58 protein-coding genes (2 of these 58 only partly in view) are annotated in these 54,741 nt (G+C 68.6%); 23 read left to right on the top strand and 35 right to left on the bottom strand.

Annotation, left to right across the window (positions count from 1 at the left end):
• From C8D87_RS22120 to C8D87_RS22110, 3 genes are all read right to left on the bottom strand, one after another.
• Positions 1-429 carry the 5' portion of a PucR family transcriptional regulator gene (locus C8D87_RS22120; RefSeq protein WP_112228174.1) on the bottom strand. The gene continues 327 nt to the left of window position 1, outside the view, so 429 of the gene's 756 nt are visible here — the first part of the coding sequence; its start codon is at positions 427-429; its stop codon lies beyond the left edge, outside the window.
• Positions 430-513: 84 nt separating this feature from the next.
• Positions 514-1,422: a PucR family transcriptional regulator gene (locus C8D87_RS22115; protein WP_112228173.1), complete on the bottom strand. Its 909-nt coding sequence runs from the start codon at positions 1,420-1,422 to the stop codon at positions 514-516.
• Positions 1,423-1,563: 141 nt separating this feature from the next.
• Positions 1,564-2,265 carry a LysR family transcriptional regulator substrate-binding protein gene (locus tag C8D87_RS22110; protein ID WP_112228172.1) on the bottom strand — a complete coding sequence of 234 codons (702 nt, stop codon included), beginning with the start codon at positions 2,263-2,265 and terminating at the stop codon, positions 1,564-1,566.
• Between the two features lie 57 nt (positions 2,266-2,322).
• Between C8D87_RS22110 and C8D87_RS22105 the strand changes: the two genes are divergently transcribed.
• Positions 2,323-2,685 carry a DUF5997 family protein gene (locus C8D87_RS22105; protein ID WP_215732438.1) on the top strand — a complete coding sequence of 121 codons (363 nt, stop codon included), beginning with the start codon at positions 2,323-2,325 and terminating at the stop codon, positions 2,683-2,685.
• A 32-nt stretch (positions 2,686-2,717) separates the two neighbouring features.
• Here C8D87_RS22105 and C8D87_RS22100 read toward each other — a convergent pair whose 3' ends face one another.
• On the bottom strand, positions 2,718-3,359 hold the full coding sequence (locus C8D87_RS22100) for a maleylpyruvate isomerase N-terminal domain-containing protein (RefSeq protein ID WP_112228170.1): 642 nt from the start codon (positions 3,357-3,359) through the stop codon (positions 2,718-2,720).
• A gap of 349 nt (positions 3,360-3,708) precedes the next feature.
• Between C8D87_RS22100 and ligD the strand changes: the two genes are divergently transcribed.
• Positions 3,709-4,653: a non-homologous end-joining DNA ligase gene (gene ligD / locus C8D87_RS22095; protein ID WP_112228169.1), complete on the top strand. Its 945-nt coding sequence runs from the start codon at positions 3,709-3,711 to the stop codon at positions 4,651-4,653.
• Positions 4,643-5,572, top strand: coding sequence for a DNA polymerase domain-containing protein (locus tag C8D87_RS22090; RefSeq protein ID WP_109638581.1), 930 nt, complete (start codon positions 4,643-4,645; stop codon positions 5,570-5,572). Before ligD ends, C8D87_RS22090 begins: the two co-directional genes overlap by 11 nt.
• Here the strand turns inward: C8D87_RS22090 and C8D87_RS22085 are convergent.
• From C8D87_RS22085 to C8D87_RS22055, 7 genes are all read right to left on the bottom strand, one after another.
• Positions 5,551-7,968, bottom strand: a complete 2,418-nt coding sequence (locus C8D87_RS22085) for a caspase family protein (RefSeq protein ID WP_112228168.1) — start codon at positions 7,966-7,968, stop codon at positions 5,551-5,553. The genes C8D87_RS22090 and C8D87_RS22085 overlap by 22 nt on opposite strands.
• Positions 7,969-8,011: 43 nt before the next feature.
• Positions 8,012-8,836, bottom strand: coding sequence for a hypothetical protein (locus C8D87_RS22080; RefSeq protein WP_109638579.1), 825 nt, complete (start codon positions 8,834-8,836; stop codon positions 8,012-8,014).
• Positions 8,837-8,960: 124 nt separating this feature from the next.
• Positions 8,961-10,649 (bottom strand): ABC transporter family substrate-binding protein, encoded by a 1,689-nt coding sequence (locus C8D87_RS22075; protein WP_233442231.1) that lies wholly within the window; start codon positions 10,647-10,649, stop codon positions 8,961-8,963.
• Positions 10,650-10,725: 76 nt separating this feature from the next.
• Positions 10,726-12,855, bottom strand: a complete 2,130-nt coding sequence (locus C8D87_RS22070) for an ABC transporter ATP-binding protein (RefSeq protein WP_112228166.1) — start codon at positions 12,853-12,855, stop codon at positions 10,726-10,728.
• The gene (locus C8D87_RS22065) at positions 12,855-13,832 is read right to left on the bottom strand and encodes an ABC transporter permease (RefSeq protein ID WP_211337474.1); all 978 of its coding nucleotides are present in this window, start codon (positions 13,830-13,832) and stop codon (positions 12,855-12,857) included. Before C8D87_RS22065 ends, C8D87_RS22070 begins: the two co-directional genes overlap by 1 nt.
• Positions 13,833-13,848: 16 nt before the next feature.
• Complete coding sequence (locus C8D87_RS22060) at positions 13,849-14,826, bottom strand: ABC transporter permease (protein ID WP_109638576.1); 978 nt, start codon at positions 14,824-14,826, stop codon at positions 13,849-13,851.
• 403 nt (positions 14,827-15,229) lie between these two features.
• The gene (locus tag C8D87_RS22055) at positions 15,230-15,658 is read right to left on the bottom strand and encodes a cytochrome P450 (RefSeq protein ID WP_233442230.1); all 429 of its coding nucleotides are present in this window, start codon (positions 15,656-15,658) and stop codon (positions 15,230-15,232) included.
• Here C8D87_RS22055 and C8D87_RS22050 point away from each other — a divergent pair.
• The gene (locus tag C8D87_RS22050) at positions 15,650-15,868 is read left to right on the top strand and encodes a MarR family transcriptional regulator (RefSeq protein ID WP_170166534.1); all 219 of its coding nucleotides are present in this window, start codon (positions 15,650-15,652) and stop codon (positions 15,866-15,868) included. The two genes, C8D87_RS22055 and C8D87_RS22050, sit on opposite strands and share 9 nt — an antisense overlap.
• A gap of 182 nt (positions 15,869-16,050) precedes the next feature.
• Here C8D87_RS22050 and C8D87_RS22045 read toward each other — a convergent pair whose 3' ends face one another.
• Positions 16,051-17,070 carry a hypothetical protein gene (locus C8D87_RS22045; RefSeq protein WP_112228163.1) on the bottom strand — a complete coding sequence of 340 codons (1,020 nt, stop codon included), beginning with the start codon at positions 17,068-17,070 and terminating at the stop codon, positions 16,051-16,053.
• An 18-nt stretch (positions 17,071-17,088) separates the two neighbouring features.
• Between C8D87_RS22045 and C8D87_RS22040 the strand changes: the two genes are divergently transcribed.
• The 3 genes from C8D87_RS22040 to C8D87_RS22030 are packed head-to-tail and all read left to right on the top strand — an operon-like array spanning position 17,089 to position 19,553.
• The gene (locus C8D87_RS22040) at positions 17,089-17,622 is read left to right on the top strand and encodes a DUF6886 family protein (RefSeq protein ID WP_112228162.1); all 534 of its coding nucleotides are present in this window, start codon (positions 17,089-17,091) and stop codon (positions 17,620-17,622) included.
• Between the two features lie 9 nt (positions 17,623-17,631).
• Positions 17,632-18,288 (top strand): response regulator transcription factor, encoded by a 657-nt coding sequence (locus tag C8D87_RS22035; protein WP_112228161.1) that lies wholly within the window; start codon positions 17,632-17,634, stop codon positions 18,286-18,288.
• On the top strand, positions 18,285-19,553 hold the full coding sequence (locus tag C8D87_RS22030; RefSeq protein WP_112228160.1) for a sensor histidine kinase: 1,269 nt from the start codon (positions 18,285-18,287) through the stop codon (positions 19,551-19,553). Before C8D87_RS22035 ends, C8D87_RS22030 begins: the two co-directional genes overlap by 4 nt.
• Here the strand turns inward: C8D87_RS22030 and C8D87_RS22025 are convergent.
• Complete coding sequence (locus tag C8D87_RS22025; protein WP_112228159.1) at positions 19,510-20,007, bottom strand: SgcJ/EcaC family oxidoreductase; 498 nt, start codon at positions 20,005-20,007, stop codon at positions 19,510-19,512. The two genes, C8D87_RS22030 and C8D87_RS22025, sit on opposite strands and share 44 nt — an antisense overlap.
• Positions 20,008-20,130: 123 nt before the next feature.
• On the opposite strand from C8D87_RS22025, the gene C8D87_RS22020 reads away from it, so the two are divergent.
• Positions 20,131-20,508 carry a PH domain-containing protein gene (locus C8D87_RS22020; RefSeq protein ID WP_112228158.1) on the top strand — a complete coding sequence of 126 codons (378 nt, stop codon included), beginning with the start codon at positions 20,131-20,133 and terminating at the stop codon, positions 20,506-20,508.
• On the opposite strand, the gene C8D87_RS22015 is transcribed toward C8D87_RS22020, so the two are convergent.
• Entirely contained in the window at positions 20,466-20,720 is a 255-nt protein-coding gene (locus tag C8D87_RS22015) for a hypothetical protein (protein WP_109638566.1), read from the bottom strand. The two genes, C8D87_RS22020 and C8D87_RS22015, sit on opposite strands and share 43 nt — an antisense overlap.
• Positions 20,721-20,862: 142 nt before the next feature.
• Positions 20,863-21,294 (bottom strand): DoxX family protein, encoded by a 432-nt coding sequence (locus tag C8D87_RS22010; protein WP_109638565.1) that lies wholly within the window; start codon positions 21,292-21,294, stop codon positions 20,863-20,865.
• 248 nt (positions 21,295-21,542) lie between these two features.
• Here C8D87_RS22010 and C8D87_RS22005 point away from each other — a divergent pair, with 248 nt between their 5' ends.
• Entirely contained in the window at positions 21,543-22,532 is a 990-nt protein-coding gene (locus C8D87_RS22005) for a hypothetical protein (RefSeq protein WP_112228157.1), read from the top strand.
• Here C8D87_RS22005 and C8D87_RS22000 read toward each other — a convergent pair.
• Positions 22,489-23,151 (bottom strand): winged helix-turn-helix transcriptional regulator, encoded by a 663-nt coding sequence (locus C8D87_RS22000; RefSeq protein WP_211337473.1) that lies wholly within the window; start codon positions 23,149-23,151, stop codon positions 22,489-22,491. The two genes, C8D87_RS22005 and C8D87_RS22000, sit on opposite strands and share 44 nt — an antisense overlap.
• Positions 23,152-23,439: 288 nt before the next feature.
• Between C8D87_RS22000 and C8D87_RS21995 the strand changes: the two genes are divergently transcribed.
• The 3 genes from C8D87_RS21995 (at position 23,440) to C8D87_RS21985 (ending at position 25,535) form a co-directional block, all read left to right on the top strand.
• The gene (locus C8D87_RS21995; RefSeq protein ID WP_170155072.1) at positions 23,440-24,585 is read left to right on the top strand and encodes an acyl-CoA dehydrogenase family protein; all 1,146 of its coding nucleotides are present in this window, start codon (positions 23,440-23,442) and stop codon (positions 24,583-24,585) included.
• An 84-nt stretch (positions 24,586-24,669) separates the two neighbouring features.
• Positions 24,670-25,077: a VOC family protein gene (locus tag C8D87_RS21990; protein ID WP_109638561.1), complete on the top strand. Its 408-nt coding sequence runs from the start codon at positions 24,670-24,672 to the stop codon at positions 25,075-25,077.
• A gap of 62 nt (positions 25,078-25,139) precedes the next feature.
• On the top strand, positions 25,140-25,535 hold the full coding sequence (locus tag C8D87_RS21985; RefSeq protein ID WP_215732422.1) for a class I SAM-dependent methyltransferase: 396 nt from the start codon (positions 25,140-25,142) through the stop codon (positions 25,533-25,535).
• Here C8D87_RS21985 and C8D87_RS21980 read toward each other — a convergent pair.
• Genes C8D87_RS21980 through C8D87_RS21970 form a run of 3 tightly spaced genes read right to left on the bottom strand, consistent with a single transcriptional unit; the run spans position 25,532 to position 29,063 of the window.
• On the bottom strand, positions 25,532-26,008 hold the full coding sequence (locus tag C8D87_RS21980; RefSeq protein ID WP_112228154.1) for a hypothetical protein: 477 nt from the start codon (positions 26,006-26,008) through the stop codon (positions 25,532-25,534). The genes C8D87_RS21985 and C8D87_RS21980 overlap by 4 nt on opposite strands.
• A gap of 38 nt (positions 26,009-26,046) precedes the next feature.
• The gene (locus C8D87_RS21975) at positions 26,047-26,976 is read right to left on the bottom strand and encodes a glycoside hydrolase family 6 protein (RefSeq protein WP_112228153.1); all 930 of its coding nucleotides are present in this window, start codon (positions 26,974-26,976) and stop codon (positions 26,047-26,049) included.
• A gap of 17 nt (positions 26,977-26,993) precedes the next feature.
• On the bottom strand, positions 26,994-29,063 hold the full coding sequence (locus C8D87_RS21970) for a glycoside hydrolase family 9 protein (protein ID WP_112228152.1): 2,070 nt from the start codon (positions 29,061-29,063) through the stop codon (positions 26,994-26,996).
• Between the two features lie 140 nt (positions 29,064-29,203).
• On the opposite strand from C8D87_RS21970, the gene C8D87_RS21965 reads away from it, so the two are divergent.
• The 4 genes from C8D87_RS21965 to C8D87_RS21950 are packed head-to-tail and all read left to right on the top strand — an operon-like array spanning position 29,204 to position 33,151.
• Positions 29,204-30,439, top strand: a complete 1,236-nt coding sequence (locus C8D87_RS21965; RefSeq protein ID WP_112228151.1) for an extracellular solute-binding protein — start codon at positions 29,204-29,206, stop codon at positions 30,437-30,439.
• An 11-nt stretch (positions 30,440-30,450) separates the two neighbouring features.
• Positions 30,451-31,332 carry a carbohydrate ABC transporter permease gene (locus C8D87_RS21960; RefSeq protein WP_170166532.1) on the top strand — a complete coding sequence of 294 codons (882 nt, stop codon included), beginning with the start codon at positions 30,451-30,453 and terminating at the stop codon, positions 31,330-31,332.
• Positions 31,329-32,135, top strand: a complete 807-nt coding sequence (locus tag C8D87_RS21955) for a carbohydrate ABC transporter permease (protein WP_112228150.1) — start codon at positions 31,329-31,331, stop codon at positions 32,133-32,135. Before C8D87_RS21960 ends, C8D87_RS21955 begins: the two co-directional genes overlap by 4 nt.
• 14 nt (positions 32,136-32,149) lie before the next feature.
• Positions 32,150-33,151, top strand: a complete 1,002-nt coding sequence (locus C8D87_RS21950; protein ID WP_112228149.1) for a LacI family DNA-binding transcriptional regulator — start codon at positions 32,150-32,152, stop codon at positions 33,149-33,151.
• Here the strand turns inward: C8D87_RS21950 and C8D87_RS21945 are convergent.
• The 7 genes from C8D87_RS21945 to C8D87_RS21915 are packed head-to-tail and all read right to left on the bottom strand — an operon-like array spanning position 33,143 to position 41,071.
• On the bottom strand, positions 33,143-34,876 hold the full coding sequence (locus tag C8D87_RS21945; RefSeq protein WP_215732421.1) for a DUF2264 domain-containing protein: 1,734 nt from the start codon (positions 34,874-34,876) through the stop codon (positions 33,143-33,145). The two genes, C8D87_RS21950 and C8D87_RS21945, sit on opposite strands and share 9 nt — an antisense overlap.
• The gene (locus C8D87_RS21940; protein ID WP_233442229.1) at positions 34,873-35,823 is read right to left on the bottom strand and encodes a hydroxyacid dehydrogenase; all 951 of its coding nucleotides are present in this window, start codon (positions 35,821-35,823) and stop codon (positions 34,873-34,875) included. Before C8D87_RS21940 ends, C8D87_RS21945 begins: the two co-directional genes overlap by 4 nt.
• Positions 35,820-36,653 (bottom strand): carbohydrate ABC transporter permease, encoded by an 834-nt coding sequence (locus C8D87_RS21935; RefSeq protein ID WP_109638551.1) that lies wholly within the window; start codon positions 36,651-36,653, stop codon positions 35,820-35,822. The genes C8D87_RS21940 and C8D87_RS21935 overlap by 4 nt, the downstream gene beginning before the upstream one ends.
• Entirely contained in the window at positions 36,653-37,528 is an 876-nt protein-coding gene (locus tag C8D87_RS21930; RefSeq protein WP_112228146.1) for a carbohydrate ABC transporter permease, read from the bottom strand. The genes C8D87_RS21935 and C8D87_RS21930 overlap by 1 nt, the downstream gene beginning before the upstream one ends.
• Entirely contained in the window at positions 37,525-38,823 is a 1,299-nt protein-coding gene (locus tag C8D87_RS21925) for an ABC transporter substrate-binding protein (protein WP_215732420.1), read from the bottom strand. Before C8D87_RS21925 ends, C8D87_RS21930 begins: the two co-directional genes overlap by 4 nt.
• Positions 38,824-38,856: 33 nt before the next feature.
• Positions 38,857-39,885: a substrate-binding domain-containing protein gene (locus C8D87_RS21920; protein ID WP_112228144.1), complete on the bottom strand. Its 1,029-nt coding sequence runs from the start codon at positions 39,883-39,885 to the stop codon at positions 38,857-38,859.
• On the bottom strand, positions 39,878-41,071 hold the full coding sequence (locus C8D87_RS21915; RefSeq protein ID WP_112228143.1) for an MFS transporter: 1,194 nt from the start codon (positions 41,069-41,071) through the stop codon (positions 39,878-39,880). Before C8D87_RS21915 ends, C8D87_RS21920 begins: the two co-directional genes overlap by 8 nt.
• Between C8D87_RS21915 and C8D87_RS21910 the strand changes: the two genes are divergently transcribed.
• The gene (locus C8D87_RS21910; protein ID WP_112228142.1) at positions 40,973-41,524 is read left to right on the top strand and encodes a helix-turn-helix domain-containing protein; all 552 of its coding nucleotides are present in this window, start codon (positions 40,973-40,975) and stop codon (positions 41,522-41,524) included. The two genes, C8D87_RS21915 and C8D87_RS21910, sit on opposite strands and share 99 nt — an antisense overlap.
• An 813-nt stretch (positions 41,525-42,337) precedes the next feature.
• Here C8D87_RS21910 and C8D87_RS21905 read toward each other — a convergent pair.
• The gene (locus tag C8D87_RS21905; protein WP_112228141.1) at positions 42,338-43,471 is read right to left on the bottom strand and encodes an HNH endonuclease signature motif containing protein; all 1,134 of its coding nucleotides are present in this window, start codon (positions 43,469-43,471) and stop codon (positions 42,338-42,340) included.
• 317 nt (positions 43,472-43,788) lie between these two features.
• Between C8D87_RS21905 and C8D87_RS21900 the strand changes: the two genes are divergently transcribed.
• Genes C8D87_RS21900 through C8D87_RS21890 form a run of 4 tightly spaced genes read left to right on the top strand, consistent with a single transcriptional unit; the run spans position 43,789 to position 45,807 of the window.
• Positions 43,789-44,712 carry a TIGR01777 family oxidoreductase gene (locus C8D87_RS21900; RefSeq protein ID WP_233442228.1) on the top strand — a complete coding sequence of 308 codons (924 nt, stop codon included), beginning with the start codon at positions 43,789-43,791 and terminating at the stop codon, positions 44,710-44,712.
• 1 nt (position 44,713) lies between these two features.
• Positions 44,714-44,965 carry an SH3-like domain-containing protein gene (locus C8D87_RS48935; protein ID WP_211337469.1) on the top strand — a complete coding sequence of 84 codons (252 nt, stop codon included), beginning with the start codon at positions 44,714-44,716 and terminating at the stop codon, positions 44,963-44,965.
• Complete coding sequence (locus C8D87_RS48930) at positions 44,958-45,224, top strand: SH3-like domain-containing protein (protein WP_215732419.1); 267 nt, start codon at positions 44,958-44,960, stop codon at positions 45,222-45,224. Before C8D87_RS48935 ends, C8D87_RS48930 begins: the two co-directional genes overlap by 8 nt.
• Entirely contained in the window at positions 45,217-45,807 is a 591-nt protein-coding gene (locus C8D87_RS21890; protein WP_112228139.1) for a nitrile hydratase subunit alpha, read from the top strand. The genes C8D87_RS48930 and C8D87_RS21890 overlap by 8 nt, the downstream gene beginning before the upstream one ends.
• A gap of 48 nt (positions 45,808-45,855) precedes the next feature.
• On the opposite strand, the gene C8D87_RS21885 is transcribed toward C8D87_RS21890, so the two are convergent.
• The 5 genes from C8D87_RS21885 to C8D87_RS21865 form a co-directional block, all read right to left on the bottom strand.
• Positions 45,856-47,274: a serine hydrolase gene (locus C8D87_RS21885; RefSeq protein WP_112228138.1), complete on the bottom strand. Its 1,419-nt coding sequence runs from the start codon at positions 47,272-47,274 to the stop codon at positions 45,856-45,858.
• A 73-nt stretch (positions 47,275-47,347) separates the two neighbouring features.
• Positions 47,348-47,809 carry a hypothetical protein gene (locus C8D87_RS21880; protein ID WP_146771823.1) on the bottom strand — a complete coding sequence of 154 codons (462 nt, stop codon included), beginning with the start codon at positions 47,807-47,809 and terminating at the stop codon, positions 47,348-47,350.
• A gap of 34 nt (positions 47,810-47,843) precedes the next feature.
• Positions 47,844-49,073, bottom strand: a complete 1,230-nt coding sequence (locus C8D87_RS21875) for an MFS transporter (protein WP_112228136.1) — start codon at positions 49,071-49,073, stop codon at positions 47,844-47,846.
• A gap of 57 nt (positions 49,074-49,130) precedes the next feature.
• Complete coding sequence (locus C8D87_RS21870) at positions 49,131-49,592, bottom strand: DoxX family membrane protein (RefSeq protein ID WP_112228135.1); 462 nt, start codon at positions 49,590-49,592, stop codon at positions 49,131-49,133.
• Between the two features lie 70 nt (positions 49,593-49,662).
• Complete coding sequence (locus C8D87_RS21865; protein ID WP_112228134.1) at positions 49,663-51,324, bottom strand: peroxidase family protein; 1,662 nt, start codon at positions 51,322-51,324, stop codon at positions 49,663-49,665.
• Positions 51,325-51,701: 377 nt separating this feature from the next.
• Here C8D87_RS21865 and C8D87_RS21860 point away from each other — a divergent pair, with 377 nt between their 5' ends.
• On the top strand, positions 51,702-52,043 hold the full coding sequence (locus C8D87_RS21860; RefSeq protein ID WP_109638541.1) for an STAS domain-containing protein: 342 nt from the start codon (positions 51,702-51,704) through the stop codon (positions 52,041-52,043).
• Here the strand turns inward: C8D87_RS21860 and C8D87_RS21855 are convergent.
• Together C8D87_RS21855 and C8D87_RS21850 are read right to left on the bottom strand one after the other, a co-directional pair.
• Positions 52,033-52,497, bottom strand: coding sequence for a zinc-binding dehydrogenase (locus C8D87_RS21855; protein ID WP_215732418.1), 465 nt, complete (start codon positions 52,495-52,497; stop codon positions 52,033-52,035). The two genes, C8D87_RS21860 and C8D87_RS21855, sit on opposite strands and share 11 nt — an antisense overlap.
• A gap of 83 nt (positions 52,498-52,580) precedes the next feature.
• Positions 52,581-53,135 (bottom strand): chorismate mutase, encoded by a 555-nt coding sequence (locus C8D87_RS21850; RefSeq protein ID WP_112228132.1) that lies wholly within the window; start codon positions 53,133-53,135, stop codon positions 52,581-52,583.
• A 9-nt stretch (positions 53,136-53,144) separates the two neighbouring features.
• Here C8D87_RS21850 and C8D87_RS21845 point away from each other — a divergent pair, with 9 nt between their 5' ends.
• Positions 53,145-53,501, top strand: a complete 357-nt coding sequence (locus tag C8D87_RS21845; RefSeq protein ID WP_109638538.1) for an RNA-binding S4 domain-containing protein — start codon at positions 53,145-53,147, stop codon at positions 53,499-53,501.
• Here the strand turns inward: C8D87_RS21845 and C8D87_RS21840 are convergent.
• On the bottom strand, positions 53,498-54,741 hold the 3' portion of the coding sequence (locus C8D87_RS21840) for a DUF4419 domain-containing protein (protein ID WP_112228131.1). The gene runs 139 nt beyond the window's last position; 1,244 of the gene's 1,383 nt are visible here — the last part of the coding sequence; the start codon falls outside the window, past its right edge; it ends in the stop codon at positions 53,498-53,500. The two genes, C8D87_RS21845 and C8D87_RS21840, sit on opposite strands and share 4 nt — an antisense overlap.

Raw genomic sequence — 54,741 nt, 5'->3', positions numbered from 1 at the left:
GCCGTTGGCGATCCGCAGCACGTCCGCCGCCGTCGCACGGGCGGAGGCGAGGTCGCGCCGGGGAGCCCACGCGACCGCCATCCACACCTCGCCGCCGACGCGGTCGTGCAGTTCCCTGGCCAGTCCGGCGTGCTGGTCCTGAGCGCACGGCAGCAAGAGGTAGCCGCCGCGAGTGCCGTCGAGCACGAGCACGTCGGCGTTGTCCCGCACGGCCGCGAGCACTTCGGCCACACCGTCCTCAGTGGACGCGCTGAACGCGACCACCGCGTAGGCCAGTGCGAGGCCCTCGAACCCGTTGTCGCGACCGGAAAGCAGTGCCCTGGCGAGCTGACGGCGGGTGGCCACGTCCTCCACGGGAGGCAGGTCGAACGGGCTGAGGATGTCACGCAGCACGTCGTTGAGCAGTCGGCTGTCCACCACGGTGGTCACGCGTCGCCTCCCTGGAGTGCTTGCGGTGTCACACCAGGACGGTAGGCAACTGTCGACAGTTGGCACAGATGGCTTGGGACAGCCTTAACGTTCGCCGCCCATACCGATCGCAGTGCCGAGAACGGCGAGGTCGCGAGGGTTGACGGGGGACAGTCCGGTGAGCTGCTCGATCTGCCACGACCGGTAGTCGATCGTGCTGCGGTGGATGAACAGCTTCTTGGCAGCCACCGCCCGGTTGCCGTCCGCTTCGAGCAAGGCGAGGACCGTCTCGACGAGAACGGGGTTGGCCAGCAACGGCGCGAGGACCTTCCCGAGCTCGTCGCGCGCCTCCGGGGTCTCCATCACGGCGCTCTCGAGCAGCACGTCGTCGATCCGGTACACCCCGGGTGGACGGCCGAGTGACGCGACCAGCGCATCGATCTCGTCGGCTTCCCTGCGCGCCAACGCCATGCGCGCGACAGGCCGTTCCGCGACGGAGAACCACACCTCACCGCCGAACTCCTTCTGCACGTCCAGGCACAACGACAGTGCCGCCGCTTCGGCGGCGGGCAGCAGAAGGTGCCCGGATGTCGCCAGAAGCACTGGCCCACGGTCACGGAAAGCGCTTACCACCCGGATTGGCAAGGCGCCGCGCACCGAGACGACTGTGTAGAACGCGGCCGCGCCGTCGGGCGCGCTTCCGGCGAGCACCGCGTCCGCCAGCCCGTCGTCCCCGGCGCAGAACGCGGACATCAGCTCGGCGGCCAAAGCGGTACCGGCAGCGGCGAGCGCACGGGCGTCACCGCCGTCGTCCAGCATGGCCTCGGTCAGCAACCTGTCGGTCGACCGCAGCGCCATCACCATGTGCGCGATGGAGATCTTCGCCGAAGCGAGGCGCGAGCCGGCGCGGTGCGCGACGGACACGGCCATGTCCTCCCACCCGTCGGTGTCGGCGGCGGCGCGGTAGACGGGGAGGAACTCCTCGTGCAGCAGGCGACCGACGTCGAAGAGCACGATCCCTCCCCTCTTTCGCACGTCTGCGGTGAATCGGCAGGGCCGTGGCAAACCCGGCGTCTTCCCGGCTACGCGGTGTTGCCGCTGGAAGAACAGCGGTTCGGGTACGACGGAGTCAGACGATCACCGTGCACGACCGCACTAACGACCGCGGCGGGGTTTCGCGCGCCTGGCCGGCTGTTTCTGCTGCCGGGGTGCGGGGTTCCGTCGCTGCTGCTGCTGCTGTTTCCTGGCCGGCTCCTGCTGCGGTCCGCGGGTGCTGTTGACCGTGCGGCCGCGGACGATGCCGATCATGTGCTCGACCAGCTCGGGGTTCTCGTCGCAGTTCGGGAACGACAGCGCCACCCGTGACTGCGGCGCGTCGCTCAGCGGCACGTACTTCAGGTCCTTGCGGTGGTGCAGCCTCGCCAGCGACTGCGGCACGACCAGCAGCCCGACACCGGCGGCCACGATCTCGATCGCGTCCGCGGTGGTCTCCGGACGCTCGACCGGCGGCTGCCCCGGCGGTTCGTCCCACTCCAGCGTGTCGTCGAGCGGCTGCCACAGGACGTGCTCCTTCAGGTCCTGAAGGGACAGTTCGTCGGCGGCCGCGAACTCGTGGTCCTTGGGGAAGACGACAACGGTGGTCTCGGTGTAGAGCGGGATCGCGTGCAGGCCCTCGCGGTCGCCGGGCAGTCTGAGCAGCGCGGCGTCGGCCTCACCGGACCGCACTTTCCCAGCGGCTTCGGCGGCGGTCACCTGTACGAGGGTCAGCGAGGTCTCCGGCAGGCGTTCCTGCCAAACCCGTGCCCACTTGCCCGGCGTCACACCTGGGACGTACGCGAGCGTGAACGATCCGGTCACGTGCTGAGGCTACCGGACGCTGCGGTTACTCTTTGTGCCATGAAGTCGCAGCAGACCATGAAGCCCGCCACCGCCGCCAAGAAGCTGGGCGTGTACCTCGAGGCCACGCCCGAGGAGTTCCGTGCGGGTCTCGTGTCGCGCGACGAGCTCAACGAGCTGCAGGCCAACCCGCCGGAGTGGCTGCGGGAGCTGCGCCGCAACGGCCCGCACCCCAAGCAGCTGATCGCGCAGAAGCTCGGCATCTCGACCAGCGGCCTGGTGCGTGCCGGCATCACCGAGGCGCTCACCACCGACCAGATCAACGCGATCAAGGAAGAGAACCCGGACTGGCTGGTGCGCGAGCGAGAGACCTACAAGGAGTTCCGTGCCGAGGAGGCACGGCTCGCGGAGAAGGCGCGCCTCGAGGACGAGTCCCAGTAGGCCGTGGTCAGGGTTTCGACGCCCGGCAGTTCTCAGCCCAGGACGAACGGGATCGCGAGGTCTCCGAGTTCTGCGCGCTCCGCTTCGGTCGGGGCGCGCCGTCCTGTTCCAACCAGCAGCACGTCCTCGTCCGACCACGAAGCCGGGAAACCACCGGCGAGCTGCTCCAGCATCTCGCGACACCGGGCCAGCGTCTCCGCAGGCGGACCGGCCGCGTCCGGCAGGTGCATGACCAGGTCGAGGTGGTGCAGCGTCCACTCCCAGACGTAGGCGCCCAGGTAGCCGGCCGTGCCCAGCACCATGCCCCGGGTGCTGACCTTGAGCGTCGGATCGGCGAGCTGGGCGGCCCGCACCGCGGCCTGGCCCACGTCGTCGACGTGGAACTTCAGCAGCCGCGGCTCGCCGTACGCGGCGGCGAGCCGGACGGTCAGCGCCGCCAGCGGATCGTCAGAAGGCTCGTGCGCGACCTTCCAGTAGGTCACGGAGTCGTGCGTCACGGGATCCGCGGTGGGCGTGACCAGCGTGATCAGCACGTCCTGCGCGTCGATGACGAGGTGGCACACCAGATCCCGCACCAGCCAGCCCGCGCAACCGGACGGCCGTTCGAAGTCGTCGTCCGTGAGCTCACCGACGGTGGTGAGCAGTTCCCCCAGAGAAAGCGAAAAAAGATCCACACCCGCAAACTACAGCGGCTGCGAATCACAGGCAGATGGATCTCTGTTGCGACATCAGGCGTGACGCCGACCCTCAGGGAACCGTCCACAAAGGACATCACGACGTTGCCGGCCCCGTTCGCGGAAGCCTTCCGGCCGGCGTCACCGATCAGGGTGGACACGTGAGAGCACCCGCGCGCCCGGGCGCGGGTCAGCAACGGGGCGACCCGGTCGGCCAACGAGCGAATGTCCTCGAGCAGAGGCTCTGACCTGCGGTCCTGCCGAGGCCGGCACCGGGCGTGGGCACCGCGGCGTCGATGCAGACACCGTTCGGGCTGAGGAAACGCCTGGAAACGGCTAGCGTGGCGGCATGGGCAAGTCCCCGGCTGTGGAGCTAGAGGTGGAGGACCGCGTCGTGCGGATCTCCAACCCCGACCGCGTCTACTTTCCCGCGCGCGGCGAGACGAAACTGGATCTCGCGAACTACTACCTGTCCGTCGGCGACGGAATCGTCCGCGCGCTGCGGGAACGGCCGTGCATGCTGCACCGCTTCCCTGAGGGCGTGACCGGCGAGAAAGTGCACCAGAAAAGACTTCCGCACGGCGCGCCGCCGTGGGTGCGGACCGTGCGGGTGCATTTTCCGCGCTACAACCGCCATGCGGACGAACTCTGCGTCACGCACATCGCCGACGTGATCTGGGCCGTGCAGATGTCCACTGTGGAGTTCCACCCGTGGAACTCCCGTGCCGCCGACACCGAGAAACCCGACGAGTGGCGCATCGACCTCGATCCCGGCCCGACGTGCCCGTTCGACAGGGTGCGCAGGGTGGCTCTGGTGGTCGAGGAGGTGCTCGCGGAGCTCGGCGCGGTCGGGTTCCCGAAGACGTCGGGCAGCAAGGGCCTGCACGTCTACGTGCGGATCAAGCCCGACTACGGGTTCCAGGACGTGCGCAAGGCGGCTTTGGCGTTCGCGCACGAGGTCGAACGCCGGGCACCGGACGACGTGGAGACCACGTGGTGGCGCAAGGACCGGGATCCTTCGCTCGTTTTCGTCGACTACAACCAGAACACGCGTGACCGGACGATCGCCAGCGCCTACTCGGTGCGCGGTGTCGCCGAGGCCACGGTGTCGACGCCGATCCGGTGGGACGAGATCCCGGACGTCGACCCGCGCGAGTTCACCATCGCCACCGTGCCGAAGCGCTACGCCGAACTGGGAGACCTGCACGCCGGCATCGACGACGCGGTGTGGTCGATCGAACCGCTGCTGGAGTGGGCCGCCAGAGACGAACTCGAGGTTCCCGATGAGCAGTGACCAGGTGAAGTTCTCCAGTCTCGACCAGCCGCTCTTCGGTGGCACGGTCAAGGGCGACCTGGTGGAGTACCTGGACTTCGTCGCCGACCGGTTCGTGCCCGTGCTCGCGGGACGGCCGCTGTCGGTGTGGCGGATCCTGCGCGGCCAGGAGCCGTTCATGCAGAAGAACGTCCCCAAGTACACGCCCTCGTTCGTCAAGACCGTCGACGTCTGGGCGGAGACGTCGCACCGTCAGATCAAGTACGCGTTGTGCGACGACAAGCAGACGCTGATGTGGTTCGCGAACCAGCGCGCGGTCGAGTACCACGTGCCGTTGTTCCTCAAGGATCATTTTGGGGACGACCACCAGACGCACATGGTGCTCGACATCGACCCGCCGGAGGGTGCCGGTTTCGACGTCGTGGCCGGGTCGGCGTTCCTGATCCGCGAGGCGCTCGCTCAGGCGGGCCTTCAGGGCGCGGTGAAGACCAGCGGTGCCAAGGGTGTGCACATCTTCGTGCCGCTGGAGAAGCACGATCCGGACGACGTGGCCGCGGCGACGCGGGCGGTGGCGGCACGGGCGGAGAAGCTCGATCCGTCGCTCGCCACGACCGCCTACATCCGGGCCGACCGGGACGGGAAGGTGTTCCTCGACTCGACGCGGGCGTGGGGTGCCACGGTCGTCGCCGCCTACAGCCCGCGGCTGCGGGAAGGCCTGCCGATCTCGTTCCCGGTGCCGTGGGACTCGCTCGCCGACGTCACCCCGGCCGACTTCACCGTCAGGACGCGGTTCGACGGCGACCCGTGGAGCGAGCTCATGCCCGAGCCGCAGCGGCTGCCGGACGACCTGGTCACCGAAGGGCACGGCATCCCGGTCGCGCGGGTGGTCGCGATGCACGAGGGCAAGCGGCGCAAGGCTCAGCGCGAACGCGAGAAGTAGGCGACCAACGCCGCGGCCAGGGGCAGGGTCACGTGGGCGACGCTGGTGAACGAGGGTTCGCTGGCGGACACGTACTCGTTGGCGCGCACCAGCAGTCCGGCCGCGACGGTGACGTAGCCGGCGAACCTGGCGGTGCCGCTGGTCAGTGTGGCGATCAGCGGCACCGCGATGAGGCCGGCGAAACCGGCGTGGGTGACGTACAGCGGGACGCCGCCTGTCAGGGTGAGGATCGCGTCGAGCAGCAGAAGGGCCGGTGCGATCGCGCTGACCCACGCTCGTTCGCGCCACACGCGGTATCCCGCCAGGCCCAGGAGTCCTACCGCGAGGACGAGGAACGCGACGTCCTCGGCGTCACCGTTGATCGTTTCCAGGGTGTCCGCCGAGTCCGCGACCAGGAGGAGTCCTGCCGCGCCGAGCACGGCTCCCGCGGCTGCCAGCCACGCGGGGCTGGTCTGGCAGGCGACGGCGATGATCACCGCGGCCATGCCCAGCAGGAACCACGGGTAGTTCCCGCCGCTGCCGCCGAGCAGGCCGGTCGTGCCCGCCAGCAGGCCGAGGGCCGCGCCGGGCACCCACGGGTGGTCGCGGCAGGTCAGGACGAACATCGCCGCGACCAGCGCCCACGGCCAGAGCGTGCCGAACAGCGCGGTGCTGGGAGTGGTGTCGCTCAGGTGAGCCAGCAGTCCGCCGGAGACTGCCATGAGACCGGCTACGAGGAGCACCAGCGCCAGGCCGGCGGTCAGGCGCGGCACAGCGGTCTTGAGGCTCGGCGGCGTGGCGGCGGGCCTGGTCGCGGAGTCCGGTACCCGTGCGGCGCTCAGTCCCTGCGTGGCCGAGCCGGCACCCGACGCGGTGAGCCCAGACCGCCCGCGTCCGGTGTCTCGTTCGTCAGGCCGGTCCGCCTGACCACCGCCGCCCGCTCGATCGGCGCTCGCCGGGGTGTCAGACCCACTGAGTACCGTGGAACGCGGGGGTTCCCGATCGGAGGGGACGCCTGCGCGAGCCTTGGCCGCATCGGGAGCGGCGCTCTCCCGCGAGGCGATCAGCGAGGTCGGCGCGGGAACGCCGGAACTGCCAGGCCGCGTCCGCTCCTCCAGGGCCTTCGCCGCCGCCGTCGCCACCATCCGGCTGTCGTCCTCCGCCAGCCGCCGCAACGCCAGCCGCGCCGCAAGCACCCGGCCCTCGTGTGCCACCGACAGCATCCGGACCAGCGAGGGAATCGCGCCGGCCCGCACGCCCGGCAGTGTGTGGTCGATGGCTTCCTGCAGGTCGGAGGGCAGCGCGGCGGGTACCGAGACCGGACGGGCACGGCGGGCGATGCGCAGGTCACCGCGCACGTCGAGCATCCACTTGCCCGGAGTCTGGTGCGGGGTGACGCGGCGGACCCTGTCGTAGACGTACTCGTAGAGCTCGTCCAGGCCGACGTGGCCGTCCTGGTCGCGGTCGGCGTCGCCGGACTCCAGGCCCTCCACCAGGGCCGAGGTGAAGACCGACGGCTCGCCCTCGGAGGAGTCGGCCACCGCGGCGCCCTCGAACGCGTACTCCATGGACGACGAAGCCGTGATCACGGCCCTGCCGCTGCCGCCGAACTGTTCCTCCAGGCCCACGGAGCCGCCGGCGCGGGCGACCATGCCCCTGCCGAACGCGCCGGAGTAGCAGCAGTCGAGCAGCAGGACGATGCGGCGGGAGCGTGAGCGGTTCATGCGGCGGGCCACGAAATCGGCGGAGACCGCGGTGCCCGCGAGGCGGTTGAGCCTGGTGCCGGAGGTGGCGAAGTGCAGCTCGCCCGCCTCGTCCTTCACGCCGTGGCCGGAGAAGTGCAGGACCAGGAGGTCGTCCGGCTCGCGGTCGGCGAAGAAGTCCTCGACGGCCTCGTTCACCTCGGGGGCGGAGGTGTTGATCAGGGTGCGCACGTCGAAGCCGCCGATGCGCGGGTCGGCCAGGACCTCACCGAGGCGGGCGGCGTCGTGGGCCGGGGCGCGCAGGGCGGAGAGGCCGGGGTCGGTGAACTCGTAGCTCGCGATGATCAACGCGTAGCGCTTGGGACGGCGTCTTTCCAGCCACTCCGCGGCTCGAGCGCGCTCGGCTTCCGTGGGGGCGCCGGTCAGTTCCAGCTCGTCGCCGTCGGCTGCCACGGTCACGGACCGCTCGCGGCGCTGGCCCAGCCACGAGGACACGGCGTTGATCAGCGCGGCCAGGACCGTGGACTGCGAGACGGTGGTGAGGATGGTGCCGAGCTCGGCCACGTCGAGGACCTTGGCGCCCTCGGGAGCCTCACCGGGAACGCTGGAGACAGGGGCCAGTTCCCGCAGCTCGGACCGCAGGAAGGCGGTGAGCTGCTCGATGCGCTCGTCGTCGGCCCCGTCCTCGTGGACGCGCAGAGTCACGTCGGTCATAGCGGCCTCCTACGGAAGGAGGTCGCTCAACCGGTCCAAAGCATTACGACGGGTCGGAACCGCGGAACGCGCCCCACCACAGGCCCAGCGCGGCGGCGATCACCGTCGCCGTGATCCAGCCCGTGAAACCGCTGCCGTCCAGGTAAGCCCAGAACAGGCCCACGATCGGCGCGGGCACGACGAACACCGCGTCCACCCGCAGCTGAGCCGTCAGGCCGCGGGGAGCCCGCGTCTCCGGGTCGGGCTGCACGGGGTTGTCGATCCGCCTGCCGCGCGGGTGCTTGTGCACCGGCCGGCCCGACGGGTAGATCGTCGCGCCGTCCACCACGGCGACCCGGCCGCCGCGCAGCTCGACGTCGACGGGCGACGGCAGCGTCACGAGCACCGGGTCGTAGTAGACAGGCAGCCACCGCTCGGCCGGGCCGTCGATCTCCAGCCACGACCGCACCATCAGCCCCGACTGCAACCGGATCCGCCGCACGGACACGGTGACCGGTTCGGCACGCGCGGACCGGACGGCCAGGAACCCCCGCACCAGACCGGCGAGCACCACCAGCAACGCCACCGCGATCGAGAACGTCACGCCACCCAGCGCGCGATCGGTCTCCAGCAACAGGTCCGCGCCGGGAATCACCGCGCGATCGGGGTGCGCGGGATCGAACGCCACCTGCGTCTGCCTGCCCACGATCCGGTCGCCGTTCTCGTGGGGAACACGAGCGGACCCGGTCGGCCACCGCACCTCCACAGCGCCGTCGGCGAACGAGACGACGTTGCCGACCTCGCGCGAAGTCATGGAGGACAACAGATCGCGGTCGTCCGAATAGGACAGCCACGAGAACAGCGCGACGACGAAGCAGACGAACAACACGACCGCCGTGGCAAGAACACCATGGCGCAGCGCACGAACCCGGGAACGCAACAAGACAAGCTCCAAACAGAAGCGAACGGCCCGGCGGGAAGACCCGCCGGGCCGTTCAACAGCTAACTACACGTCACTGGGTGAAGCCCATGTTGATGTAGTCGTACGGGCGGTTCGCGTACGCGACGGCACCGAAGTTCGCCACGTTGCTCTTCACCGCGACCGCGCCGGGCAGCTGGTAGAGCGGCAGCTGGTGGCCCAGCTCCCAGATCTTCTTGTCGGCCTCGTTCGCGAGCTCGGCGCGCTTGGTGTCGTCGAGCTCACCGTTCGCCTGGTCGAGCAGCTTGTTGACCTCTTCGGAACCGATGCGACCGTAGTTCTGGTTGGTGCTGTTCGGGTCGAGGTAGTAGATGCCCTTGCCGTCCGAGATCGGCGTGGCCGAGGCCAGCCAGCGGAAGCCGGTCATGTCGAAGTTGCCGACGTTCACGAACTGCTTGAAGAAGTCGGTCGACGGAACGGCCTGGATGTCGACCTTGGCGCCGACCTCCTTCAGCTGCGACTGCACGAGCTTCGCGATCTGGTCGGAAACGGGGTTCGGCGTCGGGATGACGTAGCGGACGACGAGCTCCTTGCCGTCCTTCTTCCGGGTCTCACCCTCGAGCTTCCAGCCCAGCTCGTCGAGCTGCTTCTTCGCGGCTTCCTTGTCGAACGACGCGATGGACGAGTTGTCCTTGTACTCCTTCGTGCCCAGCAGGAAGAAGTGGTTACCCGTGACCTGCGCGTCGCCCTTGAGCATCTGGCCGAGCAGCGCGCGCGTGATGGTCTTGGTGTCGATGCCGCGCATCAGCGCGACGCGGAGCTTCGGGTCCTTGAGGATCGAGGTGTCCGCGCCGTTGAACGTGATGTGCGAGTAGTCGGGCGAGATCGCCTGACGGATGGTGACACCCTGCATGGTCTTCGCCTTGGCGAAGTTGTCGACGCTCGAGCCGATGTCGAAGAAGTCGATCTGGCCGTTGGCGAGCGCGTCCGCGACAGCGGGACGGTCGACCTGACGGAACGTGATCTTGTCCAGCTTCGGCTTCTGGCCCCACCACGCGTCGTCACGGACGACGGTGACGACCTTGCCGGTGCGGTCGATCGTGCCGATCTTGAACGGACCGGCGGTGATCTTCGGGGCGTCGGCCCAGCCCTTGTTGAACTCCTCGGCCGTCGCGTAGGCGGCCTTCGGGTAGAGGGGCGAGAAGAGGCCCTTCCACTCGGCGAACTTCTTCTTGAACATGACCTTGACGTCCTGGTCGGTCGCGCCCTTCTCGACCTTCTCGATGTCCTCGTAGCCGGTGGTGCCGGCGACCTCGAAGGTCTTGTCGGTGCCGTTGAGGGCCTTCCACATGCCCTCGAAGTCCTGCCACGACAGCTGGGTGCCGTCCGACCACTTGGCCTTCGGGTTGATCTTGAACTCGAGGACCTGCGGGTCGGTGGAGGCGACCTTCGCGTCCTCGAGGTAGTCCTTGTTGATCTCGATCGTGGAGTCGGCCTTCTGCCGGTACAGGTTCGGGATCATCGTGTCGATCATGCGCCGGCCGTCGGCGTTGGTGCCGTCGAGCTGGTTGTAGTTCCAGTTGTCCGGCAGCTGGTCAACCGGCCAGCGGAACTCGCCGCCGTCCTTGACCTTGGACGCGTCCTGCGGGTTGATGTCCGCCTGACCCACCGCGTTGTCCGCGCCCTTGAGCCCGGAGTCCGTCTTGCTGGGCCCCCCACACGCGGTAAGCGTGAGGGCGACCGCGACCAGCGCGGTCACTCCCACCTTGGTACGTCGACTCACTGTCGTGAACCTCCCTCGTGCCCGGACACCAGTTGCCGGGGACACTGTTCCTTCGTGCTCGCAGGTCATCTGAGACTCAGAGGACCTGACGGATCTGGGCGAAGTGGCAGGCGGCCTCGTGGTCGGGGGCCTGCACCTCGCGCGGCGGTTCCAGCTCGATGCACGTGCGCTGCTTCTCGGGAGGCAGCGAGGCGTGCAGGAAGCACCGGGTGCGGAACCGGCAGCCGGACGGCGGGTTCGCCGGGCTCGGCAGATCGCCGGTCAGGAGAATCCTCTCCCGCTGGCGTTCCTTGACGGGGTCGGGAATCGGGATCGCCGACAGCAGTGCCTGCGTGTACGGGTGGCGCGGCGCGTCGAACACCGAGTCCACCTCGCCGATCTCGATGATCTTCCCCAGGTACATCACGGCCACGCGGTCCGCGATGTGGCGCACCACCGACAGGTCGTGGGCCACGAACAGGTACGCGAGGCCGAGCTTGGCCTTCAGCTCCTCCAGCAGGTTGATGACACCCGCCTGGATGGAGACGTCGAGCGCGGACACCGGCTCGTCGAGCACGACGAGCTTCGGTTCCAGCGCGAGCGCCCGCGCGATGCCGATGCGCTGCCGCTGACCGCCGGAGAACTCGCCCGGATACCGGGAGAGCTGCTCCGGGCGCAGGCCGACGAGACGCATCAGCTCCGGCACGCGCCGGTTGATCTCGTCCTTGCCGTAGCCGTGCACCTGCATCGGCTCGGCGATCACGTCGTTGATCGTCAGGCGCGGGTCGAGCGACGCCATCGGGTCCTGGAACACGACCGACATGTCGCGGCGGATCGCCTTGCGGCGCTTGGAGTCCAAAGAGGACACGTTCGTGCCGAGCACGGAGATCTCGCCGGCCATCGGCTTCTGCAGGCCGAGGATCTCCATCAGCGTCGTGGTCTTGCCGCAGCCCGACTCGCCGACGAGGCCGAGGGTCTCGCCCTCGCGGATGTCGAACGAGATGCCGGCCACGGCGTGCACGGTGCCGACGCGGCGCTTGAACACCACGCCCTTGTTGATCGGGTACTCCTTGACCAGGTGGTCGAGCTCCAGCACGGTGTCACGCTGCTCGCGCGGCACCTTGGCGATCTCGGCCTCCTCGACGACCTCGGCACCGAAGATCTCGGCGGCCGCCTCGGCACCCTCGGCGTCGGTCGCGGCGATCTCACCTGTGCGGATGCACGCGGCGTGGTGCTCGGCCGAGCCGTCCACCTCGATCAGCGGCGGTTCCGCGGTGTGGCAGGCGTCGACGACCATCGGGCAGCGCGGCGCGAACGGGCATCCCGGAGGAAGGTCCGTGAGCGACGGTGGCTGGCCGGTGATCGGGACGAGCGGCTGCTTCTCGCCGACGTCGAGGCGCGGGATCGAGCCGAGCAGGCCGAGCGTGTACGGCATGCGCGGCTGCTGGTAGATCTCGTCGACCTTGCCGGTCTCCACGGCGCGGCCCGCGTACATGACCATCAGCCGGTCCGCGAACCCGGCGACGACGCCGAGGTCGTGGGTGATGATCACGATGCCCGCGCCGGTGACCTCCTGCGCGGTCTCGAGCAGCTGCAGCACCTGGGCCTGCACCGTCACGTCGAGCGCGGTGGTCGGCTCGTCGGCGATGATCAGGTCGGGGTCGTTGGTGATCGCCATGGCGATCACCGCGCGCTGCCGCATGCCGCCGGAGAACTCGTGCGGGAACGCTTTGGCGCGTTCGGCGGCGTTCGGGATGCCGACGAGGTCGAGCAGCTCGACCGCGCGCTTGTTGGCGGCCTGCTTCGAGACGGCGCCGCCGCGGTGCACCAGGATCGCCTCGGCGATCTGGTCGCCGACGGTGTAGACCGGCGTCAGCGCGGACAGCGGGTCCTGGAACACCATCGAGATGCGCCGGCCGCGGATCTTCGACAGCTCCGTGTCGGTGCGGCCGATGAGCTCACGGCCCTGGAACTTGATGGAGCCGGTGATGCGCGCGGACGAGGGCAGCAGGCCCATGACCGCGAGCGACGACACCGACTTGCCCGAACCGGACTCGCCGACGATGCCGAGGACCTCGCCGGGCGAGACCTGGTAGCTCAGCCCGCGCACGGCCTGCACGCGGCCCGCCTCGCTGGGGAAGGACACGTGGAGGTCTTCGACCTGCAGAACCGGTCCTTCGACCACCGGGTCGGCCGGCGAGTCGAACAGGATCTCCGAACTGGTCATCAGGCGGCCTTCTCCTTGGTGTCCTTCTTCTCCCGCTTGCGCACGCGCGTGGAGGTGGGGTCGAGCGCGTCACGCAGACCGTCGCCGACCCAGTTCACCGCCAGCACGAACACGACGAGGAAGCCCGCCGGGAACAGGAACAGCCACGGGAAGGTCGTCGCGGACTCGGCGTTGCCGCCGATCAGCGTGCCGAGTGAGACGTCGGGCGACTGCACGCCGAAACCGAAGTAGCTCAGGCCGGTCTCGGCGAGCACGGCGGAGCCGACGTTGATGGTGGCGTCGATGATCAGCAGCGACGCCATGTTGGGGACGATGTGCTTGGCGATGATCGTCCGTGCCGGCTGCCCCATGAACCGGGCAGCCTTCACGAACTCGCGCTCTTTCAGCGTCAGCGTCATACCGCGCACGATGCGCGCGGTGATCATCCACTGGAACGCCGCCAGCATGAGCACGAGCAGCCACCACGACTTGCCACGGAACCACGGGCTGAGGATGGCGATGATCAGGAAGGACGGCAACACGAGCAGCAGGTCGACCACCCACATGAGCGCCTTGTCGGCGACACCGAGGAAGTAGCCGGCCGCCGCGCCGACGATGGCTGCCACCGTCGTCGAGATCAGCGCCACCAGCAGACCGATGATCAGCGACTTCTGCAGTCCGCGCATGGTGAGCGCGAACATGTCCGTGCCGATCTTGTCGGTGCCGAAGATGTGGTCGGCGTAGGGCGGCTGCAGGAACGCGGTGTAGTCGCGGTCCTCGTAGGACCACTGCGTCAGCAGCGGCCCGAGGAACGCGAGCAGGTACATCGCCACGATGATGGCCAGGCCGACCAGCGCCAGCTTGTTGCGCATGAAGCGGATGAGCACCAGCCGGCCACGCGTCATCGCCTTGCCCGGTTCGGGCGCGGCGTCGACGGGGCTGCCAGAGGCGGCGCCGGCGGTTCCCGCGGAGTCGCCCTCGTTGAGGATCACGGTCACGTCGTCGTCACCTTGCCTAGTTCACACGGATTCGGGGGTCGAGCGCGGCGTACAGCACGTCGGCGAGCCAGCCGGAGAACAGCACGCACACCGCGACGAACAGCGTCACCGTGGCGGTCACGTTCGTGTCCTGCGCCGAGATGCCGGTGACCAGCCAGTCACCCATGCCGAACCAGCCGAAGATCCGCTCGGTGAAGGTGCCGCCGACCACGAGCAGGCCGAAACCGAACGCGAACAGCGTCGCCATCGGGATCAGCGCGGTGCGCAAACCGTGCTTGAACAGCGCCTTGCGGCGGGTGAGGCCTTTGGCCTGCGCGGTGCGCAGGAAGTCGCTGCCCAGCACATCGAGCATCGACGAGCGCTGGTAGCGGCTGTAGTAGGCGATCTGGCCGAGCGCGATCGCGAGGGTCGGCACGATCAGGTGCTGCAGCCGGTCGCCGAGGTGCTCGAACCAGTTGCCCTGGAAGCCTGGTGTCTGCTCACCGACGAAGATCAGCACGTTGGTGCCGATCGAGTCGTTGATGCCCTGCGCGCCCATCTTGAGCAACGTGCCCAGCACGAAGACCGGCGTCGACAGCAATATGAAGGAGAACAAGGTCGCGAAGTAGTCGCTGAACTTGTACTGCCTGATCGCGCTCACCACGCCGAGCAGCACGCCGAACAGGATGCCGATCGTGATGCCGAGCAGGAACAGCCTCAAGCTCACGCCGATGCGCCTGCCCAGCTCGTCGGTGATCGGGCGGTCGGCGATGGTGCGGCCGAAGTCGCCCTGCACCACACCGCCCATCCAGGTCACGAACCGCTGCGGGATCGGCTGGTCGAGGTGGAGGTCTCGTTTCTTGGCCTCGATCGACGCTGCCGGTGGCGGTGGGTTGCGTTGCTGCAGCACCCCGATCGGGTCAAAGGTGACGGAGGCCAACGTGAACGCGAGGAACGTCGCCACGAGGGCGAGCACCACGTAGTTGACCAACCGCCGCAACAGAAATCCGGCCACCCGTGTTCAGTCCTCTCCCCGGTGGTTGCGACGTCGGCGCACTGGATTGCAGTGGACGAGTTGCAAGAGATTAACCGCCGATCTGGCGGACCGCCGCCCACCCCCACCATTACACGGGGGCCCACTGACCGGGCCATAGTCACCCATGCGTGGCGGAATGGGCGGGCGAACAGCCACATCAACAGTTGACTCTCGGCAATTGTGTGTCCAAGCGTGACCATTGTGCGTCCAGATCGCTGTATTCACCGTGAAGTTCCTGCCGCAGGCACGGATGGACCTGACGCATCCGGGTGAATGCAATGACCGGAAGATGTGGGACAAGCAGCGCAATGCGATCCGAAACCGGGCATCACGCTGCGGAGCGCCTTGAGCGTGCAGGGTTACTTTATCGATGCGGACCAGGTCACGGGGCCGTCCAGCGCACCGGGAGCTCGGCCACTTCGCCCACCAGCTGTTCCGCCCTGCGGGTGAGTTGCGCCACGTCGACCGCTAGGACGAACGTCTCGAACCGCGTGACGAGGGCGCCGAAGACCTCGGTCAGCTCGACGCGCGCGAGCGGTGCGCCGACGCAGGACCTCGGGCCGCGGCCGAAGGTGAGGTGCGGGTTGGGCTCGCGTGGCGTGAAGGCCGCCGGGTCGGGGAAGCGGTCCTCGTCGCGTTTGGCCTGGTCGATGCCGAGCAGGACGAGATCGCCTGCGGGTTGAGGCTCAGCAGCTGGCTTGGTGCGATTTGCCGAGCAGCACCGAGTCGGTGAACCTCGGGGCGTTGTCCGGGTCTGGGTGGCCGCGCCATGGTCGGCGCTTTCCAGGACGCGGAATCCGTGATGGCGCACTTGCGCGCGTTGCGGCAGGAGTTGCTGACGACGTCGATCGAGCCGGGCGGTGACCGGGCGCGCAGCGGGCTGACCGCGCCGCAGGTCAGCTTGATCAGGTCACTGGTGACCGAGGGGTCGGCGACGGTGACCGAGCTGGCGCGGCGGTTGAGCCTGTCGCACTCGACGACGTCCGGGATCGTGGATCGGCTGCAGGCGCCGGGCTCGTGACGCGGGAGGCCGACCCCCATGACCGCCGCTATACCCACGTGCGGGTGACCGAGCCGGTGCACGGGTACACGCGTGAGCTGTCCGAAGGGCCTTACGGACGGCTCACCGCGGCGTTGGAAGCGGCCTCCCCCGCGGAGCGGAAGGTCGTGCTGGACGGCTGGAGACCCTGCGGGCGTTGCCGGCTAGGTGACGCGCCACAGGCGGTCGCCCGCGATCACGAAGACCTGACCGCCGGCCACCTCGGCCGCCTTGACCTCGCCGGTCGGGCCGTCCGCCGGCCGTTCGTCCTTTTCGGACACCAGTTTCACGCCGTTGTGGTCGACGAACAGCGTCGGGGTGCCGTTGACCGGGACGGGTGCGGCGAGGTTCTGGTTGTCACCGACCGGGATGTCCGGGGTGGTCAGCTTTTTCCACTCCGGGCCGGACCACCAGGCGAGCTTGCCCTTGCTGCGGCCGACGACGTGGCAGGTGCCGTCCCAGCAGCGGGCGGCCAGCGCGGCGTCGCCGTCCGGGAGGGTCTCCGTGGTCCAGGTCCTGCCGTCGAACCGCCAGACCGCCGCGCTCACCGTGCCCTTGGCGATCTGCCAGCCCACGACGAGGGCGCCGTCACCGTCGGGCGTGACGGCGAGGGGGAAGCGGAGGAGCTCCTGCGAGCTCTCCAGGACGGTGCCCGCCGAGGGCTGGCGGCTCCACGTGTCCGCCGCGTACGTCCACATCGCGATGTCGAGGCCCGCCTTGGCGCTCTGCCAGGTGCCGATGATCAGCGGGCCCTGCTTCGTGCGGACCACGCCGATGAGCTCGCCCGCGCCGTAGCCGCCGAACGTGCTGAACCCCTGCGGTTTCTCGGTGATCTGGTGGGTGTCGCCGGTCCAGGCGCTCCACCGGACGTTGCCGTGCGCGCCGCCGCGTTCGCCGCCGACGCCGGTGATGGTGGAGCCGTCGGAGGTGATGCCGTACCAGTGCGCTTCCTTGCCGTACGGGGTGGCCGGGGTGAGCCTCGCGTTGCTCAGCGTGCCGTCCTTGGCACGGGTGACGAGCTCGGGGTGGTCCGTGGGGCGGGTGCCGATAACGAGCATGTCGCCGTGCGCGGCCAGGGCTTCCGGTGCGGCGGTGAGGTCGACGGCGGTGAAACCGACCGACTCGTCGCCGCCTGAGGAGCAACCGGTGAGGACCAGCAAAACCGCGAGCGTCAGCCTCCGCATGCGGGCCAGTATGACCACATGCGACCCGAACCCGGTGAGGTACTGCACTTTTCGGAGGATCCGGCGATCACGAGGTTCGTGCCGCACCGCGCGGCCACCGCACGGCAGCCGGAGGAGTACGTGTGGGCGGTCGGCTTCGACCGCTGCCCCGACTACTGGTTTCCCCGGCAGTGCCCGCGGGCCATGGCGTGGGTCGTGCCTTCTTCTTCGGACGAGGACCGCGAGCGGATCATCGGGCCGGGATGCGGTAAGCGGGTGCACGCGGTCGAGTACGGGTGGCTTGAGCGGATGCGGACCGTCTCGCTGTACGCGTACCGGCTGCCCGCCGACGTGTTCCGGCCTTTCGGCGACGCCGCTGTCGTCGCCGTCGAGCCGGTCACGCCGTTGGGGCCGGCCGAGCGGGTCGGGGACCTCTTCGAGTTGCACGAGGAGGCGGGGATCGCGCTGCGGGTGCTGCCGAACCTGTGGCCGTTCTGGGACGCCGTCGTGCCGAGCACGCTCGGGTGGAGCGGCATCAGGCTGGGGAACGCCCTGCCCCTGTCAGTGGAATGATCTGCGCCCATGCGGGTGCTGCTGGTGGAAGACGACGAGCCGATCGCGGAATCGCTCACACGCGGGCTGTCGCGCTACGGCTTCGACGTGCAATGGGTGCGTAACGGGGCCGACGCGCTGACGGCCGACGGCGACTTCGCCCTCGTGCTGGTCGACCTCGGGCTGCCGGACATGGACGGTCTCGACGTGTGCCGGGAGCTGCGATCCCGCAGTGACGTGCCGATCATCGTGATCAGCGCGCGGTCCGACGAGGTCGACCGGGTGGTCGGGCTGGAGATCGGCGCCGACGACTACGTCACCAAACCGTTCGGCGTGCGCGAGGTCGTGGCACGGATGCGGGCGGTGCTGCGGCGCGTGCAACCGAGCCAGAAGGAGCCGACGCAGGAACGCGGCCGGTTGCGCATAGACCGGCGGACGCGGCGCGTACACCTCGACGGGGCCGAGGTGGAGCTGTCGCCGAAGGAGTTCGACCTGCTGGCGTTCCTGGCGGAGGAGCCGGGCGCGGTGTTCACCCGCGAGCAGATCATGGAGGCGGTGTGGGACGAGAACTGGTTCGGTCCCACCAAGACGCTGGACGTGCACGTGGGTGTGCTGCGCCGCAAGCTGGGTGACGCGGCCTCGCTGGAGACCGTGCGTGGTGTGGGTTTCCGGCTGGTGCTCCCGTGATCCGCCAACTCGTCTGGAGTTACGTGCTCCTGGTCGCGGTGGCTATCGCGGCGTTCACGGTGCCAGTGGCGTTCACGTTGAACAGCCAGCTGTACGACGACGCGGAGAACACCGCGCGCCGGGAGGCCCAGACCGCGGCACTGCTGCTGGCTACCGGCGACACGCGGTCGCTGCGGGCGCTCGCCGACGCGTACGAACACGAGACCCCCGGCCGGATCGAGGTGCTCGGCCCGCAGCCGGAGAACAAGGTCTGGGACCGCAACGGCCTCACCCTCACCGTGCCCGCGCGCCGGGCCGACGGCACCGTCGTCGGCGCGATCCGGCTGTCCTATCCGGACGACCGGATCGTGCAGAGGCTCTGGCAGATCTGGGGTTTCCGGGCCGCGCTCGCGATCACCGTGCTGATCGCGGCGGCGTTCCTGGGCTGGTGGCTCGCGAAACGGGTCACCCGGCCGTTGCGGGAGCTCAACGACATGGCCGGCCGCCTGCGCGACGGTGACCTCGCCGCACGCGCGGAGGAGACCGGGCCGCCCGAGACCCGCACGCTCGCGCGCACGTTGAACAACGCCACCGAGACGATCAGCACGCTGGTCAACTCGCAGCGCGCGTTCATCGGCGACGCCTCGCACCAGTTGCGGACCCCGCTGACGGCGTTGCGGCTGTCGCTGGACAACGTCGCCGACGGGGTGGACGACGACTACGTGCGCGAGGACGTGGATCGGGCGACGGCCGAGGTCGTGCGGATGAGCCGGCTGGTCAACGGCCTGCTGGCGCTGGCCCGCGCCGAGGCCACCGTCGGGCACCCGGAACCGGTGTGGGTCAACGACGTCATCGCCGACCGGTTCACGGCGTGGCGCGCGTCGGCTGACGAACGCTCCATCTCGCTGGTCTCCGAAGGGTTCGACCTCCGCGTGCTCGCCACGCCGGGTCACCTGGAGCAGGTGCTGGACAACGTGCTGTCCAACGCGCTGGAGGTGTCACCGGACGGCGGGACGATCATGGTCCGCACCACGCGGCCGGCGGTGCTCGAGATCATCGACTCCGGCCCCGGCCTGCCCGCAGCCGATCGGCTGCGGGCGTTCGACCGGTTCTGGCGCGGTCAGGGCCTCACCGGCAAGGGCGGCTCCGGCCTGGGGCTCGCCATCGTCAAGCAGCTCGTGACCGACGACGGCGGCACCGTGACGCTGGAGGACGCGCCTGGCGGCGGGCTCTGCGTGCGGATCAGACTTTCTCCGGCATCGCCGACGAGTGGTGGTTCACGATGAGCCACTTTCCGTCGATCTTCTCGTAGACGAACGTGTAGCGGGCGTCCACAGCGGTCGGCTTGCCGTCCTGGTTGAGCGCGAACCGGTAGGTGCCCGCGTCGATCGCGTCGTCGTTGTCGAGCACGGCGATGTGCGAGTCGAGGATCGTGCCGCTCGGCTTGTTCTGCAGGAAGTGCTCGAAGTAGTCGACGATCTCGGCACGCGTGCTGCGCACCTTGTTCGACACCGTCGGCAGCAGCACTGCGTTCGGAGCGTAGTGATCGGCCACCTTCTGGGGGTCACCCGTCTTCAGGGCGGCGTTCCAGTCGTTGAACAGCGCGGCGATCTGCTCGTTGGTCGGCTTCTCGTCGGCCTTCGGCGCCTGCTGCGCGACGCTGCCTGCGGCACCGGAGCATCCGGTCACCAGCAGCGCGGCTCCGGCGAGGGCGGCGGCTCCAACCAGGTGCTTACGCATCGTTTAGGTCCTTCCCGATCGAGTGGCTGTTGACAACCACTTTCGGGTAACGCACGGAAGCGTCCGGACAGGAGCAGCCCAGCGTTCGGCCAGCCTTTCGGAAAGCCTGGTAAACGTGGACGTATGGGACTTCTCAGCGGAATGATGGGGAACGCGTCAAAGCTCGACCCGAGGGCGGCCGCGAGTGAGTTCGGGCGGCTTTTGGCGCAGGGGGAGCAGGTCCACGCGGCGTATCAATTGGTGCGCGACTCGTTCCTGTTCACGGACCGGCGGTTGATCCTGGTCGACAAACAGGGCATGACGGGCAAGACGGTCGAATACCACTCGGTGCCGTACCGGGCGATCACGCAGTTCGCGGTGGAGACCGCCGGTCACTTCGACCTGGACGCGGAGCTCAAGATCTGGGTCTCCGGCGGTGACGCGCCGATCTCCAAGCAGTTCGGCAAGGGCGTCGACGTCTACGAGGTGCAGGCGCTGCTGGCGGCGTTCGTCGCGCGGTAGGACCTGGTCTCCGTCTGGACCGGGCTCGCGGTGCCCGCCTTCGGCCAGCTCTGGGAGGAGAGCGCCACGGCGATCTCGGCCAGTGCCACGACGAGCGCGGTGACGAGGTGGCTGGTGTCGAGCAGGACGTTCAGCAGGGTCAGGACCGCGGGCGCGAACCGGCTGCGGACCAGCACTCGCGTGATGACGGTGGCGCAGCGGGTGGTGGACATTCCCGTTCCCTTCCAAGGATTTTCCCTTCACAGATACGTCGAACCAGACACTCCAGTTTCGACATCGCCGGGCAGAAATCCTGGCCGCACAAGCGAAATCCCCCACCGGCACGTGGCCGGCGGGGGATTTCGCTTGTGCGGTCTAGCGAGGCTGCAGCATCGGGCGGAACTTGTCGCGGTACGCCCACGCCAGGCCGATCTCGGCGGCGGCGACCAGAACCGCCATCACCGTGCCGGACGGCTCCAGGAACACGTGGAACAGCACGATGTTCACGACCATCGGGGCCAGCATCGCCAACGCCAGCGGCACGAACCGGCCGACCAGCAGCAGCACACCCGAGACCAGTTGAACACCGGACGCCAGCTGCAACATGTACCCCGTCGCGTACAGGGCACCGCTGAACGCCACACCCTCCGGTGCCAACGTGCTCGGATCCGGCGCCGGCATGAACATCAGAAACCCGTTCAAGCCCGTCGTCGCGAACAGCAGACCGGTCAGCACACGGGTGACGATCGTGGCGTAACGGCCGACGGCGAACTTGCGGGCGGCGGGGGTGGCGATCGTGGCGCTCATGTCAGGTTCCTCCTGGGCTGTGGTGTCCTTCCACTGATGCGTCGAACGACCACCGCACCGGATCGACAACCACGCCCAGAAAATCTTCAAAAAGTTTCGCCGAGACGAGAATGCCCTGGCCAAAGGCACGGGACCACTCCTGGCCCGCGACCGTTTGCTCACGTGCGTCACCCGGTTCACCCATATCCACGGTGACCCCGGGCCCTCCCTTGCTGTGACGGGCCAGCCGTCGCGGAAGGGGTGGGAAGGTGCGGTTGACGGTGGTGGCAGCGGCCCCCGGCTACGGCAAGACGGAGACGGTCAGGCGCAGGTCGCGCCAAGCGCGGTGGTGTGCGGGCGAGGCGGCGGCGGACTTCATCCGGACGCGGCGGTGGGCTCCGCAGGTCGTGCTGGACGAGCCGTCCGTGCCGCCCGACGAGCTGCGCGAGTGGCTGAAGCGCACGCCGTGTGAGCAGGTCACGCTGATCACGCGCACGCCGTTCGAGTGGGAGAACTCCGAACAGATCGGTCCGGCCGAGCTCGCGCTGGCCGAGTCCGCGGTCGCGCCCGAGGTGTACCGGGCGACGCTGGGATGGCCCGCGCTCGCCCGGCGCTGGCCGGACCACGAGGCTTACGTGCTCGCCACGGTCCTGCCGGCGTTGTCGGCGAAAGCCCGGCACCTGGTCACGACGTTCGCGCGGCTCGGGCCGGTCCGGTGGGCGCTGTGCGTCGAGCTCGGGGTCGATCCGGCGGCGATCGTGGAGCTGACGAGGCTGGGCGTGCTGGTGGACGGCGCGCTGGTGCCGGCCGTCGCGGAGTCGGTCGAGCCCGTCGCAGTGAACTACCAGCGGGCCGCGAACTGGTACGCCCGCAACGGCCACCCGGCGGCCGCCGCGCACCTGCACGACCGGCTCGGGCAGCACCGGTCGCTCGCCACGCTGCTGGACGAACGCGGCAGCGAGATCCTGCAGGCCGAGCCGAGGGTGTTCGGCAAGCACCCGCTGCTCCGGAACAAGGCGAGAGCGCTGGCAGCCGTGCACGTCGAACGGGCGAACGAGCTGTTCGGCCAGGCCCGCTATCCGGAAGCGTTGAAGCACGCCGATCTGGCCGTGCAGCTGGCGGAGGACCACGAGTCGTTGCTGATCCGCGGTCGTGTGCTGGGCAGGCTGGGCCGGTTGGAGGACGCCCGCGCGTGTGACGTCCGGATCGACGAGCTCAGGTCGCGCGAGCAGCGCGCACGTGCTCGGCGACAGGGCTGAGCTTCAGCCACACCGGCAGGCCGCGCACCACCCAGCGCGGGCCGGTCAGCTCGATCGTGCCCGCGCGGACGGCGTCGAGCAGCTCGACCTCGCCCTCCCACATGCGGTAGAGCGTCGCGAGGTCGGACGCCATCACCGCGTCGACCTCCAGCCCGGGATCGGTGTAGCAGACGGAGGCGTCGCCGGGTTCGACGACGAGCCAGAACGTGCGGCGCCGGTCGTTGATGCGGATCTCGATGTTGGCGCGGCGGCTCAGCGTGCCGGTGTCGATGCGGCCGTGCATCCACCACATCAGCACCTCGGGGTCGAGCTCGTCGGCGCGCGGGTCGCCGAACGCGTACCGGGCGCCCCAGTCGGCGAGGCCGAACACCAAGGGGCGCAACGCTTCACCCGCCGGCGTCAACGTGTAGCCGTCGCCGGTGCGCTGCACCAGGCCCGCGGTCGCGAGCTGCCTGAGGCGCCGGGACAGCAGGGCGCGTGACAGTCCGGGCAAACCGCGCGACAGCTCGTTGAAGCGCGAGGCACCGATGAGCATGTCCCGCACGATCAGCAACGTCCACCGGTCGCCCAGCACCTCCACGGCGCGGACGATCGGGCAGTACTGCGCATACGTCCTCAAGGCCCAGCCTCCGCTCTCAAGGGACAGCCTGCGGCGCTCGACAACACTGTGCACACGTCCTCAAAGGCCCAGCCTCCGCTCTCAAGGGACATCCTGCGGCGCTCGACAACACTGTGCACACGTCCTCAAGGCCTAGCCTCCGCTCCTAAGGGACAGCCTGCGGCGCTCGACAACACTGCGCATACGTCCTCACAAATGGAAGTCTCCGCCGCGGCGCGCGTTTCGTTACCGCCGTCCGGTTCACTTTCAGAACTACCTGCGGCGCTTGACGGTTCTTACGTTCGTCCCATGACAACACTTGAGACACCACGCGTGACCGGCACGTTCCCCACCGTCACCAGACACGACGACACGAAGTTCGTGCCGATGGCCGCCCGCATCGGCGCGATCGCGGCAGCCCACGCGTCCGGGCACGACCGTGACGCGACGTTCGTGGCCGAGGCGTACGAGGCGATGCGCGAAGAGGGATATCTGGCGTTGGCCGTACCCGAGGAGCTGGGCGGTCTCGGCGCCACGATGCGCCAGGTCTGCTACGCGCAGGCGGAGCTCGCCCGGCACGACGGCGCGACCGCGCTGGCCGTCACGATGCACCTGTATCTGACGCTGATGCAGGGCTATCGCCGACGCAAGGGAGCGCCGGACGCGGAGGGGGTGCTGCGGCGCGTGGCCGCGGAAGGCCTGGTCATCGCGACCAGCGGCGGTTCCGACTGGCTGTGGCCCACGACCACGGCGACACCGGTCGACGGCGGGTTCCTCGTTTCGGGACGCAAGACGTTCTGCAGCCAGTCGCCGCGCGCGAACGTCGTCGCGACGAGTGCCGTGCTCGGCGAGGAGGTGCTGCACTTCAGCGCGCCTCTCAACGCCGACGGCGTGCGCATCGAGGAAACCTGGGACACGCTCGGCATGCGTGGCACCGCCAGCCACGACGTGGTGCTGGAGGACGTGTTCATCCCGGCCGACAAGATCGCGGCGCGCCGGCCGTACGGGGAGTTCGGCGCGCCTCTCTTCGCCGCGGTCGTCCACTTCGCGCCGGTGTGCGGAGCGACGTACTTCGGCATCGCGGCGGGCGCCCGGGACGTGGCCGTGAAGTCGACGTCGAAGAACGCCGTGCGGCAGATCGGGTTGATGGACTACAAGCTGCGCACCGCGTGGTGGTCGCTGATGGGCTCGATCGAGGAGCTGGGCGACGACTACACGGCCGGCGCGGAGTCGGTCACCACGGTGATGCTGGCCAAGCGCCACGCCGTGGTCGAGGCCGTCGAGGTCGTGAACCTCGCGATGGAGGTCCTCGGTGGACGGTCTTTCTTCCGGCGTTCACCGCTGGAACGCGCGTACCGCGACGTGCGTGCCGGGACGTTCCACCCGCTCACACCGGAAGCCACACTCGTGTACGCGGGCAAGGTCGCACAGGGTGACCCGGGAGTCACGGAGTAAAAACCTTCTTGGGCAACTTCAAGTTGTAGGCGTGGCAAGGGTTTGGGAGCATGCGGGTCCGTCTCTTCCAAAGGAGCGATTCCGGTGGCCACTCGCCTCAACCCGTACCTGCGCTTCGACGGCACCGCGCGTCAGGCGATGGAGTTCTACCAGTCGATCTTCGGCGGTGAGCTGAAGATGAACACCTTCGGCGAGTTCGGCATGCAGGACTCACCGCAGGCCGACCAGATCATGCACGCCCAGCTGGAGACCGACGCCGGCTACACGCTGATGGCCTCCGACACGCCGCCGGGCATGCCCTACAACCCCGGCGACACCATCACCATCTCCCTGTCGGGCGACGAGGAGGTGCTGAAGGAGTACTTCGCCAAGCTCGCGGACGGCGGCAAGATCGGCACGCCGCTGGAGAAGCAGATGTGGGGCGACGAGTACGGCGACCTCACCGACAAGTTCGGCGTGAGCTGGATGGTCAACCTGGGCGGTCTGGGCTGATCTTGTGACGGGCGGGGCCGCGGTGGTGGCCCCGCCCGTCGCGCTGACGCATGATGTGGACCATGAGCGAGCGTCTGCGCAGTGTGGTCGACCAACTCGCGGTCCGCCCGCACGACCGGGTCCTGGAGATCGGCTGCGGCCAGGGCGTGGCCGCCACCATGGTGTGCCAGCTGCTGACCACGGGCACGCTCACCGCGATCGACCGCTCCACCAAGATGATCGAGGCCGCCACCCGCCGCAACGCCGTCTACGTGGCGTCGGGGAAGGCCGAGTTCCTCATCGCGTCGCTGGAGGACATGAACCTCGGCGACCGCCGCTTCGACCTGGTCTTCGCCGTGCGGGTCGGGCTGTTCCACCGCGACCCGGAGCGCGCGCACGAGCTGGTGCGGCCGTGGCTCGCACCGGGTGCCCGCGTGCGCTCGTTCTTCGACGCGCCCGTTCGGACCGGCACCGTCTAGATCCGCCCGAACAGGTCGCTGATCAGCTTCTTCGACGGCTCCACGCCCGCCGGTGACATCACTTCGATCTGGGTCCTGCCCTTGCGCGCGGCGACCGTGTGCTGCGCGGTCTCCGCGCCGCCCGCCGTCGCCTCGTACGCCTCGTCGTGGAAGCCCTCGATGGCCTTGGCCTTCTCCGGCTTGCCCTTGGCGAACGACGCGGCGGTGGCGTTCGTGGTGAAGCGGACCTCGACGGGCATGCCGGATCCGACGTACGTGCAGGTGGTGACCGTCTTGTCGACGGTTTCCTGTTGACCCTGCAGCCTCAGCCCCAGCGCCTTGCCGACCACGGACGAGTTGGCGTTTGCGCAGTTCGGCCCCTTGCCAGGTGGTTGCTCGACGGTCGTCTGGGGTGCCGGGGCCTGCGGCGAGGCCTCGGGCTCCGACGTGCAGGCGGCGAGCAGGAACGCGGCGGCGAGAAGGGTGATGCGCACATCGGTACATCGACCTGGTCGCCGCCGCGTTACCCCGGTCAGATGCCGTCGATCAGCCTCACGGCCAGATCAGGGCTGAACTGCCCGGCGGGCACCGTCGGCGCGACGCCGCACTCGCCGTCGGAGTTGCCGGGCGTCTTGACCCACAACAACATCTCCGCACCGCCGCCGACCTGCGCGGTGACGCCGAGCCTGCGGCCGCCGGGGTTGCACCACTCACCGTTGCTGCCGTTGCCGTTGCGGCTGGTGTCGACGACGAACCTCGGTCCGCCGCCGAGCGCCGACACGACCGAGTTGGCGTAGCCGACGGACGCACTGGTCGTGTAGTAGTTCGACACGTTCACCGCGAAGCCGCGCACGTTGCGGACGCCCGCGGCGTTCAGGCGCGAGGCCATCGTCGCCGCCGGTACCCAACCCGCGTTGCCGCCGTCCAGGTACGCGTAGGTGTTGGGCGCTTTCTGCTGGAACATCTGCGTGGCGTAGACGAGCATGCCGTTGCGCTCGTCGATCTGGGCCCGGGTCATGCATTCGAAGTCGCCCAGCGCGTCCGGTTCGATCACGACCACCGCCGGTTTCGTGCCGATGCCCGCCGCGAAGCTGGAGATCCACGTCCGGTAGGCCGCCGGAGTGCCCGCCCCACCGCCGGAGTGACCGCCGCACGCGTCGCGGCCTGGCAGGTTGTAGGCGACGAGGACGGGCAGCTTGTCGTTGCCGTCCGCAGCACCCGCGTAGTTCGCCACGGTGCTGCCGATGTTCGCGTCGTTGCCGAACCACCGCGCGATCGGTTTGGAGCCGATGGACGCCTGGATCCGGGACGCTCTGGAGTCGCCGGGATTGTTGCGTGCCCACACCGCGGGCGACGAGTTGGGGTTCACGTAGAACCCGCTGGTCAGGTCGATCGGATTCGCCGCGTGTGCGGGCACCGGTAAGAGGAACAGAAATGTTGCCAGACAGATGATCCACCTCATTGTGGATCTCCTTTCTGTTAACGGGAATCTGCGTACGCGGCCACCCAGGCCAGCGCGGAGTTCCAGTTGATCGCGACCTCGTTCGTCGACCACGAGCCGATGTCGTCGATGTGGCACTTGGCGGGCTTGCAGCCACGCAGGTTCTGCTGCGCCACCGGGTCCTGCAGGCCGGTGTTCGGGCCGCCCGCCAACGCACCCGCGGGCGGGTTCGGGAGCTTCGGGTCGAGCTGGTGCGCCCAGTGGCGGTGGTGCTGGTTGCGGACGTCCCGTTCGCCGTAGCCCGTGACGAACGACCGGTTCACGGCGTTGCGGCCCAGCAAGTGGTCGAACGACTCCAGCACCGCGTCCCGGTACTTCGGGTGGTGCGTGATCTCGTGCGCCAGCGCCATGATCATCGCGGCGTTCGCGGTGGAGCTGGTCGAACCCCACACGTAGCCGGGCGCTGGGTCGGGATAGCCCTGTTCCCGCAACGACTTGACGTAACCGTTGGCGACGCCGAGCAGCCTCAGCCGTGCGGTGATCACCTTCGCCACCGGGAACAGGGACGGCACCCGCAGGATCGTCAGGTCGGCCAGCGCACCCGTGTCCTTCCACGAGAAACCCGCGCTCGTGAGCCTGGTGTTGATGCGTCCCAGGTACTTCCGGTCCCCCGTCAGCGCGTACAGCTCGGCTGCCGCCCACGAGAACTCGTCGCGGACGTCGGTGTCGTCGTAGGGGCCACCGCCGACGTTGTCCTCGCGCGGCGCGTACACGGCCGGGTTCTCGTTCGCCGCCTGCCACGCCCGTTCGGCCGAGGTCCGGCACTGGCCCGCGAGGCCGGTGATCACTCGCGCACACCGGGCGGCGGCGGCGGCGAGGTTCAGCGTAGCCGCCGTGGAGACGCCGTGCAGGTAGCGCGGCTGTGGATCGAGGTGCGGCAGGGTCGGCAGCGGTGTCCAGGCCAGATCGTGGATCTTGTGGTGCACCATGCCGTTCGGCGCCTGCATGCGCATCAGGAACTCGACTTCCCACCGTGCCTCGTCCAGCACGTCCGGGCGCGGGGACTGTTCGTACGAGTCCATCAGCTGCCACGCCGCCAGTGCGCCGTTCACCACGTACTTGCCGTGATCACCCGCGTCGTACCAGCCGCCGCGCACGTCCAGCGAGTAGTCGCACACGCCGGGCAGACAAGGCACTGACGCGTCGCTGAGGTGCCCGGCGGGTCGCGCGTAGGCCTCGCCGACGCGCGCCGGCTCGATCGGAGTGCCGCTGCGGTTGTGGTAGAAGTACGCCAGCGCGTCCCGGCTCAGCTGCCCATACGGATCACGCGTGATGTCGAACGGCAGCGACACCTCCTCCCCCACGAACAGCATGAAACCGTTGCCTGCCAGGCGGTACCGGGAGAAGTCGGCGATGTGCACGTGGTCACCGGACACAGCGTCGTCGCCGCGAACCTCTGTCCGTCCACTCCGGACAACCTGGCCTGACGCGTCCTTCAGCTGCCACGACACCGGTTCCGTCGACGGGTGCACGATCGTGGCGCGCTTCGGACCGTCCACCGCGTAGGCGTGCTGGTTGACCCGCACCGGTGAGCCGTACGTCCAGCCACCGCCCGGGGGGATCGCGCCACCGGTCAGCGACACGTCGTCAACGCACAGCGTGTACGGCTCGGCCGCACCGCCCATCTGCAGCGACACCTGCTGGTGGATGTCCGACACCGTCGAACTGCCGGTGAACTCGAACGTCTGCGGCGCAGCCGACAGCGTGACCGGCTTGTTCAGGGTGGACTGGACGACCGCGCGGATCGTGACCGGTTTCGTGGCTGACGCCGTGAACCGGAGTGTGTACGGCTGACCTGCCTCCAGCGGCACGTCGTTCTGACCGATCATCGAGTTCCACGGGTTGATCGTCCCGATCGGGATGTCGGCGCACAGGCGGCCGTCGACGACCCGTGACGGCGTGTTCCCGCTGCTCCACCACGGGGTCTTGCCCGCGTCGAAGGAGCCGTTGAGCACGCGCTCGTACCCGGCGGCGTGCGCCGGGGCGGCGAGGGTCAGCACGAGCACGACCGGCAGCCCGATCGCGGTGAGTCTGAGTCCAGCAGTCATCGGTGGCCTCTTCACAGATGCGTGATCTCGTGGTTAAGGTTCTGTAAGCGCTTCCAATTTCGGCGAACTGTACGCCACATCACAGCACTTCAAAAGACCGTAATCGCTTCCGGAACATCCGCCGGACCTGGAGGTACCCGATGTCCAGACTCTTCGCGCTCGCCGCTGTGGTCGCGCTCTCCGCGTGTGGTGCGCAAGCCACCGACGACGGCACGACCCTGATCGTCAAGACGTTCAGCCAGTTCGGCTACGAGGACCTCTACCGCGAGTACGAGGCGTCCCACCCCGGCATCAAGATCAAGGAGGAGAACATCGGCAAGCTCGGCGACTACACGCCGAAGCTGCAGCAGTGGATGCAGACCGGCAAGGGCGCGGGCGACGTGGTCGCGCTGGAGGAGGGCATCCTCGTCCAGTTCATGGCCAGGCCGGACCAGTTCGCGGACCTGCGCGAGCACGGAGCCGCCGAGCTGGAGCCGAACTTCCTGCCGTGGAAGTGGAAGCAGGCCGTCACGGGTGACGGCAAGATCGTCGGGCTCGGCACGGACGTCGGCGCGCAGGGCATGTGCTATCGCAAGGACCTGTTCGCCCAGGCCGGGTTGCCGGCCGATCGTGACCAGGTCGGCGCGCTGTGGCCGACGTGGGACGACTACATCGAGGTCGGGAAGCGGTTCAAGGGCACCAAGTTCTTCGACTCCTCCGGCGGCGTCTACCAGAACGTCCTGATGCAGCAAGGCGATCACACGTACTACGACACGTCGAACAAGCTGGTCATCGACAGCAATCCCGGTGTGCTCAAGGCGTGGGAGACGACGGTCCGGATGATCGAGGCCGGGCTGTCGGCCAACGTCGACCAGTGGAGTCCACAGTGGAACGCGGGCTTCAAGAACGGCGCGTTCGCCACGATCCCCTGCCCGTCGTGGATGCTCGGCACGATCGAGAAGCAGTCGGGGCCGGAACTCAAGGGCAAGTGGGACGTCACGCGGGTGCCTGGCGACGGCGCGGTGCGCGGCGGCTCGTTCCTCGCGGTGCCGAAGCAGAGCAAGCACCAGAAGCAGGCCGCCGAGCTGGCGAAGTTCCTGACCAGCGCGAAGGGCCAGACGGCGGCGTTCAAGTCGAAGAACAACTTCCCGTCGTCACCGCAGGCCATCGACGACCCGGCGGTGCGCGAGTTCACCAACCCGTACTTCGGCGACGCGCCGGTCGGCAAGATCTTCGGCGAGAGCGTCAAGGCGTTGAAGCCCGTTTACCTCGGCCCGGACAACATCGCGATCAACGACCGGGTCGTGAACGCGCTGACCGCCGTGGAGCAGCGGAAGCTGACTCCGGACGAGGCCTGGGCCAAGGCCGTCGACGACGCGAAGCGGCTGGTCAGGTGAAGTCCCTCCCGATGAGGTCCGTTACCGAGCGGCTCTCGCCGTACCTGTTCGTCGCGCCGTTCTTCGTGATCTTCGCGGCGTTCGGGCTGTTCCCGCTCGTGTACACGGCCTGGGTGTCGGTGCACGAGTGGGACATCGCCGGGCCGGGCGCGTTCGTGGGCCTGGACAACTACGTCACGTTGTTCGGCGATCCGGACTTCTGGAACGCCACGTACAACACGATCGGCATGCTGGTGCTCGCGACGGTGCCGCAGCTGTTCTGCGCGCTGGTGCTGGCGTCGTTGCTCAACCAGAAGCTGCGCGGGCTCACGTTCCTGCGCATGGGCGTGCTGCTGCCGATCGTCACGTCGGTGGCGGCGGTGGGCATCGTGTTCAGCCAGATCTTCGACCGCGACGCGGGCATGGCGAACGGGTTGCTCGGCCTGCTCGGTGTGCAGCCGGTCGACTGGCACGCCGACAAGTGGTCGTCGTGGACGGCGATCGCGACGATGGTGAACTGGCGCTGGACCGGCTACAACGCGCTGATCTACCTGGCCGCGATGCAGGCGGTGCCGCGCGACCTGTACGAGGCGGCCACTGTGGACGGCGCGTCGAAGGTGCGGCAGTTCTTCAGCATCACCGTGCCGAACATCCGGCCGGCGATCCTGTTCACCGTGATCATGTCGACGATCGCGGGCATGCAGCTGTTCACCGAGCCGCTGATCTTCGGGCAGGGTGGGTTCGCGATCTCCGGTGGCAGCCTGCGGCAGTTCCAGACCCTGTCGATGTTCATGTTCGAAAAGGCGTTCCGCGACTTCGACTACGGCTACGGCTCCGCCGTGGCGTGGCTGATCTTCGTGTTGATCACGCTGCTGGCCGTGGTGAACTTCCTGATCACGAGGAGAAGCCGATGATGGTCAGGCTGACGCTGGCCGCGGCGATCGTGCTGTCCGCGTTCCCGCTGTACTGGCTGTTCGTGGTGGCGACGCGGGCCAACGACGTCGTGGGCGACTGGCCGCCGCCGTTGCTGCCCGGCCCGAACCTCGCGGGCAACGTCGGCAGGCTGTTCGACGCAGAGCAGGCGAACTTCCTGCTGGGTATGGGGAACTCGGCGCTGTCGTCGGCCGTGGTGACGGTGTCGGTGGTGTTCTTCAGCTCGCTGGCCGGGTTCGCGTTCGCCAAGCTGCGGTTCCGCGGCCGCAACGCGCTGCTGCTGGTCGTTCTCGGCACCATGATGATCCCGGTGCAGATGGGCATCATCCCGCTGTACCTGATCATGGTGGAGCTGGGCTGGCAGAACCAGCTCGAAGCGATCATCGTGCCGTCGCTGGTGTCCGCGTTCGGCGTGTTCCTGATGCGCCAGTACGCGGAGAAGGCGGTGCCGGACGAGCTGATCGAGGCGGCGCGGGTGGACGGCTGCTCGACGTTCCGGATCTACTGGACCGTCGTGCTGCCCGCGTTGCGGCCTGGGGCGGCGGTGCTGGGGCTGTTCACGTTCATGGGCACGTGGAACGAGTTCCTGTGGCCGCTCGCCGTGCTGGAGGCGGACAACCCGACCGTGCAGTTCTCGCTGTCGCAGCTGTCCACCACCTACTACACCGACTACACCCTGATGTTCGCGGGCGCGCTGGTGTCGACCGTGCCGCTGCTGGTGGTGTTCGTGGTGTTCGGGCGGCAGATCATCGGCGGGATCATGGAGGGGGCGATCAAGGCTTGAGGCAGACTACTCCCATGTCCAACCGGCCGGTCACCGTCGACGACGTGGCGAAACACGCGGGTGTGTCCATCGGCACCGTGTCGCGCGTGATCAACAACGCCCCGCACGTGAGCCGCAAGGCCCGTGACGCGGTCGAGCGCGCGATCGACGAGCTGGGCTACGTGCCGAACAGGACGGCGCAGTCGCTCGCCGGGCAGCGCCGCGGGTCCGTCGTGCTGGCCATCTCAAGCGACGATCCGGGGCTGTTCGCGAACCTGTTCTTCGCTCAGGTCGTCACCGGGGTGAACGCGGTGGTCGAGGAGACCGACCTCGAGCTGCAGCTCGTGCTGGCCGCCTCGGACAAGGGCCGGGCCAGGCTCTCGCGGATCTTCAAGTCACGTGCGGCGGACGGAGTGATGCTGCTCGCGTTGAAGGAGAACGACCCGCTGTCGGCGTTGGCGGAGTCCAGCGGGCTGCCGGTCGTGCACGGCGGCCGGTCGCTCGATCACGAGCCGCGCTTCTACGTCGACGCGGACAACCGGGGTGGCGCGCGCGAGGCCGTCGAGTACCTGATCTCGCTGGGGCGCAAGCGGATCGCGACGATCACGGGGGCGCAGGACCAGCACGTCGGGGTCGCGCGGTACCTCGGGTATCGCGAGGCCGTGGTGCTGGCCGGGCTCGACGACTCGCGGGTCGCACACGGCGACTTCACCGAGACTGGCGGGGAGGCGGCGATGACGGACCTGCTCGACCGGTTCCCCGACCTGGACGCGGTGTTCGTGGCGTCGGACGCGATGGCGGCCGGGGCGTTGTCCGTGCTGGCGTCCCGTGGCGTTCAGGTGCCGTCGGACGTGGCCGTGGTGGGGTTCAACGACATCGTGACCGCACAGCACACCACGCCGGCGTTGACGACCGTGCGGCAGCCGATCGACGCGCTCGGCCGGGAGATGACCAGGATGTTGCTGCGGCTGATCGACGGCGACACGCCGACGTCGCTCATCCTGCCGACCTCCTTGGTCCGCAGAGAGTCAGCCTGAGACCTCCCGCTCCGGCGCGTCCAGAGTCGACCTGAGCACCTCGTCGACGCGTGCTTCCCAGTCGGCTTCCGCCACCGTGCCGTTGAGGACGGCCACCGCGGCGAGCGTCACCGTGCCCTCGATCTCCGCGGTCAGCGTGGGAACGCTGACCGCGCCGGTGAACGCCGTTCCCTGCGGCGCTGCCTGCCGTTCGACGCCGGTCCAGCCCCGGACCCCGACCAGCGGGGCGGGTAGCTGCGTCGCCCAGCCGGTCAGCTCGGCCCTCGTGCCGGGCGGGGCGCCGATCACCCGGTGGATGCGCAGCTCCTGGTCGTCCCAGACGGCCGTGACGCTTTCGATGCGCAGTCCCGGCACCATCGGCTGCTTCGCGCCGAACACCGGGAGGTGCCAGGAGGCGGCCCAGTTGTCCCGCGCGCCCATTGGGTGGATCCGCCTGCGGACGCTGCGGTCACCCCGGATCACGAGGCTGATGTGGTTGTCGGGGGCGTTGTGCTTCGACGTCGGTCCAGTGGCCGTCGAGTAGGCGAAGCGGCTGTAGAGCGGGTCGTCGTCGGTCGCGTACTCGCCCTCGAACGGCCGGACGTGGTCGCTGCCGTGGTTGTGCAGCCTGGTCACGCCGTTGTGCTTCTGGATCAGCAGACCTGGGCCCGGCAGCGCGAGCGTGCGGTCCGAGTCGTCGTGTTCTTCCTGTTCGGTCCACAATGGATGATCTGGGCCAGCGAGCAGGCAGACGAACGCCTTCGAGGCCCAGTACGGCGAGGCCGGTCCGGAGTAGTGCTGCAGGGTCGCCTCGTGCGGGCCGTGCCAGCCGAGGCTGAGCAGGCCGTCGGTGAGCGATCCCCGGTCGAGAAAGTACTTGAGCGCGTTGCTGATGAGGTGACGAGAGTGGCCGGGCATCAGCGGTGTCTCACCGGTGACCGCGCCGAGAGCGATCGCGCTGGCGGCCGCGAACCGGTAGGTCAGCGACCGTCCGAAGTAGATCGGTGCGCCGTCCGCGCCGAACAGCAGGTGGAAGCTCTCCAGGTGCTCCTTGAGGTGCGTGGTGATCGGCCTGCCGTCGAGGAACGCGTCCAGCGCCGGGTAGAGGTGCAGCGCCCAGCCGTTGTAGTGGTCGAACGCGCGGCCGTCCCCGTCGGAGTACCAGCCGTCGCCGCGGTACCAGCCTTCGAGCAGCTCCATCGCGCGCTGTTTCGCGCGTTGCGTGTCGTCGTCGCCGCGACCGGCGGACTCGAGGAACGAGGCCACGGTGTACGGGAAGAAGTACCAGTTGTTGGCGGCCGGGACGTGCCGCAGCGCCTCCCGCAGCCACGACTCGGCGCGGTCCTGCTGAGCCCCGGACAGCTTGTCCCACAGCCACGGCCTGGTCAGGCGCAGGCCCAGTGCCACCGACGCGGACTCGACCATCGGCTGGCCGACGTCGGTGATGGCGGGCCACTCCCCAGCCGTGCCCGCGACCAGGCCGGCGGCGTAGCGCTCCAGCCAGTTGTGCGGATCGTCGCCGTGCACCGTGCGGAAGGCCGCTGCCAGGAACGTGCGGGCGTACCCCTCCAGACCGTCCGACCGCACACCGCTGCGCGAAGGCCGGCCGGGCAGGTCGAGGAAGGCCTGGTCGGGTGACGCGTACCGCCAGGCGGAGCCCAGCAGCTCATCGGCGGCGGCCACCCAATGCGCGCGGGTGAGGCCGGTGTGAGGGCTGAGCACGCGGTCCTCGGCTGGCAGCTTCACGCGATGCGTTCCCTTCGTTCTGCGGGCACCGGGGTCATGAAGGGCTCTCCCGCGACCCATCTGCGCACCTCGGCGACCGCGTGGTGGGCCAGGCGGAGCCATTCGTTGCCCTGCGAACCGGCCAGGTGGGGTGTGATGAGGACGTTGTCGTTGTGCCACAACGGGTGGTCGGCGGGCAGCACCTCGGGGTCGGTGACGTCGAGCACCGCCCGGATCCGGCCGGCCTCGGCGGCGAGCGCCTCCTGGTCGACGACGGCGCCGCGGGCGGTGTTGATCAGCACCGCGTCGTCCCTGAGCAGCCCGAGCAGCTCGCGGCTCACCAGTCCCCTGGTCTCCGGCAGCAACGGCGTGTGCACGCTGACCACGTCGCTGCGCCCGAACAGCTCGGTGATGCCCACGGACTCGGCACCGTCCACTTCGGTCACGAACGGGTCGTGCACCAGCACGTGGAAATCATACGGCCGCAGCAGCTCGATCACCCGACGGCCGATCATCGACGCGGACAGGATGCCGATGGTGGCCCCGTAGTTCCCGACGGTCGGCGGGAGGTCGTAGTGGCCGATCTGCTTGGTGGCCCGGTAGTCACGAGCCCGTTCCAGCACGCGCTTGCCGGTCAGCAGGATCATCGCGACGGTGTACTCGGCGACGGGCAACGCGTTGGCCGAGGCCGCGGAGGAGATCGCGATTCCGCGTTCCCAGCAGGCGTCCGTGACGAAGCCCTTGACGGAACCGGCCGTGTGCACGATCGCTTTGAGGCCGGGCAACCGTTCCAGGGCTTCCGCGGTGATCGGCGGGCAGCCCCAGCCGGTGACGAGCAGGTCGACGTCCGGGAGTTCGCCGAGGTTCTGGGTGACGGGCCCGAAGTCGCAGATCGCCTTCAAGTCGCCGAGCACGGGCGCGAGGACGGTGGCGGCGGCCTCCGCCGACATCGCACCCGCGCCCCTCACTTGACGGCTCCCGCGGTCAGGCCGGCTCGCCAGAACCGTTGCAGCAGCATGAACGCCAGGATCAGCGGCAGCACCGCGAGCAGTGAACCCATGATCACCACCGGGTAGTACTCGGGCGACACGCTCGCCGCGCTGTTCCACTGGTAGAGCCCGAGGCTCACCGGGTACAGCTTCTGGTCGGACAGCATGACCATCGGCAGGAAGAAGTTGTTCCAGATCGCGGTGAGCTGGAACAGGAACACGGTGACCGCGCCGGGTCCGAGCATCCGCAGCGCCACCTTGAAGTACGTGGCGAGGTCGCCGGCGCCGTCGATGCGGGCGGCCTCCAGCACCTCGTCCGGTACATAACCCTGGCTGAAGATCCGGCCCAGGTAGACGCCGAACGGGTTGAACAGCACCGGGATGAACACCGCCCAGAAGGTGTTGACCAGCCCGGTTTCCGACGCCATCAGGTAGAGCGGCAGCGCGAGCACGGTCTGCGGCACCATCACGGCCGCCAGCACCAGCCCGAAGAGCTTCTCCTTGTGCCGGAAGGAGTACTTGTCGAAGGCGTAGCCCGCCGCGACCGAGATGAACGCGCTGGCGGCGGCACCGACGACGGCGTACAGAACGCTGTTGACGTACCAGCGGCTGTAGAGGCCCTTGTCCATCGTGAAGAGGTCTTTGACGTTGTCGGCGAACGAGAAGTTGCTCAGCGACAACAGGTCGCTCTCGAACAGGGCGTCGACGTTCTTGGTGGCGGCGAGCACCAGCCACAGCACCGGCAGCAGGGTGTAGAGCACCGAGATGCCGACGACCAGGTTGACCGTGGTCCGGCCGAGCAGGGTCATCAGGCGGCCTTCCTGTTCGTCCAGCGGGTGACGCCGTAGGAGAGCGCGATCGTGAAGGCCAGCAGGATCACCGACGCGGCCGCGGCGAGACCGTAGTTGTTCCGGGTGAAGGCGGCATCGTAGATGTACATGCTCGGGGAGAACCTGGTGCTGATCATCGGCGTGGACTGGCTCAGCAGCACCGGTTCGGTGAACAGCTGCAGCGCCCAGATGAGCGTGAACATCGTGACCGTCACGATCGCGGCCCTGACCAGCGGTGCCTTGATCCGGATGGCCTGCTTGACCGGGCCGGCGCCGTCGACCACGGAGGCTTCCAGCACCTCGCGCGGCACGGCCTGCAGCGCGGCGTAGAAGATCACCATGTTGTAGCCGAGGTTGCTCCAGAGCGCGATGTTCACGATCGACGGCAGCACCGTGTCCACGCCGAGGAAGCTGATCCTGATGTCGGCCTTGGCGAAGAGGTCGATGATCGGGCTGATGCCGGGTGTGTAGAGGTAGAGCCAGATCAGCGCGGCGATGATGCCGGGGACGGCGTGCGGCAGGTAGAGGCCCATCTGGGCCCAGCTCCTGAGCTTCGCCACGCCGGAGTCCAGCAGGAGTGCCAGGGTCAGCGCGCCGACGACCATCAGCGGGATGTAGATCAGGCAGTACAGCACCACGGTCAGCAGGCTGCCCAGGAACGTGGGGTCGCTGAGCACCGCGACGTAGCTGCGCAGGCCGACGAAAACCGTGCGTTCCGGGCCGAAGCCCAGGCCCGGCTGGTCGGCGCCGAAGAAACTCAGCCACACCGCGGTGCCGACCGGTACCAGGAACACCGTGACCAGCAGGAGGAAGAACGGCGCCAGCAGGACGGCGCAGGCGAGCTTGCCCTTCACCGCTCTCCCTCCTCAGTGGACAGTCCCAGTGCCTTGAGGTCGGGCATGGTGCCGTTCTGGGCTTCGCGCACGGCCTCGATCAGGGTGGTCCGCCCGGCGCCCGCCTTGGCGAACCCGTCCTGCATCACCCGCTGCGTCGCGCTCATCCGCGGCCCCCACACCCAGCCGTCCCGCACCTTGTCGGCTTCCTGCTTGAACAGCTGGTAGACGTCCTGACCGCCGTAGTACTCGCGCGGGAACGCCTTGCTGCCGGTCTCGACGAGGCCGGGCGCCACCGGGTACTGGCTGCTGGTGCCGCTCTTCAGCCTGGCGGTCAGCGCGGCGGGGTCGCTGACCTGCCACTCGATGAACTCCATCGCGGCCTCGGGTTGCGCGGAGTCCTTGGTGATCGCGAACGTCGACCCGCCGTGCGTGCCCACCGCGGGTTCGTCCCAGACGGGCATGGGAGCGATGCGCCACTTGCCTTTCTGACCCGGCCGCGCCCGCATCTGCGCACCCGCGTCCCACGCGCCGGTCAGCCGGGTGACGACGAGCCCCTGGCCGATCTGCGCGTCGGACTGCCTGCTCTCGACGGCGTTGCGGAACACCAGGTCGTCGTCGATGAGCCGTTGCCAGTACGCAGCGACCTTCCTCGTCGGTTCGTCGGTCATGGTGACGCGCCAGGTGCCGCCGGCCGTGTCGAACCACTTCGCGCCCGCCTGCCACGCGAAGCACGCGAACTGCATGGCGCCGTCGGTCGGGAACAGCACGAGCCGCTTCGCGGAGTCCTTGTCCCGCACGGTTTTCGCGAGTTCGGCGAACTCGTCCCAGGTTCGCGGAACCCTCAGGCCGTACTGGTCGAACAGGTCGGCGCGGTAGTGCAGCACCATCGGCTCGATGTCGAGCGGGACGCTGAACACCCTGTTGTCGAACGTGGTGAGCTTGAGCGCCTGAGGCAGCAGCTTCTGCTTCAGCCGGTCGGTGACGAGGTCGGTGATGTCCCGCGCGACGCCGTCGATGGCGAAGCCGGGCACCTGCGGATATTCGATGGTCGCGACGTCGGGCGCGTTGCCGGCGCGGGCTGCGTTGCTGAGCTTCGCGTAGCCGCCCTGCAGACCGGAGGGGATCTGCTGGAAGATCACCCTGATCCGGCTCTGCGAGGAGTTGAACGCGTCGACGACCTGCTGGCTACCGCGCAGGGCCGACCAGAACGTGATCTCTACCGGGCCTCCGGCACCGCGGCGTTGCGGAGTGGAACAGGCCGCCAGTGGTGCCGTGAGGCCCGCCGCGAGGAGTGTGCGACGACTCAGGCGCATGGTTCGCATCCTGATCGCCTGATCGCTTTTGCGTCAAGAAACGTTCAAACGCTCAGTCGATGACCGGACCTTCAACTCGGGCAGCAGCTCAACGCGTTCCGCGCTCTGACCCGGGTTGCGCAGCTGCCGCAGGAGCAGCTGGGCGGCCACCTGCCCCACCTCGGTCTTGGGCGGCGCGACCGCCGTCAGCGGAATGCTGCCGAGTGCCGCGACCACGTCGTCGTACGCCACCACCGAGCACCGCTGCGGCACCTTGATCCCGGCGTCCGTCAGCTGCTGGACCAGCATCAACGCATCCACGTCGCCGTGCAGGATCGCGGCCGTCGCCCGATGTGCCCTGAGGATGCCGACGAGCCCGGTGTCCGGTGAGCTCCCGACCGTGATGGCGTCTTCGAGGTCCTTGGAGATCTCCTTGAAGGCTCGCCTGAGCGCTCTCGCCGTCGGACTGTCGTCGCGCGCGGCCAGCACGATCCGCCGGTGGCCGAGATCGGTCAGGTGCTTCACGGCCAGGTGCACGCCGTACCAGTGGTCCGAGCACACCGAGTTCATCGCCCTGAGCCGCCCGCTGGGCCGGCGTTCCATCAGCACCGTCGGCACACCGGTCTCGGCGAGCCAGTCGTCGGCCGACTCCTCTTCGCAGGTGCGCCACCGCGGTGCGATGAGCAGACCCTGGACCGGTTCGGCGAGCGCTCGTTCGACGATCGGTTTCTCCGCGCCTTTGACCTGCGGCGCGATGTGCAGCACGACCCGCATGCCCGCTTCTTCCAGAGCTTTGCGCGCGCCGTTCATCGTCTCGTACAGGTACGCGTGCCGCTCCGGCACGACCAGCGCCACCGCACCGTTCGCCGGTTTCACCGGCTGCGGATGCTGAACCGGGCCGAGCGACCGCGCGACACCGTGCCCTCGGCGCAACTTGCCGAGCCTGGCCAGCTCCTCGACGTCACGCCGGATCGTGACGATCGAGACGTCCAGCTCGCTGGCCAGATCGCTCACCTTGACCGTGCCCCGCGACGCGACGACGGCCAGAATCCGCTGCCGCCTCACCTCGCCGGGTTCACGCATGGGAGTCCGCCTGTTCGTTTGAGCGTTTCGGCGCGAGCATAACCCGAGGAACGGTCACAGCGCCGACCAACGCCCCGACCGCCGTGATCACAGCAGCACCCATGGCCGCGAAGCTGAGCGAAACACTTTCCGCGACCCACGGCCCGACGATCGCCCCGATGAGCGTCGCCAACGCCTCCACCGCGAGGAACACCGCACTGATCCGCCCGAGGTACTCGTTGTCCGCCACCCTCTGCAACGCCGTCTGCGGCGCCACCACCGTGATCGATCCGAACGCGCCGATCACCACCGCGGCGATCATCGCGATCCCGAGTTCCTGGGCGCTGAACAGAACCGCGAACCCGCCCGCCGTCCCCAGTTGCGCGCCCGCGAGCACCGTCCGCAGTTGCACCCGATCGAGCCATCGAACTGCGACCGCCCCGGCCAGGAAACCGACGCCGAGCGCCGACAGCACCATGCCGACCTGAGTGCTGCCACCGAGGTTCCGCACCCCGAACGGCACCAGCAACGCGCTCAACGCCGCGTTGGCCGCCAGGAACACACCGGTGAGCGGCAACAACGTCCGCGCGAGTTTCAACTCCCCCAACGCTTTCAGCCCAGCCTTCAACCCTGATCGTCCTGTTTTCTCGGAGGATCTCCTGCGAGTGCAGGCGATCGCCACGGCCGAGACCAGGTAGCTCGCCACGTCCAGTCCGATCAGGACCTCGAAACCGGCCCACACGAGCAGAACTCCCCCGAGCGGCGGCCCGACCAGCCGCACCACGGCGTCGGTGGCGGCGTTCCACGAGTTGGCGCTGCTCAACGCGCGACCAGTCCCCACCACAGCCGGCACGTGCGCCTGAGCCGCGGGCCGGAACACCACCGCGCCAACGCTTTCCGCGATCACCGCGACGTAGATCGCAGCCGGCGTCCCGATCAGCATCACCGCGACAGCGCCGGCGCGGAACACGTCTGCCGCGATCATCACCCGCCGCCGGTCCCAGCGGTCGACGAGCACGCCGGCCATCGGGCCGAGCAGCAACGCCGGCAGGTACTCGGCGGCGAGTGTCAGGCCGGTGGCGAACACCGATCCGGTCAGCGCGTACATGTGCGCCGGTACCGCCACCACCAGCAACCACGATCCGAGCAGGCTGACAGCCCGTCCGGTCCACAGGAACCGGAAGTCCCTCATCCCCCAGGCACTCATACTCACAAGATAGAGACAGGCGTTCTGTGTTCTGTCAAGATAGGCTTCGTGGACTCTCTCGGACCGACGCTTCGTGCCCTTCGTCAGGCCAGCGGGCGCACTGTCGCCTCGGTTGCCGCTGATGCCGGGCTTTCCGTGCCGTACATCGCGAACCTTGAGAACGGGCGCGGCAACCCGACCACCGGGGCGCTGGCGCGGTTGGCCGGTGCGCTGGGGACCGAGTTGCGCATCTCGTTCGGGGAGGGTGCCGAGGAGGCGCCTCCGCCGGTGCCGCCGTCGCTTGTCCGGGTGGGGCGGAGTGAGCGGTTTCGGCGGGTGGCGGCTGAGATCGGTGCTGATCCGGCGGATGTGGTTGCTGCGTTGGCTGCCGTTGGACGGGTGGTGGACGCGGGTGAGCAGGATTGGTGGCGGGTGTTGGACGCGATGGTGCTGGTGGCTCGGCATCCGGTCTGACGGGTGGGCCGCCAGTGGGGCGTGGGTGGGCGTACGTGGCGGGCGCACGTGGAGGGCTGGCGTGCGTGCGTTGGCGGGCGGGAGTTGGCGGGCGGCGCAGGTCGGTGGCGTTGGTGACGTTGGGGTTGGGCGGTGGCGCGGATCGGTGGCACGGGTTGCGTTGGGGTAGAGCGAGTAGCGCAGGCCGGTGGCACGGACTGCGCTAGGCAGAGCGAGTAGCGCGAATTGCGTTGGGCAGGGCGGGTGGCCCGGGTCGCGGTTTGGGCGGCTTCGCCGACCCGGCACATGCCCTCCTTCGTCGGGCGTGTGCCGGACCGAGTTTCTGTGGTCGGGTTCCGTAAGTGGTTGCGGGGCGTGGGCATGTGGCGTGCGGGTGGCGGCAGTTGCGTAGGTGGTCGCCAGGGGTCGGGTTGCGCCCTAGACCGACGCGGGTGGAGCCGGTCGCGTTGGCGGCCACCAAAAGGACGGGTTGCGCCCCAGGCCGATGTGGTTGGGCCGCCGGTTGCGCGGGCAGTCGCCAAAAGGGCCGGTTGCGACCCAGACCGATGCGGCTGGAGCCGGTTGCGTTGGCGGGCGCCCAGAGGGGGCGGGTTCGACCCAGGCCGATGCGGTGGAACGCCGGTTACGCCGGTGTCCCCAAGGGCGGGTTGCAACCCAGACCCATGCGGGTAGCGCTGTTGCGTTGACGGCCGCCAGAAACGCGGGTTCGACCCAGGCCGATGCGGTGGGACGCCGGCTGCGTTGACGGTCGCCAAAGGCCGGGTTGCGATCGAGGGATTTTCCTTGGATCGCAACCCGTTCGTGGGGCGGGGGTTAGAACGGTGGTGGGTCGCCCAGTACCGGTTCCGGTTCGCGTTGGTAGGTCTTTCCGGCGGGGCTGCGGAAGTAGAACCTGCCGGGTTCGGGTTGGCTGACTTCCCAGGCCGTGCGGTGCTTGACGCGGTGGTGGTGGCGGCAGAACGGGCCGAGGTTGGCCTCCGAGGTCGGCCCTTCCGGGAACGGCACCGTGTGGTCGAGGTCGGACTTGTACGCGGGCCGCATACAACCGGGGAACCGGCAGGTGCGGTCCCGCGTCCACACGAACCGGCGCAGCTTCGCCGGTGGCCGGTAGGTGCTGGTGCCGAACTCCAGCGCCTCACCCGTGGTCGGGTCGGTGAGCAGCCGCCGCCAAGTCGCGTCACCGGCCAGCTCCCGCGCCAGGTCGGCGCTGATCGGGCCGTACCCGGCCAGCTCACCCGGCTGCTCCGACAACCCCAGCAGCGTCGCCGCCGACACGGTCACGTACAGCTCGACCTTCACCGCGCTGGTCTTGTCCGGGGTGGCCAGCAGCAGGTCCGCGACCACGTCGGCGCGGATCTGGTCGAGGGTGCGCGGGTCGGCCGGGGTCTGCAGGCCGCGGGCGATGGTGTCCACGCGCTCATAGCACGCGGTGGCCCGCGCGGCCGGGAGATAGGCCCAGAACTGGGCCATGCCGTCCTCCGGCGTCACCGACAACCCCGTGCACCGCTGCGCCTTGCGCAACTCGGCCCGGTCCTGGTGGCCGTCGGGGTCGACGCGCATCACCACCCGGCTGGTCAGCTGCCGCAGCTGCGCGCCGGTCTTGCCCTCCGCCTTGGCCAGCACCAGCTCCTCCGCCTCCGCCGCCAGCTCAGACGACAGCGGCACGGTCTTGTCGTGCACGACGCGGGCCTTGTAGAGGTCGATGTCACCCTTCTCCAGGGCGTCCAGCGTGCGCGGGAGTTTGGTGGCCAGGTCCAGGGCCAGGGTGATCTGGTCGGTGGTCCAGCGTGAGGTCCACCGCATCCCGGCCGCGATCTCGGCGTCGAAGAATTCCTCGCCCTTGCACGCGATGGCGTAATCCGCGAGGATGCGCAATCCCTGCGCCTGATGATAGGCGACTTGTTTCTCGTGATAGGCGAGAGCATCGAGAACCTCGACCGCTTCCATGCCCACAATTCTATTCGAGATCAAAGACAACAAAGGGGGACGAGCACTACACCATCGAGTGAACCAGCAGGTCAACCATCATATGGCACCGTGCGCACAAACTCTCTCTAGACGCCACGCAACCACTAGCAACCATCTACGCAACCGAAACACAAAGAAAGCAAACAGACCACGCCCCGCAACCACCAACAAAAGCCGACCACAGAAATTCGGTCCGGCACACGCCCGACGAAGGAGGGCATGTGCCGGGTCGGCGAAGCCGCCGAACCCGGACTCTCAGGTTCAGCGGGCTAGCGTCGCCACCGAAGGGGGCGATGATGATGAAGATCGTGATTCCAGGCGGCACCGGCCAGATCGGTGGCGTGCTGCGCAGGGCGTTGACCGCGGCCGGTCATGAGGTGGTGATCGTCAGCCGTGGCAGCGGCGTTCGGTGGGACGGGCGGACGCTCGGGGCGTGGGCGAGTGAGATCGACGGCGCGGACGTGGTGATCAACCTGGCCGGGCGGAGTGTCAGTTGCCGGTACACGCGGGAGAACCTCGACGAGATGATGCGGTCGCGGGTCGAGTCGGCGCGGGTGGTGGGGGAAGCGATTGCTCGGGCCGCCAGGCCGCCGAAGGTGTGGTTGCAGATGAGCACGGCGACGATTTACGCGCATCGGTTCGACGCACCCAACGACGAGGCGACCGGGATCGTCGGCGGGGACGAGAAGGGCGTGCCGGGGTACTGGGGGTTCAGCGTTGAGATTGCCAAGAACTGGGAGGCCGAGCTCGAGAAGGCGGACACTCCGGAGACCCGCAAGGTCGCGATGAGAGCTGCGATCGTGATGAGTCCGGACCGGGGTGGGGCGTTCGACTACCTGTCGTGGCTGGTGCGGCTCGGGCTTGGCGGAGCGGTTGGCGGTGGGAGGCAGTACGTGTCGTGGATTCACGACGACGACTTCGTGCGGGCCGTTGCGCTGCTGATCAGGGAGCCGATCGAGGGTGCGGTCAACCTCGCGGCGCCTGGGCCGTTGCCGCAGAAGGACTTCATGCGGGAGTTGCGAAAGGCCTGGCGCGTGCCCGTCGGACTGCCGGCGAACCGGCTGATGGCGGAGGTCGGGGCGTTCGCGATCAGGAGTGACACCGAGTTGCTGCTCAAGAGCCGGAGGGTCGTGCCGGGCAGGCTCGAGGAGGCCGGGTTCGAGTTCCGCTTTCCGAACTGGGCCGAGGCGGCGCAGAATCTGGTTGAGCGCAGGAGGTGAGATGCCGAGGATCAACGACGTCGGCGGGCAGGACGGGTTCGGGCCGGTCGAGGAGGAGTTGGACGAGCCCGCGTTCCACGCGGACTGGGAGGCGCACGTCTTCGCGATGAACCGGGCGCTGGTCGGGCGCGGTGTCTACAACCTGGACGAGTTCCGGGACGCGGTTGAGCGGACGATGTCACACGAGTCGTCGTACTACGAGAACTGGTTCCGGGCCATTCAGACGCTCCTGAAGGAGAAGGGGCATGTCTGAGCGGTTCCGGGAGGGTGACCGGGTGCGGACGTCCGCTGTGGACCCGGATCATCACACTCGGCTGCCCGGCTACGCGCGTGGGCGGGTGGGCGTGGTGATCGGTGATGACGGCGTGCATCCGCTCGCGGACCTGAGGGCGCGGGGGATTGAGCGGCCGCAGCCGGTTTATCTGGTGCGGTTCACGGCGCGGGAACTGTTCGGGCAGGGGGATCACACGGTGACACTGTCTCTTTGGGAGGAGTACCTCAGCGATGAGTGACGATCACGACGACTCCCCCATCGCCGCGCGCGTTCGCGAGCTGGAGGCGATCCTGGAGGAGAAGGGGTTGCTGGACGCGACTGAACTTGACCGGGCGTTGGAGGCGTTCGCGCACAAGGCCACGCCTGCCAACGGGTTCCGGGTCGTGGCACGGTCTTGGGTGGACGAGGAGTTCAAGGCGAGGCTGCTCGAGAACGCGAACGAGGCGTTGCCCGCGGTCGGGTTGTCGATGGGCGGCGGGCTTCAGGTTCAACGGTTGCGGGTCGTGGAGAACACCGAGAAGGTGCACAACGTGGTGGTGTGCACGCTTTGCAGCTGCTATCCGATCGCACTGCTCGGGCCGTCGCCCACCTGGTACAAGAGTCCGGCCTACCGGTCGAAGGTGGTCAGCCATCCGCGGGAGGTGCTGGCGCAGTTCGGGTTGGAACTGCCCGCCGACACGGAGATCCGGGTGTGGGACGCGAACGCCGAGTCGCGATACATGGTGCTGCCGCGGCGGCCTGGGGGCACCGAGCAACTGTCCGAAGAGGAGCTCGCGACGAAAGTGACGCGCAACGGGCTGATCGGCACCGCGGCGGTGTGAAAAAGGGCCGCCTCCACAGACGGGAGACGGCCCTTTTCGGTGCCAGAACTACATGTTCTTCATGATGTTGTCGATCGCCTTGCCGAGCTGGGCGTACTTCTGGGTGTACAGCACGGGGAACACGCCGGGCGGGTCGGCCGGGCGGTTGGCGTCGACGTAGTCGGTGCCGAGGTTGCAGAACACGACCACGATGTAGTTGCGCTTGTTCTTGCCGCGGAACGACTTCACGATGCCCGCGTCTGAACCGGTGGTGTCGACCCAGCCCGTCTTGTGGGCGAAGGTCACCTCGGCGGTCTCGTTGCACGGGCGGACGTCACGGTCGTAGACCGCGTCGCCGACCTTCACGGTGCCGTCCGGCCTGATCCAGCGCGACGGAACCTGCTGCGGCAGACCCTGGGTCGGGTAGTCGCGGCCGCACCAGTTCGAGGTGGACAGCATCTCGTTGTGGCCCTGGCCGAGCAGCGTCTCCTGGAAGAACTTCCGCGAGGAGAGCGACAGCTCGTTCCTGGTGACCGCCTTGCCCTTGCCGGTCGTCCACAGTGCACCGGGGCCACCGCCGTTGATGAGCAGCAGGAGCTTCGCGGTGTCGAGGCCGCTCATGTTCGAGCCGATCCAGCGGCCGCCGTTGCCGGGAATGGTCTCGGTGACCATGAGCGTGGGCATGCCGAGGTTGACGAACGTCTGGTTGACGTGGTCCCACGCGTTCAGATCGTGGATCATCTTGATCAGCGCGCAGGTCGACTCGTTCTGCGACTTCGTGATCATCTCGTCGAAGTGCTGACGGATCTTCTTCACCGACTTGCCGCCGCACGCGGGGCGCACCGGGTTCGGGTCGTAGACGTAGTCGGCGTCCAGGTCGACCTTGCCCTCGTCGGCCAGGCGCAGCACACCGAAGCCCACCATCAGCTTCAGCACCGACGCCGGGTACGGCGAGGAGAAGTCGATCGGCGCGTTCTCCCGGCCGGCCAGCACGTCACGCGTGCCCTTGCCGCCGTTGACGTCCCACTCGGTGTCGTCCCACCAGCGGTAACGAACCTGGTCGGTCGACAGTCCGGGCTTCTTGACCGGCACGACGACGCCGTTCGGGTACTGCGGGCTGAGCAGCACGTTCGCGACCTGCTTCGGCCGGCCGTACTCGTTGAGCTCGATGATCGCCGCGTCCATGTTCGGCGTCTGGTGCAACGGCTTGCCCGCTGCCTCCGCCGACATCGTCATCCGCGCCTGGGCCTTGTTCATCAGCTCGGCCGGGCTCGGGTCGTACTTCTCCCGCTGCTCCGCCGACCGCGCGGTGGCGAGGGTCGCCTCCGGCGGCGTCAGGTCGATGACGTCCTTGAAGTTCTGCGCGACGATCGCCTCACGCAGACGCTCCGCCAACGAGTGGTCTTCCGCGGAAGCCACGGCCGGTGCCAGGGTGGCACCCGTCAGCGTGAGCGCGGTGCACAGCACGGTGAACCGCTTGAGCTTCATTCACTCCCCCAGTCGAGTGGATCTGAAACAGTTGTACTTTATCATTCGCATCGCGCTGACTTCGTAGTCCCTTCTACGGAGATCCGCACGTTTCCGGTCTCAATTCGCCAAGCACGCAGGCTCTTGGCACGGTGATCACGAACGCCACACCGGTGATCGACTCGTCGGGCCGGAACACCCGCGCATCGTAACCAGCAAGCGCTTTCCGGGTTGCCTCGGGCGAGAAGTCACCGGACGCGCACACCCGCTCGAGCACCGGCCGGATCTTGGCGGCGAGCTCGGTTCCCGCGACGTTTCCCTCTGGCGGCAACGGCTCCCGCACCACCTTCGGGATCAGCGGGGCAGGCACCGCCCGCACGGTGGCGGGGTCCGGCGTGCAGGACTTCGGAGCCAGGCTCGTGGGTGCCGGTTGCGGCACGACCACCGCGTGTCCAGAGGGCACAGTCGTCGTAGGCGGTGGCTGCGTCGCCACCTCACCCGCGCCGCATCCGGCGCAGAGCAGCAGAACGGCCAGTGTCCCCAGCGCTCTCCCCATGCCGCGCACTCTGGCACAACCCGGACGGTGACGGTCAGCGGACCGCCTGAACCGCTGGAGCGTTCTCGACGGACCGCACCGACGGGGAGGCGACCATCGCCACCGTCGCAAGCGCTGGGATCGCGGCACAGCCGAGCAGCGTCGCCGTGATACCCGCGGCGCTCGACACCGGCCCGACCACGAGTTGGGCCAGCGGCACGGCCGCGAGCGACCCGAGCATGTCGTAGGAGTAGACCCGCGCGAGTCGTTCGCCCGGCACGTGGTGCTGGAGCGAGGTCTCCCAGGCCACCCCGAACTGCTGCATGCACGCGCCGCAGACGAACGAGGCGACCATGAGCAACCAGGGTTCCGGGTGGAGGGCGAGCGCCAGCGGCAGTCCCGCGAACCCCATCACGAATGCCACGCCGAACAGGAGCAGGCGCCGCGCGCGGATGCGCATCGCGACGAACGCTCCGGCGAGCATGCCCGCGGTCTGCGCTGACAGCACCAGGCCCCACGTCTCGCGCCCGATCACGGTGTCCGCGATGACCGGGCCGAGGACCATCGTGCCGCCGGCGTAGGCCGCGTTGACGAAGAAGAAGGCCACGACCACGCCCCAGACCCAGGTCCGCGACACGAACTCGGTCCAGCCGAGCCGCAGCTCGGACAGCACACCCGGCTTGTGCTCGGCGGCGACGCGGGCGGCCGGCACGCGCACGAAGGAGAAGGCGAGCGCGGCCAGGCCGAACGACAACGCGTCCACCACCAGGCCCCAGCCCGGTCCGGCGAACGCGATCAGCAGGCCGCCCAGCGACGCACCCGCGATCATCGAGGAGTTGAGCGCGAGGCGCAGCAGGGCGTTGGCCCGTTGCCGGAGCTCGGCAGGCACCGTCTGCGGAACGAGTGCCGCGGAGGCCGGGAAGGAGAAGGCGGTCGACATGCCGTTGACCGCCGCCAGCACCACGAACGCCGGGATGGACACGGTTCCGGTCAGCACCAGGACGGCGAGCAGGGCCTGACTGGCCATGGACACCGCGGACGAACCCACGAGCACGTACTGGCGGGGCAGGCGATCCGCGACGACACCGCCCCACAGCAGGAACACGACGTTCGCGATCGAGCGCGCCGCCACGACGACACCGAGTGTGGTGATCGACTCGGTCACGTCCCGCACGGCGAACACGAGCGCGATCTGCGCCATCGCGCTGCCCGCCATGGTCGTCGCACGGGCCGTGAGCAGCCAACGAAAAGCCGGATGCGCCAATGGCGCGAATGAGCCCCCCATGGTCGGAAAGTACCGCAGCGGGAGCCGCCCGACCTGGGGGATCGAGCGGCTCCCGCGCTATCGCACCCTCGGGTGCGATGAGGCGATGACCACCGCGGCGGCGACGGTCACCAGGTTCTTCAGGATGTACTGGGCTTCGAAGGACGCCTGCAGCGGACCGGTCCACATCTCGCCGGGGAACAACCCCAGCGGTGTCGACACCAGCACGACGTGACCGATCAGCAGGACCGCGCACAATCGTGGTGCGCGGAAGCTCAGCAGAACCAGTGCGATCCCGATTTCGGTGATCGCGGCACTCAGTCTCGCGAAATCCCCGTGGATGATCCCGAACGTCAGCGCGGAGACCGTGCGTTCGACGAGATCCTGGGCAGGGCTGCCACCGGGAAAGAGCTTCAGCACGCCGAACCAGAGGTACACGACCCCGAGTCCGATGCGCAGCAGTGGAATTCCGGCGCCACCCGCGAAACGGGTGAGGCGTTCTTCCGTGCTTTCGCGGCGTGTGGTTTCTGGACGCAACATCAATCTCCCTCTCCTGTCCGGCTGCCACCACCCAGCCGGACAGGACGGACGAGGAAGATCAGTTGTCGGGCTACGAGTCCCCGAGGGGGTTCAGCAGGTCCGCCTTGCCTTCGAAGGCGAACAGCATCAGGTCGACCATGCGGAACGTGCTGGAGTCCGGGCCGAGCGTGGGCCGCCAGTACGGCGAGCGCACGATCGAAATCCGGCTGCCCTCCATCGCGCGGTGGAAGACCTCCGCGGTGATCCGCCCGCCGACCGGGCCCATCAGCCCGTTGTTGAACTCCGCCTCACGCAGGACGTAGAACCACAACGGCGTCGCCTCGGCCAGCTCCGCCTTCTGCTCCTCGGTCAGCGAGTCGAGGTTCGCGCCGCCGTTGCCGGTCAGGATCTGCTCGGCGGTGAGCGGCTCGGCCCCGAACAGCTCCGCGATCTGCTGACCGGTGGCGAGCTCCATCATGTTCGCCCTGGTCAGGTTGCGGAACGCGAGGTTGCGCTGGATCTCGGGGAACTGCGTCCCACGACCGCCGAACGTGCCGGCCGGCAGCCCACGCAGCGGGTTCACCAGCAGAGTGTCGACCCGCTTGGTGACGTTGCCGCCGCCGGACTCCGCCGGTGGCACGAGGTCGTCCCGGTCCGCCTCGGTGAAGTCGTAGAGGCGGCGGAAGTCCGCGATCCAGTTGCTGGGCAACGTGAAGAGCTCGCCCCTGTTCACGTCGTCCAGGTCTTCCGGCGCCTGCGAAGTGGGGTCGAAGTTGCCGGCGGTGCCGGTGAACACGAACAGCAGGAACAGCGTTCCCGCCAGGCCGGCGGGCGAGTTGAACACGCGGTTCCACTCGTATTCCTCGCGGATCATGCTGTGGCCGAGCCGGTAGGACGCGACCGAGAACTCGATCGGCATCGTCGGCGTGTTGTCCCGGCCGTAGTGCCTGCCGGGCACCTCGAAGAACCTGCGGCCGTTGGTGAAGACGTCGTCCACGATCGCCGGGTCGACGATGCGCGGCAGGAAGTCCGTCTTCAGCATCCACTGGTAGTGCCGCACCACGAGTTCCTTGGCGGCGCGGAACAGCCGGTCACCGGTGAGGCCGGTGAGCGCGAGCTCGTCGACCACGCGGTTGTGGAAGCGGATGAACGCCAGGTGAGTCTGCGCGATCACCAGGTTCTCGTCGTTGCGCGGGTCCGGGATCAGCGGCGCCCGCCGATCCGCCGGCGTGCCCGCGGTCCCTCCGCGGCGCGGCAGGTCGAAGCCCTCGAACGGAGGGAATCCCGGCCCCAGCGCGGTGGTGGTGCCCATCTTGAGCTTCACGCCGTCCTCGGCGTAGAAGATCTGGTCGTCCTTGTCGCGCGGACCGCGGCCGTAGACCGAGTCGAGGTCCAGCGCCGGTGAGCGGCCCTGCATCAGATCGTCGATGTTGACGTCCTGGCCGAGCTGCGACTCGGTGCGGTCCATCGTCAGGTCGTGGTCGACGAACTGGCCGAGGTAGGTGAACCCCGCCGGCACGGCCGGGTTCTCCGAGTCGGGCTGTGCGACCTCCCGCCCCGGCGTCATCGCCAGTGCCAGCGCCTCGCGCAGTGCCTCGTCCGTCCGCGGGCCCTTCGGCCCCAGCCGGGAGAAGCGGAACCTGCGCAACTCCTCCGCCGTGGAGGGCTGACGCGTGGTGGCCTCACCTTTGTCGTCGAATTCCAGCACACCTTCGCCCACGACGAAGAAACTGTCGCGCACGTGCCTCTTCATATATTCCCCCTGTATCCCCTCTTACCCAGGCGACCTGTTCTCCCCAACAAGCACCTGCCCCACCGCCAGTCTCCAGACGGCCTAAATTGTCGTCGAAGCTTTTGGCTACAACCAAAAGGTCGTCACACAGCGGATACGAGGTGGTCCGGAATATTCGTGAACACCGGCAGTTCCGCCATCTCGGCAGCAAATATCTCAGCGGCCGTGTGGTACACCTTCGCGTCGAATCTTTGATCTTTTCGGCCGGAGCGTCCGGCACGGGCACGTGGCCTCCTTCGCGATCTTCTGCGAGAGAACCCCTGGTGTGCTTGACCGAACAACTTGAAAACCGGTCAGTGGACCGGTTTCGTTCCACGCTGCCCGGGTAACTCAGCGGGATGCTCGTTGTCACGGTCACCGAGTCGACGCCTGCCTCCACCACCCTCGTGGTTTCCGGGGAGCTCGACACCTCTGGCGCGGAACGGCTGCTCGCCCGGCTCGACCGCCTCCTCGACCAGGGCCACCGCTACGTCGTCCTGGACCTCTCCGCCGTCACCTTCTGCGACTCCAGCGGAATCAGCGCACTTGTGCGCGGACACGCCCGTGCCTCGGCCGCGGCGGGCGGGCTGCGGTTGTCCGCCGCGTCCGCACAGGTGACACAGGTGCTCGAGATCTCGGGCCTCGCCAGGATGCTCGGCCTCAAGTCCACAGTGGACAGTATGGACGCCGTCACACCGTGACGACGAGCTTGCCCGTGGTGTGTTCCCGGACGAGGTCCGCGCACGCCCTCGGCCCTTCGCCGAGGACGTAACGGCGTCCGATCGTCGCGGGCAGCGCACCACTCGTGGCCAGTTCGGCCACCTCGCGCATGCCACCGAGCCGGACGTCGAGGTCGAGCACGAACTCCACGTCGATGTCGTCCCGGCCCCGCACGGGCAGCGGGTGGGTGATGGTGAACAACCTGCCGCCCGTGCGGACCGCTCCAGCGATCCCGGCCAGCCGATCACCAGGTAGCGCCAGGTTGAACGCCACGTCGACCTGGCGCGGACAGGCGTCGGTGTAGCCGATGGTGTCCTCGGCATCGAGGGCGCGCAGCAGATCGGCGTCCGCGGCGGTGGCCGTGGCGACGACCCGCACACCCGCGGCGGCGAGCAACGGGACCAGCGCGGTGCCGACACCGCCCGTGGCACCCACGACCAGCGCGGTCTCGCCACGTTTCGGTCGCGCCGTCGTGACCAGCGCCCACCCGCTCCCCCAGCCGCCTCCCGCCTGACCGTCTACTTCGAACAGACCGGCCGCATCGCCTCGGCCAGCGCGTTCTCGTGCAACGGGTCGAGGTGATGCAGCACCACCGCCGACCGTTCCGCGAACGTCGCGTGGATCTCGCACCTCAGCGTGGGCTTGCGCAGCTGCTCGGTGTCCTTGAGCTCGTTCAGGATGTCGGTGGTGAGGCGGTCGAGGATCGGCCGCACCTCGGTACCGAGGTCGGGGCGCCTCGACGGGACCTCCTCCGGGTGCTCGGTCCAGCGCGCGTAAAGGCCGCGTTGCACCAGCTTGTTCGCCTCGATCTGGGCGCGGAAGAACCTCGCTGCGTTCTCCGGGTCGAGGCTGAGCTGCGCGGCCTTGGTGCGGACGGTGTCGAGCACCTGCTGTTCGCGCGCCGGGTCGTCGATCGGCTGGGGTGTGCCGAACTTGGCCGCTGCCACCAGATCGGCGACCTGGACGCGCTTCACGGCGAGGTCGGTGAGCTCACCGAGCGGGCCGACGGGGGTGAGCGACGCGGCGAGGGTGAGTGCGACCGCCAGGATCTTCATGATCTCCGAGAGTGCCATGATGTCGGGGTGGAGTCCACGCGCATCGACCGTTGGCTGTGGGCGGTCCGGCTGACGAAGACCCGCCCGGACGCCGCGGCGGCGTGCCGTGGCGGCCACGTGCGCATCAACGACAAGCCCGCGAAGCCCTCCACGGTCGTGGTTCCGGGAGACCAGGTCCGTGCCCGTGTCGGGGACAAGGTCCGGATCGTCGAGGTCGTCCGGGTGATCCAGAAGCGGGTGGGTGCGGCGGACGCGGCCACGTGCTTCATCGACCGCACTCCCCCGCCACCGCCGGACATCCCGATCGCGCGGCGGGACCGGGGTGCCGGGCGGCCCACCAAGCGCGAACGGCGGGTGCTGGACCGCTTCCGGACCCAGAACTAGAGGTCGGCCAGCTTCTTCACCTCGAGGTGGGAGATGTCGCCGCCGGAGTCCATGGCCGCGTCGAGCAGGTGGGCCAGGGACGTGCCGAGCACCGGCACGGTCGCCGGGTCGTCGCCGTCACGCAGCACGATCCAGTACGAGTCGAGGGTCTCGGCGATCCTCCTGCCGTCCGCGAGGTCGAACAGCACCTGGGCGTCGTGCCGGCCGGACCGCACGTAGGCCGTCCCGGTGTGCGGGCGCAGTCGCCAGGCGCCGCCGAACAGGGAGGCCGAGCCGATCCGGTTGTGCAGGGCGATCGCGTCGCCGCCACCGGACGGTCCGAACCCGCTCTGCACCGGCGGGGTGGTCTCGTGTTCCGCCACCAGCCGATCGAGCACGGTCTCGATGTCCGCGGGCGCTTCGACGAGCACCCAGCCGGCCACCGGGCGGAGCGCGCCGTCCGGGTCCTGTGCCACGCCGACCAGTCCCGCGTCCACGGCCACCACGCGGTTGTCGTGGAGGTCGTTGACGTTGATCGTGGCGCGGCACAGCGTGTTGGGCACGTTGCTCGTGCTGATGCCGGTGTCGGTCCGGTCGCGGGGCTCGCTGAGGCGCAGGTCGAGCATGGGATTCGGCTCACCGGTCGTGCCGCCGATCGCCAGGTACGGGTAGAACCGGGTGATCCAGCCCGTCACGATCTCGCCGCCGTACGCGTCGGCCGGGTTGTAGATGCGCTGCCAGAACGCGGTGTCGTGGCGCCCCTGGGAGGCTCGCACGAACTCGTCCATGATCGGCGCGAGCGACCGGACCCACTTGCCAAGGCCGAGAACGCCGAGGTCGTCGACGCGGGCGCGGATCTTGCGCCAGTCGTCCACCGTGCCGGTCAGGGTGATCGACGGGATGCCGCAGACGCACATCATCCAGAACGCGTAGTACGGCGAGTAGGCGTCCATCAGCGCGACGCGGCCCGCTACCCGTTCGACATCGGTGCTGGTGCTGAAGTCGCACTCGAACGTCGTGTCGCCGATCTGCTTCGCGAACAGTTCCACGACGTGGGCCCATGACTGCGCGTCGGCTGGCATCGGGCCGTCGACGAAAACCTCGAGCCGCTTCTTGCCGTCGTGGCTCACGAGCAGCTGGCGGAGTTCCTCGGCGTGCAGCTTCACGTGCTGCGCGACACCGCGGGCGATGGTCAGCCAGATGGCGTCCGGGGTCAGCACGAGTGGACGGTGCTCGGCGAACGCTTTCGCCACGGCGCTCA

The sequence above is a fragment of the Lentzea atacamensis genome (assembly GCF_003269295.1).
In the GTDB taxonomy this organism is placed as follows: domain Bacteria; phylum Actinomycetota; class Actinomycetes; order Mycobacteriales; family Pseudonocardiaceae; genus Lentzea; species Lentzea atacamensis.
The sequence above is the reverse complement of the archived record's forward strand: the minus strand, read 5'-3'. Positions and strand labels throughout refer to the sequence as shown.

Bases quoted from the DNA above. Each gene is read 5' to 3' on its own strand.
- C8D87_RS48935 (WP_211337469.1), top strand. From the start codon at position 44,714: ATGCCGAGGATCAACGACGTCGGCGGGCAGGACGGGTTCGGGCCGGTC.
- C8D87_RS21970 (WP_112228152.1), bottom strand. From the start codon at position 29,063: ATGACTGCTGGACTCAGACTCACCGCGATCGGGCTGCCGGTCGTGCTC.
- C8D87_RS22085 (WP_112228168.1), bottom strand. From the start codon at position 7,968: ATGACCGACGTGACTCTGCGCGTCCACGAGGACGGGGCCGACGACGAG.
- C8D87_RS22015 (WP_109638566.1), bottom strand. From the start codon at position 20,720: ATGTCCACCACCCGCTGCGCCACCGTCATCACGCGAGTGCTGGTCCGC.
- C8D87_RS21920 (WP_112228144.1), bottom strand. From the start codon at position 39,885: ATGCGTGAACCCGGCGAGGTGAGGCGGCAGCGGATTCTGGCCGTCGTC.
- C8D87_RS21985 (WP_215732422.1), top strand. From the start codon at position 25,140: ATGAGCGAGCGTCTGCGCAGTGTGGTCGACCAACTCGCGGTCCGCCCG.
- C8D87_RS21900 (WP_233442228.1), top strand. From the start codon at position 43,789: ATGATGAAGATCGTGATTCCAGGCGGCACCGGCCAGATCGGTGGCGTG.
- C8D87_RS21915 (WP_112228143.1), bottom strand. From the start codon at position 41,071: ATGAGTGCCTGGGGGATGAGGGACTTCCGGTTCCTGTGGACCGGACGG.
- C8D87_RS21975 (WP_112228153.1), bottom strand. From the start codon at position 26,976: ATGAGGTGGATCATCTGTCTGGCAACATTTCTGTTCCTCTTACCGGTG.
- C8D87_RS21960 (WP_170166532.1), top strand. From the start codon at position 30,451: ATGAGGTCCGTTACCGAGCGGCTCTCGCCGTACCTGTTCGTCGCGCCG.
- C8D87_RS21860 (WP_109638541.1), top strand. From the start codon at position 51,702: ATGCTCGTTGTCACGGTCACCGAGTCGACGCCTGCCTCCACCACCCTC.
- C8D87_RS21995 (WP_170155072.1), top strand. From the start codon at position 23,440: ATGACAACACTTGAGACACCACGCGTGACCGGCACGTTCCCCACCGTC.
- C8D87_RS21955 (WP_112228150.1), top strand. From the start codon at position 31,329: ATGATGGTCAGGCTGACGCTGGCCGCGGCGATCGTGCTGTCCGCGTTC.
- C8D87_RS22025 (WP_112228159.1), bottom strand. From the start codon at position 20,007: ATGCGTAAGCACCTGGTTGGAGCCGCCGCCCTCGCCGGAGCCGCGCTG.
- C8D87_RS22105 (WP_215732438.1), top strand. From the start codon at position 2,323: ATGAAGCCCGCCACCGCCGCCAAGAAGCTGGGCGTGTACCTCGAGGCC.
- C8D87_RS21885 (WP_112228138.1), bottom strand. From the start codon at position 47,274: ATGAAGCTCAAGCGGTTCACCGTGCTGTGCACCGCGCTCACGCTGACG.
- C8D87_RS22020 (WP_112228158.1), top strand. From the start codon at position 20,131: ATGGGACTTCTCAGCGGAATGATGGGGAACGCGTCAAAGCTCGACCCG.
- C8D87_RS22010 (WP_109638565.1), bottom strand. From the start codon at position 21,294: ATGAGCGCCACGATCGCCACCCCCGCCGCCCGCAAGTTCGCCGTCGGC.
- C8D87_RS21870 (WP_112228135.1), bottom strand. From the start codon at position 49,592: ATGTTGCGTCCAGAAACCACACGCCGCGAAAGCACGGAAGAACGCCTC.
- C8D87_RS22090 (WP_109638581.1), top strand. From the start codon at position 4,643: ATGAGCAGTGACCAGGTGAAGTTCTCCAGTCTCGACCAGCCGCTCTTC.
- C8D87_RS22045 (WP_112228163.1), bottom strand. From the start codon at position 17,070: ATGCGGAGGCTGACGCTCGCGGTTTTGCTGGTCCTCACCGGTTGCTCC.
- C8D87_RS21965 (WP_112228151.1), top strand. From the start codon at position 29,204: ATGTCCAGACTCTTCGCGCTCGCCGCTGTGGTCGCGCTCTCCGCGTGT.
- C8D87_RS22070 (WP_112228166.1), bottom strand. From the start codon at position 12,855: ATGACCAGTTCGGAGATCCTGTTCGACTCGCCGGCCGACCCGGTGGTC.
- C8D87_RS21850 (WP_112228132.1), bottom strand. From the start codon at position 53,135: ATGGCACTCTCGGAGATCATGAAGATCCTGGCGGTCGCACTCACCCTC.
- C8D87_RS22035 (WP_112228161.1), top strand. From the start codon at position 17,632: ATGCGGGTGCTGCTGGTGGAAGACGACGAGCCGATCGCGGAATCGCTC.
- C8D87_RS21880 (WP_146771823.1), bottom strand. From the start codon at position 47,809: ATGGGGAGAGCGCTGGGGACACTGGCCGTTCTGCTGCTCTGCGCCGGA.
- C8D87_RS21950 (WP_112228149.1), top strand. From the start codon at position 32,150: ATGTCCAACCGGCCGGTCACCGTCGACGACGTGGCGAAACACGCGGGT.
- C8D87_RS21905 (WP_112228141.1), bottom strand. From the start codon at position 43,471: ATGGAAGCGGTCGAGGTTCTCGATGCTCTCGCCTATCACGAGAAACAA.
- C8D87_RS22050 (WP_170166534.1), top strand. From the start codon at position 15,650: ATGGCGCACTTGCGCGCGTTGCGGCAGGAGTTGCTGACGACGTCGATC.
- C8D87_RS21875 (WP_112228136.1), bottom strand. From the start codon at position 49,073: ATGGGGGGCTCATTCGCGCCATTGGCGCATCCGGCTTTTCGTTGGCTG.
- C8D87_RS21935 (WP_109638551.1), bottom strand. From the start codon at position 36,653: ATGACCCTGCTCGGCCGGACCACGGTCAACCTGGTCGTCGGCATCTCG.
- C8D87_RS21890 (WP_112228139.1), top strand. From the start codon at position 45,217: ATGAGTGACGATCACGACGACTCCCCCATCGCCGCGCGCGTTCGCGAG.
- C8D87_RS21925 (WP_215732420.1), bottom strand. From the start codon at position 38,823: ATGCGCCTGAGTCGTCGCACACTCCTCGCGGCGGGCCTCACGGCACCA.
- C8D87_RS22040 (WP_112228162.1), top strand. From the start codon at position 17,089: ATGCGACCCGAACCCGGTGAGGTACTGCACTTTTCGGAGGATCCGGCG.
- C8D87_RS21865 (WP_112228134.1), bottom strand. From the start codon at position 51,324: ATGAAGAGGCACGTGCGCGACAGTTTCTTCGTCGTGGGCGAAGGTGTG.
- ligD (WP_112228169.1), top strand. From the start codon at position 3,709: ATGGGCAAGTCCCCGGCTGTGGAGCTAGAGGTGGAGGACCGCGTCGTG.
- C8D87_RS48930 (WP_215732419.1), top strand. From the start codon at position 44,958: ATGTCTGAGCGGTTCCGGGAGGGTGACCGGGTGCGGACGTCCGCTGTG.